The 49,976-nt window shown below is 52.9% G+C and carries 53 protein-coding genes, 3 tRNA genes and 3 rRNA genes (1 of these 59 only partly in view); 13 read left to right on the top strand and 46 right to left on the bottom strand.

Going from position 1 to position 49,976, the window contains the following annotated elements:
- The 8 genes from ALIPUT_RS12805 to ALIPUT_RS08715 all read right to left on the bottom strand — a co-directional run.
- Positions 1-132: CatA-like O-acetyltransferase (locus ALIPUT_RS12805; protein ID WP_004329525.1), on the bottom strand; the 132-nt coding region annotated here is incomplete at its 3' end.
- 214 nt (positions 133-346) lie between these two features.
- Positions 347-1,546, bottom strand: a complete 1,200-nt coding sequence (locus ALIPUT_RS08745) for a PDZ domain-containing protein (protein WP_004328857.1) — start codon at positions 1,544-1,546, stop codon at positions 347-349.
- Positions 1,547-1,911: 365 nt separating this feature from the next.
- Positions 1,912-2,025, bottom strand: a 5S ribosomal RNA gene (rrf, locus tag ALIPUT_RS08740).
- A gap of 108 nt (positions 2,026-2,133) precedes the next feature.
- Positions 2,134-5,007: ribosomal RNA gene (locus ALIPUT_RS08735) — 23S ribosomal RNA — on the bottom strand.
- A gap of 93 nt (positions 5,008-5,100) precedes the next feature.
- Positions 5,101-5,174, bottom strand: a tRNA-Ala gene (locus tag ALIPUT_RS08730).
- Positions 5,175-5,185: 11 nt separating this feature from the next.
- Positions 5,186-5,259: transfer RNA gene (locus ALIPUT_RS08725), tRNA-Ile, on the bottom strand.
- 93 nt (positions 5,260-5,352) lie between these two features.
- A 16S ribosomal RNA gene (locus tag ALIPUT_RS08720) occupies positions 5,353-6,879 on the bottom strand.
- Together the 16S, 23S and 5S rRNA genes with 2 tRNA genes alongside form the textbook arrangement of a ribosomal RNA operon.
- Before the next feature lie 722 nt (positions 6,880-7,601).
- Positions 7,602-9,569, bottom strand: a complete 1,968-nt coding sequence (locus ALIPUT_RS08715; protein WP_040293732.1) for a S8 family serine peptidase — start codon at positions 9,567-9,569, stop codon at positions 7,602-7,604.
- A gap of 248 nt (positions 9,570-9,817) precedes the next feature.
- Between ALIPUT_RS08715 and ALIPUT_RS08710 the strand changes: the two genes are divergently transcribed.
- The 4 genes from ALIPUT_RS08710 to hpf all read left to right on the top strand — a co-directional run bounded on the left by ALIPUT_RS08710 (position 9,818) and on the right by hpf (position 12,071).
- Positions 9,818-10,426, top strand: a complete 609-nt coding sequence (locus ALIPUT_RS08710) for a signal peptidase II (RefSeq protein WP_004329521.1) — start codon at positions 9,818-9,820, stop codon at positions 10,424-10,426.
- Between the two features lie 77 nt (positions 10,427-10,503).
- Positions 10,504-10,588 (top strand) — tRNA-Leu (locus ALIPUT_RS08705).
- Positions 10,589-10,794: 206 nt separating this feature from the next.
- Complete coding sequence (locus tag ALIPUT_RS08700) at positions 10,795-11,724, top strand: tyrosine-type recombinase/integrase (protein WP_004329517.1); 930 nt, start codon at positions 10,795-10,797, stop codon at positions 11,722-11,724.
- Between the two features lie 50 nt (positions 11,725-11,774).
- The gene (gene hpf, locus ALIPUT_RS08695; protein ID WP_004329516.1) at positions 11,775-12,071 is read left to right on the top strand and encodes a ribosome hibernation-promoting factor, HPF/YfiA family; all 297 of its coding nucleotides are present in this window, start codon (positions 11,775-11,777) and stop codon (positions 12,069-12,071) included.
- A gap of 94 nt (positions 12,072-12,165) precedes the next feature.
- Here the strand turns inward: hpf and ALIPUT_RS08690 are convergent, their stop codons facing one another.
- The 3 genes from ALIPUT_RS08690 to ALIPUT_RS08680 form a co-directional block, all read right to left on the bottom strand.
- Positions 12,166-12,729, bottom strand: a complete 564-nt coding sequence (locus ALIPUT_RS08690) for a hypothetical protein (RefSeq protein ID WP_004329515.1) — start codon at positions 12,727-12,729, stop codon at positions 12,166-12,168.
- A gap of 71 nt (positions 12,730-12,800) precedes the next feature.
- Positions 12,801-13,124, bottom strand: a complete 324-nt coding sequence (locus tag ALIPUT_RS08685) for a hypothetical protein (RefSeq protein WP_004329514.1) — start codon at positions 13,122-13,124, stop codon at positions 12,801-12,803.
- Positions 13,125-13,144: 20 nt separating this feature from the next.
- Entirely contained in the window at positions 13,145-14,707 is a 1,563-nt protein-coding gene (locus ALIPUT_RS08680; protein ID WP_004329513.1) for a BACON domain-containing protein, read from the bottom strand.
- 429 nt (positions 14,708-15,136) lie between these two features.
- On the opposite strand from ALIPUT_RS08680, the gene ALIPUT_RS08675 reads away from it, so the two are divergent.
- Entirely contained in the window at positions 15,137-16,459 is a 1,323-nt protein-coding gene (locus ALIPUT_RS08675; protein WP_004329512.1) for an MATE family efflux transporter, read from the top strand.
- A gap of 103 nt (positions 16,460-16,562) precedes the next feature.
- On the opposite strand, the gene ALIPUT_RS08670 is transcribed toward ALIPUT_RS08675, so the two are convergent.
- The 5 genes from ALIPUT_RS08670 to ALIPUT_RS08650 all read right to left on the bottom strand — a co-directional run bounded on the left by ALIPUT_RS08670 (position 16,563) and on the right by ALIPUT_RS08650 (position 20,133).
- Positions 16,563-16,787, bottom strand: a complete 225-nt coding sequence (locus ALIPUT_RS08670) for a hypothetical protein (RefSeq protein WP_004329511.1) — start codon at positions 16,785-16,787, stop codon at positions 16,563-16,565.
- Positions 16,788-16,880: 93 nt separating this feature from the next.
- Positions 16,881-17,327: a hypothetical protein gene (locus ALIPUT_RS08665; protein WP_022459894.1), complete on the bottom strand. Its 447-nt coding sequence runs from the start codon at positions 17,325-17,327 to the stop codon at positions 16,881-16,883.
- Between the two features lie 330 nt (positions 17,328-17,657).
- Positions 17,658-18,143, bottom strand: a complete 486-nt coding sequence (locus ALIPUT_RS08660; RefSeq protein ID WP_004329509.1) for a hypothetical protein — start codon at positions 18,141-18,143, stop codon at positions 17,658-17,660.
- A gap of 9 nt (positions 18,144-18,152) precedes the next feature.
- On the bottom strand, positions 18,153-18,869 hold the full coding sequence (gene ubiE, locus ALIPUT_RS08655; protein WP_004329508.1) for a bifunctional demethylmenaquinone methyltransferase/2-methoxy-6-polyprenyl-1,4-benzoquinol methylase UbiE: 717 nt from the start codon (positions 18,867-18,869) through the stop codon (positions 18,153-18,155).
- Positions 18,870-18,885: 16 nt separating this feature from the next.
- Positions 18,886-20,133, bottom strand: coding sequence for an ABC transporter permease (locus ALIPUT_RS08650; RefSeq protein WP_040293630.1), 1,248 nt, complete (start codon positions 20,131-20,133; stop codon positions 18,886-18,888).
- A gap of 77 nt (positions 20,134-20,210) precedes the next feature.
- On the opposite strand from ALIPUT_RS08650, the gene ALIPUT_RS08645 reads away from it, so the two are divergent.
- The 5 genes from ALIPUT_RS08645 (at position 20,211) to ALIPUT_RS08625 (ending at position 25,562) form a co-directional block, all read left to right on the top strand.
- On the top strand, positions 20,211-20,960 hold the full coding sequence (locus tag ALIPUT_RS08645) for an SDR family NAD(P)-dependent oxidoreductase (protein WP_004329506.1): 750 nt from the start codon (positions 20,211-20,213) through the stop codon (positions 20,958-20,960).
- 78 nt (positions 20,961-21,038) lie between these two features.
- Positions 21,039-21,800: a zinc metallopeptidase gene (locus ALIPUT_RS08640; protein WP_004329505.1), complete on the top strand. Its 762-nt coding sequence runs from the start codon at positions 21,039-21,041 to the stop codon at positions 21,798-21,800.
- Positions 21,800-23,365 (top strand): SGNH/GDSL hydrolase family protein, encoded by a 1,566-nt coding sequence (locus ALIPUT_RS08635; protein WP_004329504.1) that lies wholly within the window; start codon positions 21,800-21,802, stop codon positions 23,363-23,365. The genes ALIPUT_RS08640 and ALIPUT_RS08635 overlap by 1 nt, the downstream gene beginning before the upstream one ends.
- Positions 23,366-23,374: 9 nt before the next feature.
- Complete coding sequence (locus tag ALIPUT_RS08630; RefSeq protein WP_004329503.1) at positions 23,375-24,877, top strand: MBOAT family O-acyltransferase; 1,503 nt, start codon at positions 23,375-23,377, stop codon at positions 24,875-24,877.
- 7 nt (positions 24,878-24,884) lie between these two features.
- Positions 24,885-25,562 carry a phosphatase PAP2 family protein gene (locus tag ALIPUT_RS08625; RefSeq protein ID WP_004329502.1) on the top strand — a complete coding sequence of 226 codons (678 nt, stop codon included), beginning with the start codon at positions 24,885-24,887 and terminating at the stop codon, positions 25,560-25,562.
- A gap of 109 nt (positions 25,563-25,671) precedes the next feature.
- Here the strand turns inward: ALIPUT_RS08625 and ALIPUT_RS08620 are convergent, their stop codons facing one another.
- A complete protein-coding gene (locus ALIPUT_RS08620; protein ID WP_004329501.1) occupies positions 25,672-26,868 on the bottom strand; it encodes a sugar transporter in 1,197 nt (398 codons plus the stop codon).
- Positions 26,869-27,273: 405 nt separating this feature from the next.
- On the bottom strand, positions 27,274-29,451 hold the full coding sequence (locus ALIPUT_RS12130; RefSeq protein WP_050751504.1) for a DNA/RNA non-specific endonuclease: 2,178 nt from the start codon (positions 29,449-29,451) through the stop codon (positions 27,274-27,276).
- A gap of 535 nt (positions 29,452-29,986) precedes the next feature.
- Between ALIPUT_RS12130 and lysS the strand changes: the two genes are divergently transcribed.
- The 3 genes from lysS to ALIPUT_RS08585 all read left to right on the top strand — a co-directional run bounded on the left by lysS (position 29,987) and on the right by ALIPUT_RS08585 (position 34,544).
- Positions 29,987-31,711: a lysine--tRNA ligase gene (gene lysS / locus ALIPUT_RS08600; RefSeq protein ID WP_004329498.1), complete on the top strand. Its 1,725-nt coding sequence runs from the start codon at positions 29,987-29,989 to the stop codon at positions 31,709-31,711.
- Positions 31,712-32,075: 364 nt separating this feature from the next.
- Positions 32,076-32,837, top strand: coding sequence for a triose-phosphate isomerase (gene tpiA, locus ALIPUT_RS08595; RefSeq protein ID WP_040293727.1), 762 nt, complete (start codon positions 32,076-32,078; stop codon positions 32,835-32,837).
- A 345-nt stretch (positions 32,838-33,182) separates the two neighbouring features.
- On the top strand, positions 33,183-34,544 hold the full coding sequence (locus tag ALIPUT_RS08585) for a TrpB-like pyridoxal phosphate-dependent enzyme (protein WP_004329495.1): 1,362 nt from the start codon (positions 33,183-33,185) through the stop codon (positions 34,542-34,544).
- An 802-nt stretch (positions 34,545-35,346) separates the two neighbouring features.
- On the opposite strand, the gene rplQ is transcribed toward ALIPUT_RS08585, so the two are convergent.
- The 28 genes from rplQ to rplD all read right to left on the bottom strand — a co-directional run.
- The gene (gene rplQ / locus ALIPUT_RS08580) at positions 35,347-35,961 is read right to left on the bottom strand and encodes a 50S ribosomal protein L17 (RefSeq protein ID WP_004329494.1); all 615 of its coding nucleotides are present in this window, start codon (positions 35,959-35,961) and stop codon (positions 35,347-35,349) included.
- 5 nt (positions 35,962-35,966) lie between these two features.
- Positions 35,967-36,959: a DNA-directed RNA polymerase subunit alpha gene (locus tag ALIPUT_RS08575; RefSeq protein WP_004329493.1), complete on the bottom strand. Its 993-nt coding sequence runs from the start codon at positions 36,957-36,959 to the stop codon at positions 35,967-35,969.
- A 24-nt stretch (positions 36,960-36,983) separates the two neighbouring features.
- A complete protein-coding gene (gene rpsD / locus ALIPUT_RS08570) occupies positions 36,984-37,592 on the bottom strand; it encodes a 30S ribosomal protein S4 (protein ID WP_004329492.1) in 609 nt (202 codons plus the stop codon).
- A gap of 57 nt (positions 37,593-37,649) precedes the next feature.
- Complete coding sequence (rpsK, locus tag ALIPUT_RS08565) at positions 37,650-38,039, bottom strand: 30S ribosomal protein S11 (protein ID WP_004329491.1); 390 nt, start codon at positions 38,037-38,039, stop codon at positions 37,650-37,652.
- 13 nt (positions 38,040-38,052) lie between these two features.
- A complete protein-coding gene (rpsM, locus tag ALIPUT_RS08560; protein WP_004329490.1) occupies positions 38,053-38,433 on the bottom strand; it encodes a 30S ribosomal protein S13 in 381 nt (126 codons plus the stop codon).
- Between the two features lie 34 nt (positions 38,434-38,467).
- Positions 38,468-38,584, bottom strand: coding sequence for a type B 50S ribosomal protein L36 (gene ykgO / locus ALIPUT_RS08555; protein ID WP_010262443.1), 117 nt, complete (start codon positions 38,582-38,584; stop codon positions 38,468-38,470).
- Positions 38,585-38,605: 21 nt separating this feature from the next.
- Positions 38,606-38,824: a translation initiation factor IF-1 gene (gene infA, locus ALIPUT_RS08550; RefSeq protein WP_004329489.1), complete on the bottom strand. Its 219-nt coding sequence runs from the start codon at positions 38,822-38,824 to the stop codon at positions 38,606-38,608.
- A 6-nt stretch (positions 38,825-38,830) separates the two neighbouring features.
- Positions 38,831-39,607, bottom strand: a complete 777-nt coding sequence (gene map, locus ALIPUT_RS08545; protein ID WP_004329488.1) for a type I methionyl aminopeptidase — start codon at positions 39,605-39,607, stop codon at positions 38,831-38,833.
- A gap of 26 nt (positions 39,608-39,633) precedes the next feature.
- Entirely contained in the window at positions 39,634-41,022 is a 1,389-nt protein-coding gene (secY, locus tag ALIPUT_RS08540) for a preprotein translocase subunit SecY (protein WP_004329487.1), read from the bottom strand.
- Positions 41,023-41,043: 21 nt separating this feature from the next.
- Entirely contained in the window at positions 41,044-41,490 is a 447-nt protein-coding gene (gene rplO, locus ALIPUT_RS08535) for a 50S ribosomal protein L15 (RefSeq protein WP_004329486.1), read from the bottom strand.
- Positions 41,491-41,517: 27 nt separating this feature from the next.
- A complete protein-coding gene (gene rpmD, locus ALIPUT_RS08530) occupies positions 41,518-41,700 on the bottom strand; it encodes a 50S ribosomal protein L30 (protein ID WP_004329485.1) in 183 nt (60 codons plus the stop codon).
- Positions 41,701-41,714: 14 nt separating this feature from the next.
- A complete protein-coding gene (gene rpsE / locus ALIPUT_RS08525; protein ID WP_004329484.1) occupies positions 41,715-42,233 on the bottom strand; it encodes a 30S ribosomal protein S5 in 519 nt (172 codons plus the stop codon).
- Between the two features lie 6 nt (positions 42,234-42,239).
- Positions 42,240-42,602 carry a 50S ribosomal protein L18 gene (gene rplR, locus ALIPUT_RS08520; protein ID WP_004329483.1) on the bottom strand — a complete coding sequence of 121 codons (363 nt, stop codon included), beginning with the start codon at positions 42,600-42,602 and terminating at the stop codon, positions 42,240-42,242.
- 17 nt (positions 42,603-42,619) lie between these two features.
- Positions 42,620-43,207: a 50S ribosomal protein L6 gene (gene rplF / locus ALIPUT_RS08515; RefSeq protein ID WP_004329482.1), complete on the bottom strand. Its 588-nt coding sequence runs from the start codon at positions 43,205-43,207 to the stop codon at positions 42,620-42,622.
- A gap of 21 nt (positions 43,208-43,228) precedes the next feature.
- Entirely contained in the window at positions 43,229-43,627 is a 399-nt protein-coding gene (gene rpsH / locus ALIPUT_RS08510; RefSeq protein ID WP_004329481.1) for a 30S ribosomal protein S8, read from the bottom strand.
- A gap of 777 nt (positions 43,628-44,404) precedes the next feature.
- Entirely contained in the window at positions 44,405-44,701 is a 297-nt protein-coding gene (gene rpsN, locus ALIPUT_RS08505) for a 30S ribosomal protein S14 (RefSeq protein ID WP_004329479.1), read from the bottom strand.
- Between the two features lie 3 nt (positions 44,702-44,704).
- Positions 44,705-45,271: a 50S ribosomal protein L5 gene (gene rplE, locus ALIPUT_RS08500; protein ID WP_004329478.1), complete on the bottom strand. Its 567-nt coding sequence runs from the start codon at positions 45,269-45,271 to the stop codon at positions 44,705-44,707.
- Positions 45,271-45,594 (bottom strand): 50S ribosomal protein L24, encoded by a 324-nt coding sequence (gene rplX, locus ALIPUT_RS08495; protein WP_004329477.1) that lies wholly within the window; start codon positions 45,592-45,594, stop codon positions 45,271-45,273. Before rplX ends, rplE begins: the two co-directional genes overlap by 1 nt.
- Positions 45,595-45,616: 22 nt before the next feature.
- On the bottom strand, positions 45,617-45,982 hold the full coding sequence (rplN, locus tag ALIPUT_RS08490) for a 50S ribosomal protein L14 (RefSeq protein ID WP_004329476.1): 366 nt from the start codon (positions 45,980-45,982) through the stop codon (positions 45,617-45,619).
- A 2-nt stretch (positions 45,983-45,984) separates the two neighbouring features.
- Positions 45,985-46,239 (bottom strand): 30S ribosomal protein S17, encoded by a 255-nt coding sequence (gene rpsQ, locus ALIPUT_RS08485; protein ID WP_022459906.1) that lies wholly within the window; start codon positions 46,237-46,239, stop codon positions 45,985-45,987.
- An 8-nt stretch (positions 46,240-46,247) separates the two neighbouring features.
- Positions 46,248-46,442: a 50S ribosomal protein L29 gene (rpmC, locus tag ALIPUT_RS08480; RefSeq protein ID WP_004329474.1), complete on the bottom strand. Its 195-nt coding sequence runs from the start codon at positions 46,440-46,442 to the stop codon at positions 46,248-46,250.
- Between the two features lie 9 nt (positions 46,443-46,451).
- Positions 46,452-46,880, bottom strand: coding sequence for a 50S ribosomal protein L16 (rplP, locus tag ALIPUT_RS08475; protein ID WP_004329473.1), 429 nt, complete (start codon positions 46,878-46,880; stop codon positions 46,452-46,454).
- A 26-nt stretch (positions 46,881-46,906) separates the two neighbouring features.
- Positions 46,907-47,698, bottom strand: coding sequence for a 30S ribosomal protein S3 (rpsC, locus tag ALIPUT_RS08470; protein ID WP_004329472.1), 792 nt, complete (start codon positions 47,696-47,698; stop codon positions 46,907-46,909).
- A 4-nt stretch (positions 47,699-47,702) separates the two neighbouring features.
- Positions 47,703-48,113 carry a 50S ribosomal protein L22 gene (gene rplV / locus ALIPUT_RS08465; RefSeq protein WP_004329471.1) on the bottom strand — a complete coding sequence of 137 codons (411 nt, stop codon included), beginning with the start codon at positions 48,111-48,113 and terminating at the stop codon, positions 47,703-47,705.
- Positions 48,114-48,120: 7 nt separating this feature from the next.
- Positions 48,121-48,390, bottom strand: coding sequence for a 30S ribosomal protein S19 (gene rpsS / locus ALIPUT_RS08460; RefSeq protein ID WP_004329470.1), 270 nt, complete (start codon positions 48,388-48,390; stop codon positions 48,121-48,123).
- Positions 48,391-48,406: 16 nt separating this feature from the next.
- Positions 48,407-49,231, bottom strand: coding sequence for a 50S ribosomal protein L2 (rplB, locus tag ALIPUT_RS08455; RefSeq protein WP_004329469.1), 825 nt, complete (start codon positions 49,229-49,231; stop codon positions 48,407-48,409).
- 5 nt (positions 49,232-49,236) lie between these two features.
- Positions 49,237-49,527: a 50S ribosomal protein L23 gene (rplW, locus tag ALIPUT_RS08450; RefSeq protein ID WP_004329468.1), complete on the bottom strand. Its 291-nt coding sequence runs from the start codon at positions 49,525-49,527 to the stop codon at positions 49,237-49,239.
- A gap of 15 nt (positions 49,528-49,542) precedes the next feature.
- Positions 49,543-49,976, bottom strand: partial view of a 50S ribosomal protein L4 gene (gene rplD, locus ALIPUT_RS08445; protein WP_004329467.1) — the 3' portion only. The gene runs 193 nt beyond the window's last position; the window shows 434 of its 627 coding nt (coding positions 194-627); its start codon lies off the right edge, out of view — the gene reads right to left on this strand; its stop codon occupies positions 49,543-49,545.

The raw sequence follows: 49,976 nt of genomic DNA, 5'->3' as shown, positions 1-49,976 counted from the left end.
CTCTCGCACTGTGGTGGATTCTTCCGTTACATCGACCTGCGATGTAACACTGTAATAAGGATTGGCGAAATCCCGGAAAAAAAGATAGTTCTCCCGACGATTCCAATTATCAATATCTACCGGATGTTTCATAGTCGCACATAATTATCCCCAAACTTACAAAACATACGGAATTATCCGCGAGTTTTTCGGCGAATAATATGGATCATACATTCAAACCGGCCCGTGGCAGCGAGCGGCATCTTTACCGATCGTCCTCGGTCCCGATTCCATATCGACATATACTCGTCCTTTCCACAATTTTTTTGGAAACAGCAAACTCCGGACTATATGGGATATAGTTGGGTCAGATAATCTGTTTACCAATAAACAAAGTATAGGAAACGATTTGACCGTCGGGTTTTTGAACGGTATATGTAGTTTCTCCCTGAAGTTCCAAACCTTTTCGTTGCTCTTCCCAGGTTATTTCTTTGACAGGACGATTATTTATGGCTACAATTATATCACCGATTTCGATACCGGCTTGCTCCGCGACTCCTCCTTTATATAGGCCATTGACAATCCAGCCACCGCAAATATCCGTACGGTCAACAGTAGCCATATGCGTCACCGACGATTGGGCGTAGGTACCCTGATTCTCATTGCGTTTAACCCATACAGAAGAACTTACCGGATCCAAAACAATGTCGTAGAGCGACCAGATTTCATTACCTATTATACCTATATAGGGTCTGTCCGACGATAATGCCCCCTTTTCATTGAGCGAGTAATCTATCACGAGATTTTCGAGCGTATCGGCCATAAAGAATTTTGCAGCCCTTATCGTAACCTCCTCAGAACCGCCGCCGATACCTCCGGCCTGTGTGCAAAAATATGCCTTCGGCACATCCATAAAATTAAATGCAGACGCCGTTTCATTCGTGAGAATAATCGTGGAGCCGCACCCTAAATCCATTCTAAACCAACCCTCCAGGCTATTTTCATCGTCGATTTGCAGCGTCGCCTTTACATCGATACGGTTATCCTCGAATCGAGCGTCGAGTTTTACATAATTATCGAGCTGTTCAGCTAACAACGGTCCTTTTAACTGGCGCAAATAGCTCTCGCTGAAATTGATTTCCAGAGGATTCATCAATAGATGAGTATTACCTAACAAGCCGTCAGTGTGCCTCCCGAGGAGATCACGCAACTTAATTATAGGTGTAATCTCGTTTTGGTATTCCCTCGCCCCGCAATGGACTGTAATCGGATCGATGAATATGTCTATGCGTTCAGGCTCGCCATTCCCCGCACCTCCCATTGTTGCCTTACCTTTTCGTCCGAAAGCGTTTTGCAGATGATTGAGTTTCAAATAATCTTCGTCGAGATAGAGAAAGTCAGCTCCGGTATCGTAAATAAGGGTAACGGGAATAGTATCATTCAAGGTCGATTGCAGATACAGATGTCCGTCGAAAACAAACGGAATAGCTCCCTCAGGAACGTCAGCAATGCTTTTCAACGAAAATAAAGCCAAGAAAAAACAAACTAAACAAAATATTTTCTTCATAACCGAATCTATTTTTCAGCATCTATCGCTAAATGGCCCCATCTAAGAAACGCTATATTGATTTTATTTCAAGACAATTTAACGAATTCTCTCTATTTTTCAAACGATATTCAGCTCATTAACAGGATTTCGGTTTCGGGCGCCATCATTCCCGGCTTTTGGCTGCGTTTATAAACCGCCCCCCACTACGAATACGTGCTGTAAAGCGTATGCCCACGCCAACCTCCAGGCACAAAATATCAACCTCTAAACCGACATAACCCTCCTTGGCAGGCTCTGCCGCTGAGAGCCAACCGCACGAGGGGAAGGGACACGCAAGCCCGCGAACAAAAAGAAAGCCGGACCCTTGTTCAGGATCCGGCTTGAAGAGGCGGCTACCTACTCTCCCACGCGCGTAGCGCAGTACCATCGGCGTTAGTGAGCTTAACTTCTCTGTTCGGAATGGGAAGAGGTGGAACCTCACTGCTATAACCACCTAAAAGAACTTTTGCTCCAATATATCGGAACTATGCGAATATATCTTTTCGATATATAATCCGTCGCATCCGGTAAATTTGACACGTACAGGAGATGAGATAAAGATTCGAAAAAGAAAGCCTATCGGGTAATTAGTACTGCTCGGCTTTGACATTGCTGTCTTTACACCTGCAGCCTATCAACGTAGTAGTCTCCTACGCCCCTCAAGGGAAGACTTATCTTGGGGATGGCTTCGCGCTTAGATGCTTTCAGCGCTTATCCAGACCGAACGCGGCTACTCGGCAGTACACTTGGCAGCATAACCGATACACCGGAGGTTCGTCCAACTCGGTCCTCTCGTACTAAAGTCAGGACCCCTCAATCTTCCTACGCCCGCAACAGATAGAGACCGAACTGTCTCACGACGTTCTGAACCCAGCTCGCGTGCCACTTTAATCGGCGAACAGCCGAACCCTTGGGACCTTCTCCAGCCCCAGGATGTGACGAGCCGACATCGAGGTGCCAAACCGCCGCGTCGATATGAGCTCTTGGCGGCGATCAGCCTGTTATCCCCGGAGTACCTTTTATCCTTTGAGCGATGGCCAGTCCACGCAGAACCACCGGATCACTATACCCTACTTTCGTACCTGGTCGACTTGTATGTCTCACAGTCAAGCACCCTTATGCTATTGCACTCCGCGCACGGTTACCATTCGTGCTGAGGGTACCTTGGGAAGCCTCCGTTACGCTTTTGGAGGCGACCACCCCAGTCAAACTACCCACCAAACGGTGTCCCCTTCGCAGGGTTAGAACTCAAATACACAAAGGGCCGTATTTCAACGTCGGCTCCACGAACACTGGCGTGCCCGCTTCAAAGCCTCCGGCCTATCCTACACATTGTGTACCCAAATTCAGCGTTAAGCTATAGTAAAGGTTCACGGGGTCTTTTCGTCCCGTTGCGGGTACCCGGCATCATCACCGGGACTACAATTTCACCGAGCTCACGGTTGAGACAGTGTCCAGATCGTTACACCATTCGTGCAGGTCGGAACTTACCCGACAAGGAATTTCGCTACCTTAGGACCGTTATAGTTACGGCCGCCGTTTACTGGGGCTTCGATTCAATGCTTCTCTTGCGATGACATCCCCTCTTAACCTTCCAGCACCGGGCAGGTGTCAGGCCCTATACGTCTTCTTTCGAATTTGCAGAGCCCTGTGTTTTTGATAAACAGTCGCCTGGACCTCTTCGCTGCGCCCTACTTTCATAGGGACCCCTTTTCCCGAAGTTACGGGGTTAATTTGCCTAGTTCCTTAACCGTGATTCACTCGAGCACCTTAGGATACTCTCCTCGACCACCTGTGTCGGTTTACGGTACGGGTAACATATACTATAACTTAGAAGATTTTCTCGGAAGTCGACTTGGGTGCTCTATCAAATTGCCCGTAGGCTCTCTGTACTGTCAGGTTTCAGCAAGGACTAACTCTTAATCTGCCCCTATACCTACGCCCTTTAACCACCTATTCCGTCAGGTGGCGGCACTTACGTTCCTTCGTCTCTCCATCGAGGTATATGTTAGTATCGGAATATTAACCGATTATCCATCGAGATCGCCGTTCGGCTTACCCTTAGGACCCGACTAACCCTGATCCGATTAGCGTTGATCAGGAAACCTTGGTCTTGCGGTGTGCGGGTTACTCTCCCGCATTATCGTTACTCATGCCTACATTTGCTTTTCCATACGCTCCACAATTCCTCACGAAACTGCTTCGACGCTGAATGGAATGCTCCCCTACCGCGCTCTCGCGCCCAGAACTTCGGTGATATGCTTGATGCCCGTTTATTATCCACGCTCTGTCGCTCGACTAGTGAGCTGTTACGCACTCTTTGAATGAATAGCTGCTTCCAAGCTAACATCCTAGCTGTCTCTGCAACAAAACATCGTTAGATCAACTTAGCATATTCTTCGGGACCTTAGTTGCTGGTCTGAGTTGTTCCTCTTTTGCGACTGGACATTAGCACCCAGTCACTCACTGCTGTAAATCATACTACTGGCATTCGGAGTTTGTCAGGATTTGGTAGGCGGTGAAGCCCCCGCATCCAATCAGTAGCTCTACCTCCAGTAGACTCTTTATTACAACGCTGCCCCAAAAGGCATTTCGGGGAGTACGAGCTATTTCCCAGCTTGATTAGCCTTTCACCCCTACCCTCAAGTCATCGAGAAGCTTTTCAACGCTTATTCGTTCGGTCCTCCAGTTGGTTTTACCCAACCTTCAACCTGCTCAAGGGTAGATCGCAAGGTTTCGCGTCTACAACCACTAACTAAACGCCCTGTTCAGACTCGCTTTCGCTTCGGCTCCGTGCATCCTTGCACTTAACCTCGCTAGTGATTAGTAACTCGTAGGCTCATTATTCAATAGGCACGCCGTCACAGCACGAAGCTGCTCCGACCGGTTGTAAGCGTATGGTTTCAGGTTCTATTTCACTCCCCTGTTCGGGGTTCTTTTCACCTTTCCTTCACAGTACTGGTCCACTATCGGTCTCTTGGGAGTATTTAGCCTTACCGGGTGGTCCCGGCTGATTCTGACAGGATTCCTCGTGTCCCGCCATACTCAGGATACTGCTTTCGCATAACAAACTTACCTGTACGAGCCTTTCACTCTCTATGGATGGACTTTCCAGACCATTCCAGTTCATTGTTAATTGAATATTGCAGTCCTACAACCCCGATATTGCCGTAACAATATCGGTTTGGGCTTCTTCCATTTCGCTCGCCGCTACTTTGGAAATCGATGTTTCTTTCTTTTCCTCCTCCTACTTAGATGTTTCAGTTCAGAGGGTTAGCTCACCTCGCGGTGTGACAGGTCTTCTACCTGCCGGGTTGTCCCATTCGGATATCTGCGGATCGAGTCTCGTTTGCAAATCCCCGCAGCTTTTCGCAGCTTACCACGTCCTTCTTAGCCTCCAAGAGCCTAGGCATCCCCCATACGCCCTTACTTACTTTCTTTTTCCGCTATGCATACCCTATTGTATACGCATAGCCTATATCTCATCTCCTTAATCGTGTCAATGAACGATGATTGAATCGCTTCAATCCGAGTGGAGGATAAGGGAGTCGAACCCTTGACCCCCTGCTTGCAAAGCAGGTGCTCTAGCCAACTGAGCTAATCCCCCAAGCTTTTGTGTAGTCCCGTGCGGACTTGAACCGCAGACCCCTACATTATCAGTGTAGTGCTCTAACCAACTGAGCTACGGGACTATATCGCGGGAAACTCCACTCTATAAAAAAATCACCGGTATTCGAGAGAAAAGAACGCAGATCAATCTGTCGTTAAGTAATCATACTCTCCAGAAAGGAGGTGTTCCAGCCGCACCTTCCGGTACGGCTACCTTGTTACGACTTAGCCCCAGTCACCAGTTTTGCCCTAGGTCGCTCCTTGCGGTCACGAACTTCAGGCACCCCCGGCTCCCATGGCTTGACGGGCGGTGTGTACAAGGCCCGGGAACGTATTCACCGCGCCATGGCTGATGCGCGATTACTAGCGAATCCAACTTCATGGAGGCGGGTTTCAGCCTCCAATCCGAACTGAGATAGGCTTTCGAGATTCGCATCCCATCGCTGGGTAGCTGCCCTCTGTACCTACCATTGTAACACGTGTGTAGCCCCGGACGTAAGGGCCGTGCTGATTTGACGTCATCCCCACCTTCCTCTCGGCTTACACCGGCAGTCCCGCCAGAGTGCCCAGCTTCACCTGATGGCAACTAACGGTAGGGGTTGCGCTCGTTATGGGACTTAACCCGACACCTCACGGCACGAGCTGACGACAACCATGCAGCACCTAGTTTCGCGCCCCGAAGGGAAATCCTCTTTCAAGAATCGTCGCTAACTTTCAAGCCCGGGTAAGGTTCCTCGCGTATCATCGAATTAAACCACATGTTCCTCCGCTTGTGCGGGCCCCCGTCAATTCCTTTGAGTTTCATTCTTGCGAACGTACTCCCCAGGTGGATAACTTATCGCTTTCGCTTAGTCACCGACTGTGTATCGCCGACAACGAGTTATCATCGTTTACTGCGTGGACTACCAGGGTATCTAATCCTGTTTGCTCCCCACGCTTTCGTGCCTCAACGTCAGATATAGTTTGGTAAGCTGCCTTCGCAATCGGTGTTCTGTATGATCTCTAAGCATTTCACCGCTACACCATACATTCCGCCTACCGCAACTACTCTCTAGCTCAACAGTATTAGAGGCACGTTCAGGGTTGAGCCCCGAAATTTCACCTCTAACTTATCAAACCGCCTACGCACCCTTTAAACCCAATAAATCCGGATAACGCTTGAATCCTCCGTATTACCGCGGCTGCTGGCACGGAGTTAGCCGATCCTTATTCGTACGATACTTTCAGACAGATACACGTATCTGCGTTTACCCTCGTACAAAAGCAGTTTACAACTCATAGAGCCGTCATCCTGCACGCGGCATGGCTGGTTCAGACTTGCGTCCATTGACCAATATTCCTCACTGCTGCCTCCCGTAGGAGTCTGGTCCGTGTCTCAGTACCAGTGTGGGGGGTTAACCTCTCAGTCCCCCTATGTATCGTCGCCTTGGTGAGCCGTTACCCCACCAACTAGCTAATACAACGCATGCCCATCTCTAACCATCGGAATTTTCAACCATAAAAGATGCCTTCTATGATATTATGGGGTATTAGTACCAATTTCTCAGTGTTATCCCCCTGTTAAAGGTAGGTTGCATACGCGTTACGCACCCGTGCGCCGGTCGCCACCATAGATATTGCTATCCATTATGCTGCCCCTCGACTTGCATGTGTTAAGCCTGCCGCTAGCGTTCATCCTGAGCCAGGATCAAACTCTCCATTGTATAAAGAATAATGTTTTGTTAGAGTCCTGACTACTTAATTTCCTTAAAGGAATTTGACAGATAAATACTACATTTCTTTTTCTCTCAATATTACCAGTAATTCAAAGAACCAATCTCAAAAAGAGCCGTGATTTTCCATCACGTTTCGGACTGCAAAGATATGTAATCTTTTTCAATCCACCAAATCTTTTTTCAAGAACTTTTGCATTTTCCTTTTTTGCTCCGTCATCCGAAAACCGGATTAAACTTCTATTCGAGCAACTGTTTTTCTCAAATGCGGATGCAAAGGTAGGGATTATTTTGGAATCTGCAAATGTTTTAATGATTTTTATATCGAAAAATGTAATTTTTCTCCATTTACATCCAGATACCTATTTATAATAGATATAATTATATCCGCTTGTGTCCCTCATTGAAAGTATAACGGACAAATTCCCTCCGAAGAAAAATTTAGGGAGAGTCGAATTACACACATAGCCGCATGCGGCGAATAAGCAACCGTCGGATACCGATACATTGAAATATTTTCGATTTCAACGATAACCCACAACCCACAGGCCGTTATTCGGTTCTACCTCAATCTTCAAGAAGGGAGCATCGAGGAAAGGTCGAAGCATACATCGCAGTCGGCCCAGCACAGAGCCGGTTGCATTTTGAATATATAATCAAAAAAAACGGAGCGACCATACAGTCGCTCCGCCATTTTTCAATCAACGAGAGGCTTACAGCCAACCGCCGTTCGAAGCCGCCTTCGCACGGCAAATGATCGCAACCTCGCGGCTCATCGACGTTCCACCGACAGAGCTCTTAACCGTCACAAGACCGGCGCTCTGCTTTGAGCAAGTAATCGTAGCATTGTTACCCTCGACAGTGAACGTAAGCCCCAACTTATCTTTCACCGCATCGCTCACCTCCAGCATACAAGAAAGTGCAGTAACATCCCCGTAATATTTCGACAGCGAAATCGTCGTCGGCTTGTCCTGCTCGACCGTGATCGCCGGAGTACCCCGTACAGCCATCAGCATCTTGTAGGCGTCGATCATACCCGAACCCATTTTCCCCTTATACTCGACTAGGTTCATCGTACCGTTGTTATGTTTCTTGACACCGGTCAGATACGGATCCAAATCGTTCACCGAAGCCAGTACCATATCACGGAACTCATCCGGTTCGAACGTCTTACCCAACTGTTTGGCATACGAAAGACCCAAGGCCGCGACACCGGAAACATGCGGGCAGGACATCGACGTGCCGGACATGTAGGCATACATACCATCCAATTTCAGAACCGTCGAAAGAACCTGACCGGCATCACTGAGATTTTTGTGATAATACAGATCACCGCCCGGCGCAGCAATATCTGCCGGCATCCCGTAATTCGTAAAGACCGAAGGCGTAAAATCCGTACTGAGCGAAGTCACACAAACCACCGAAGGATATGCCGCAGGATAACCACAGGCTCCTGCTTCATTACCAGCCGCAAAAATGATAATACCGCCGTTGAGCGGACTACCCGGACGTTTCGTATTAATAAAATGGGCGAACGCATTGGCTTCAATACTTCTTTCGTCCAAATACTGTTCATCCGAATTGATCGCACCACTCATCAACCCCCAACTGCACTGCAGGATAGAAGCCCCCATACTGGTTGCATAATAGATCGCATCAACATTCCGGCTTATCGTACTCTGATACCGTCCGGCAAAAATTTGAATAGACATAATCTTCACCCCGTCGTTGTTTCCGCTGCCGCCCGCGATACCGCAGACGCCGATACCATTGTTGTTCACGGCAGAGATCGTCCCCGCCACATGCGTTCCATGACCGCTATCCTCGGGATCCGTCCACGTTATATCCCCTTGGTCTTTGGCAAAATTATAGCCATAGACGTCATCGACATATCCGTTACCGTCGTCATCCACTCCCTTCTGACCGTTCAATTCCGCCTGATTGACCCACATATTGGCTGCAAGGTCCTCATGCTTATACATTACCCCCTCATCCATGACGGCGACGATGATCGAAGGATCGCCCGTACAAAATTCCCATGCGGGTTCGACATTGATATCGCATCCCTCCTTAATAGGACTCACCAGCGTTTCATCTCCCGTATTCTTATAATGCCACTGCTTATTCAACATCGGATCGTTGAATTTGGGAGTTTCTCCGCTACGCGTATTAATTTGGTCCCGATCCGAACTCCATACATTATTATAAGGTACAGCCGACATTTCCGTAAAATTCCGGGCAACATATCCGTCATATTGAACAACCTCTACATCTTCGACAGCGGCCAATTTGCGAGCTGCTTCGTCCAGCGACACCTGATCGTTGAACCTCACCCGATACCAACGGTGCAACCCCGAAGCCCGAGCGTCGGCCTCATGTTGCTCAACCACAGGGATTACCCGCTCAACGGATACGGCACTAATTTCTTTCAGAGCCGCATCAAAAGGTTGAATACCCGTACGCGTAGATTCGGAACGCGTCACTCCCGCCTCGACAGCAGCGATCGACTCCTTCGAAAATTTCACAAGTAACTCACCCGCCTCCGCTTCCGCCGAGGTAAGAATTTTACGACTTCCGGCGCTCATGTCCGGCGCATTCTCCATTTCGGTCGGATCATTTACACATCCACCTAAAGCGGCCGCAACGAAAATTGCGACAAGAGTCCAATAAACTTTTTTCATAACCATTAAATTAATACATTCAACAATCCTGCTCTCAGAACCCGCCATCCATTTTCCACTTCATTTCGAATAGGATTTCAAAAATATCCCGAATGGATTTTCACACGGCAGATACTATAAGATGGCAAATTCAGCCATTAAAGGTAAGTATTTTTTTAGGAAATACGAATAATCGAAACCCGCAAACTATCTTTTTTGTCAAGAACCGATTTTTTTAAGTAAATTTGCCCCTATCCAAAACAAGCGTCATGAACGGAAAAAAACTCACACTCCTTGTCATTCTGCTGCTGATCCTCGATCAGGCCCTCAAGATATGGGTGAAAACCCACATGACTCTGGGAGAGGCCATCATACTCATCCCGGACTGGTTTCAGCTCTACTTCATCGAAAACAAAGGTGCGGCCTTCGGCATGCACATCGCCACGCCGGGAACGATGGACTGGGGCAAGCTGCTTTTAGGTCTTTTCCGGATCGGCATGGTCGTCGCACTGATCTGGCTGATTCGCCATTTCATGCGCAAAAAAGCGCCCAAAGGAGTGTTGATCGGATTCGGGCTGATTCTGGCCGGAGCGATCGGCAACATCATCGACAGCGCCTTTTACGGGCTGATCTTCTCGGCCTCCACACCCGACACGGTCGCCCATTTCGGAGGCCACTACGCAGGATTCATGATGGGCAAAGTCGTGGATATGTTCTACTTTCCGCTCTTTCAGTGGAACAGCGTTCCCGGATTCCTCGATTTCCTGGTCGATAGCCGCAACTACTTCTTCGGTGCAGTTTTCAACCTGGCCGATGCTTATATCTCGGTAGCCGTGGTTTATCTGCTGATTTTTCACTATAAATACTTCAACAAGTAGTTTTTTTCGAAAAAATCGCCCCAAAATATTTGCATTTAAGAAAAAAGTATTACTTTTGCACACCGTAATTCCATGATGCCCAGGTGGCGGAATTGGTAGACGCGCACGTTTCAGGTGCGTGTGTCGAGAGGCGTGCAGGTTCGACTCCTGTCCTGGGCACCAGAACCCCGTCAGAGTTTCCTCTGACGGGGTTTTGCTTTTTCCATACAAGGCGTCATCCCTGACGAACGCAATACTCCGACACACCCCTTCGCACTGTCCGACGACGCTCCTCTTTTCCGGATGACAAAATTTTCCCATTGGGTCCGTACGCATTTCTTCTCCGATCGCGTTCTATAAATGCGACAGAAAAACAGTATCTTTGTTTCATGCTCCAAGAATTTCTGCAATACTTAGCGACGGTCCGCCGCTTTTCCCCATTGACGGTGCAGAATTACCGCCGTGACGTGACAAACTTCCTTGAGTGGCTCGATGTTCCGGAAGCGGATTTCGATCCCCGGCGAATCACCGTGGAAGACGTCCGCGAATGGATCGTGCACCGTACGGAAACAAAACATCTGGGAGCCGCCTCGATGAACCGGGAGCTCTCCTCCCTGCGGAGTTTCTTCCGTTACCTCCACCGTACGGGGCGAATCGACAAAGAGGTCATGTACCGCATCCACGCACTGAAAACCTCCCGGCGAATCCCGGCATTCGTTCCCTCGACACGCATGGAGGGGATTCTCGACGAACTGGACCGGGAGAGCGAAAGTCCGGAATTCAAATTTGTCCGAAATTCGCTCATCGTTCTCCTGTTTTACAGTTGCGGACTGCGGCTTGCGGAACTCGTAGGTATCGACCGCGACGATTTCTCGGGCGACTATACCGCACTCAAAGTCCGTGGCAAGGGCGATAAAGAGCGTATCGTCCCGATCCTGCCGCCCGTCCGGGAAAAAATTTTGCACTATTTGGACGAAATTGACCGGCAGGGAATTTGCATTTCTAAAGAAAAAGCACTATTTTTAAATCAGCAAGGAAAACGAATCTCCCGCAGCACCGTCTATCGGACCGTACAGAGCCAATTGCGACAGGGCGGCGTTCAGGGCAAAAAGAGTCCGCACGTACTCCGGCACACCTTCGCCACCGAATTGCTCAACAACGGCGCCGACATGAGGGCGATACAAGAATTGCTCGGACATGCGTCCCTGCAGGCGACGCAGGTCTATACGCACAACAGCATCGCCAAGTTGCAGAAGATCTATTCCAAAGCTCACCCGCGCGAGAAAAACGGAGCGGAGCAAACAAAACAACAGAATTGATCGGCCGGAGCACAGTTCCGCAGATAACGAACCTTATAAAACATAGTATTATGAACGTACAAATTCAATCCGTAAAATTCGACGCCGACAGGAAGTTGGTCGAATTCGTAGAGCACAAAATGGACAAACTCGACCGTTTTGTCGAACGGGCTATCGGAGCCGACGTCATATTGAAACTGGATAAAGACCACGAACTCGGAAATAAAGTCGCCACGATCAACCTCCATATTCCGGGAGACGACCTGGTGGCCGAGAGCCGGGGCAAAAGTTTCGAGGAGGCGGTCGATCTCTCGATCGAAGCGCTCAAACGCCAGATCGACAAGTACAAGGGCCGGCTCGAAAAATAGAATAATGTTATGGTAATGCATAGCGGCGACCTTAAAAGGTCGCCGCTATGCATTTATTCACCTCATTTTATCCGTAAAATTCCATCGTATTATATCAATCGAGAAAATTCAGCAATGCAAATGACGCGACAAGCGGCCAAAACAGAAAAGCCAACACAATTCCAACGAGCAATAAAAACACCGCTTCTCCGAAACTAAATACCCCACAAAGGGTTAAAATAACGAGAACGATAAAATAACCGATAAAATTAAACAAAACGGCTCCTACTACCAAAGAAACATAACCGAAAAAAGAAGAGAGACATCCAGTGGTTTCCCGGGTCGATTCGGGTTTCCTCTGATCCGTCGGAATAACCTTTATCACCGTTTCCTGTTGGAGAGGCCTTATCAAGTAAATCGAATGTCCGCATCGGGGACATGTCGGAGCATAACGCGACACCTCCAATCCGCAAGCAGGACAATGGATCAACAACGACTCTTCGGAATTATCTTTTACCTCCGGAAATAAAGTCAAATCAACCGCCGACGCACATTCATCGTTTGACAAGGATTCCTTTCGCATATTATCCTTTTTCTTCTTCAAGTGCCTCCGCCATACAAGTAACACAACTATTCCCGCAAGTGTTAACCCAAGTAAAATTTCCACAAAAGCATCCATCGTATTAAACACTTTTAGCAATTTAATTAGAAGCCTGCTTCAAGCCTAAAACACCCACTATTTCACTAAAATCACTCCTTCTTCCGCCACTCCTGCACTTCATTCTCCCGTCCGAACGGATTACGAGTCATCAACCGTCGTGTCTTCTTTATGTCGAGTTTCTCCTGATTCTCGGACAAATACGCTCCGATTTGGGAATGAACCCGATGAAATACACGCGACCGATCGTTTTTATAGGCCGCAAATAATAACTCGACATAGATAATTTCATGTTTATCGACAAATGCCTCGATAAAATTGCGGGTCGTAAAAATTTCACCCGCCATCTCCGCAATCACCTCTCCGGCATACTTGGTCATTACTTCATAAACCGATTGTTCGTTTTTCTGTTCCATAGTTTTTTCTTATTTCAGGGTTAAAAATTATAGTCGTAAAGCAGCTCGAAATCATCCAGGCAAAGGATTCTGGAGCCTGCATCACAGGCAATTATCAAATGAGTCGGTTTCCGGTCTGTTCGTAAATACTCCAGAGGAATCGTAAATTGCTGCCAATCGACATCCTCAGCCACTTGCAATTCACCGTAAGCAATCAAATCGGAACAGGATGGATCCAAGGCCTCTTCAAGATACTGATCAACAACAGGATGCTCCGGGATTTTAACGTCATGATCTGGTGCCGGAGACCATGTTCCCAATGCGATCCTAATTGTCGCCTCCTGCTCCTTCGTATCTGTACTCATCACGTTCCTGCATTGCAACCACCCCCGCAAAGCAGTCGGTGTCGCTTCGAAAAGCTGTCCGTAAATATTCCAAAGCATTGAAAGCACCCCAATAACACCACTACCAGCAGCAGGATCTACATTTATCCCAGTAAAAATATGCCCTCCATATAAATCTTTTACTATACTACCCCACTCTTCTTTCTGGAGTTTCACGGCATATTTCCCAGAACTCCCGGGGCGAATCGTCGGTTGGGGCAATCCCATCTCTGGGTAACCCCTCACGATTGAAGTTGCCCAAAACGCCCCCTCCTCCGAGAAATTCCACTCTTCAAAGTCGCCGTTCGGGAGTTTCAATGCGGGCAGCGTAGTCACGATATGAATCCGACTCTCCTCATCTCGCCAGCAGGCCATTATCTCGTAGGTCGTCTCTGGTTCGGCTTCTACGTGTGCAGAAAAACCGTTGCTCGAACCCGCTCCGGCAACTTCCACCCACTCTTTATCACCTTGTTTCCGATAACGGAAGCCCGCCTGCGCAACATCGGATGCACACGAGCCGGACAACCAAATCACCTGGGTCCAGACATCGGCACGTTCGAGTCTGACGTTGACAGAGCCCGAAGTAGCCTGTGTAAAACAGATACTGTCCAGTAAATTCCCCTCGGAATCCACCAGTCTAACCGTAGCCTGGCGGCTTTTCACATCGGAATTGGGGCGGAAAGAGAATACGAGCGACTCTTCTCGCTGATCGGTACGGGAGGTCTCCACACTGATCCACGTCCGATCTTTCTCAGCAATCTCAACCGTGTAATCGATGTTCGTAATAAGCATTACTCGCAAAGAGGTGCCTTCAGCCTCGATAAGGTAGGAGTTGGCGGAAAGATCAAAAACAACATCCGATTTCGCCTTGACCTCTAAATCGATATAACGGCTTACTGTCTCGTTCCCTTCATCGGAGAGGATCACGACAATCCGCTCGTCCGTCGCAGCATCGGGCAGATAGATAACGATTTTCCCCGACCAGTAATTCGTTTCGATGACCTGAACCCGATAGCCGTCCGGAGCGACAACCCTCACTCGTGCATTTTCACTCGCCCCTTCCAACGTATATCCAACCTCACAGGTTTCACCGGCAACAACCTGCAGCGGCATTGAACAGTCGAATACAATATTCAAATTCCCCGACCCTCCATCCGGTCCATCACCACTACACCCCGCCAACCATAGACAGGCGGCCAATAAAGCAAGCATTTTTTTCATAATTATAAAAGTCTGTTGCCACCCGGCTCCGACATGGCGGGTTATAATTAGGGGATAAAAAAGAAAGTGTGGAGCCGTTCGTTTATCTGATAAGAGGTTCTGACAAAACCCAAGACGAATAAACCAACACAATACCCCACACCTGTTCAGTATGGAGCGATTGGAATAATATACACATACCGAAACAGATGATGAGTGTTGTCGTTATCCTCGTCTTGCTTGAAACTGTCAGATTTCTTATCAAGGATAAAAGCGAAACACTTTCATCAAAATATGTCTGTCGGACGAAACCGACACCACAAAACTATAAAATATTTTGTTCCGGACAACACTCGAGGGGGTATTGTCCTGCAAATTTCCAAAAACAGCCCGTTATAAATACGATTGCGGAAAAAAGAGTATTTTTGTGCACTGAAACCGACGTTTCCAATGCGCTATACGAACAAGAAAATCCTGAAAATCACCTTCCCGGTGCTGGTCTGCCTGCTGATGGAGCAGTTGATCGGACTGACAGATACGGCCTATCTGGGACGCGTCGGAGAGGCGGAATTGGGGGCTTCGGCCCTGGCGGGTATCTTCTACCTGATGATCTTCATGCTGGGATTCGGGTTCAGCATCGGCGCCCAGATTCTCATCGCCCGCCGCAACGGAGCCAAGGAGTATTCGCAGATCGGCCCTCTGTTCATGCAAAGTACGGCGTTCCTGCTGTTGATGGCCCTCGTGCTGTTCATCCTCTCGAAAGTCTTCGCAGCCCGCATCATGGGAGCCCTGATCGAAGCTCCCGATGTACGGGAAGCCGCCGTCCGGTACCTCGACTACCGGGTTTACGGTTTCTTCTTCGCCTACGTCGGGTCGATGTTCCGGGCATTCTATGTCGGCACGACCCGCACGCGCATCCTGACGATCAACTCGATCGTCATGGTACTCACCAATGTCGTATTGAACTACCTGCTGATCTTCGGAAAATTCGGATTCCCCGAAATGGGCATCGCCGGCGCTGCGATCGCCTCTTCTATTTCGGAAGGCGTATCCGCCCTCTTCTACATACTCTACACCCGCTATCGGACCGACTGGCGCCGCTATAAATTCCGATTCACAGGATTCGACTTTTCCCTGCAGAAACAAATCCTGAGCCTTTCGGTCTGGGTGATGATCCAACAGGGCGTGGCTTTCCTCGCGTGGTTCCTCTTCTTCCTCTGCATCGAACACCTGGGCAAGCGCGACTTGGCCGCCACGAACATCGTGCGGGCCGTATCGTCGCTGATCTTCATGTTCATCAACGCCTTCGCCTCGACAGCCAGCTCCCTGGTAAGCAACCTGCTCGGCGCAGGCTATGCCGAACAGATCATGCCCCTCTGCCGGAAGATGATCCGCCTCTGTTTCTGCTTCGTCCTCCCGCTTTGCATCCTGGCAGCCGCGATTCCTTACTGGACGCTCCGCATCTATACGGACGACGTATCTCTGATCGAATACGCCATCCCTTCGCTCTGGGTAATGCTGACTACCAACATTCCCTGCACGGCCGCCTTCATCTATCAATTCAGCGTATCGGGTACGGGCAACACCCGCACGGCCCTCACGATCGTCGCCTGCACCAGCATCGTCTATGTCGCTTATACGGCGCTGCTGGTTTACGGACTGCATGCCGATGTCGCACTTTGCTGGACCGCCGACCATGTCTATTACGGCTGCACCCTCACGGCTTCCTATCTTTATATGCGTTACGGCAACTGGCGTGCCCGCAAGATCTGACATCGGACAACACCGCTTCATAAAAAATACCTCTCCCGCCGGGGAAGAGGCATAAAAAAAGAGTATCCTTTGGGGATACTCCCGTAAGTTCCGAAAAGGGAAATTACTTGGCAGCTTCAGCAGGAGCCGGAGTCTCTGCCGGAGTCTCGCAGGCCGTTGCGCAGCTATCGGCTTTCTCGCAAGCGGCAGGCTCCTCGCAGCAAGCAGGAGTCTCTACGACCTCGGTAGCCTCAACTTCAACGGTTTCAGCCTGTTTTGCCTGTTTGCCGGCGCAGCTTACCATGGCAGCGGCAGCAACGACAATCATCAGAGATAAAACTTTCTTCATAGTTTTAATTATTAAAGGTTTTTAACGCGGCAAATATATAGATTCGGGTAGAATCTATCAAATTTTTTTCGTTATTTTTAATCTTTTGGAAAATTAACGAATCAGGTCGGCCACCGTAAGATCTTCACGCATCAGATAAGCCTCCGGAAACTGGCTGCGAATCTTGCCCAGCAACACGATCGCCTCCTCGGAAGTGACGCAATTTCCGGCAGAAACCTTGAAATAGGGATTTTCATAAACCAGATAGACCGGAATATCCGGGAATGCGGTTTCGAACGTCTGCTTGGCGGCAAGCGCATTGGCCCGGGCCTCCGCTCCGTTATCGAAGAAAATACCGATTCGGTACCCTTTGAACCGGATGCGGTCGTTGCTCTGGCTCTCCCGGCTCACGACGCCCGCAGCATCCCCATGCTCCACTACGGTAACGGCTGCCGAACCCGCAGGCTGCGACAGACGCTCCTTGAAAGAGGCGAGCGACTGGGCCGAAACGCCACCATACAATCCGAAAACAAACAGCAATGAAACGATTATCCTATACATAGTCACTATTTTCTTAAACCAGTCGGAACTTCCCGGATACACTATTCGAACGGAAACTCCTCCCGGACAAAGATAGTGAAAGGTGAGAGCAATCGTGCGGGCTTGCACGCAAAGATTGCTGAACCGAATCCTATCTTCTGCAAAGATAGTGAAAGCCGAGAAGAAAACGGCAGGAACCTGCTCCCAGTTTCCCGAAGCGTATCTCCTATCTTCGGTAAAAATAAGGAAAGGCACACGGCAAGCCGAACCTAACGTTCTGTTTTCCTCCTCCTTGCATGGCAGAGTTTGCAAGTGTTCTTGACGCATGCTTCGAGCGTCGGTCGCTTGAGCTTATCCGAGGCGCATCCTATCTTCTGCAAAGATATTCAAAAATTCGGAAAAAGGCATCCTTTCGAAAGAAACACGGCGCCGCACGGCCCCCGCCCGCAGCGTCATCCGCACTTCGACCTCCAGCCGGGCGTAATCCCCCTCCTCCAATCGCTTCCGAAGGACCATTCCGGCGGCGGCATCGGGAAAATCGAATTTCCAGCGACTGCACACCGGGCCGCAACTCCGTCCGGGAATTTCGACAGAACCCCTCAACACGGCACGTCCCAGCGAACCCGCTCCGGTGAAAAATTCCAATTCGGCCTCCTCGAGCCGCAACGTGCGGCGGGACGCATTTTCCACTTCGAACGTCAAATCCAGACCCACCGTACCGTACTGACGCACCGCCACCTCTTCTCCGATCCGGACCTTTCGGACCAGGGACGCGCCGCATCCGCTCAAGAGAGCGGCGAACAACACCGGCAATACGTATTTCAACAAGGTTCTCACGCGAAGGTCCTATTTTTCTCCCGTATATATCTGCGCGATTCCCAAACTCTGGGAACGGGCCCTGCAATCCTTGAATCCCGCCTCGCGCATCATCGCCATAAAACATTCCGGAGCCGGAAATTCATCCACCGAAGCAGGCAGGTACTCGTATGCCTTGCGGTCTTTGGAGATCATCCCGCCGATAGCGGGCAACAGGCGATGGCTGTAAAGACCGTACACCCTTCGGAACAACGGATTGCGAGGGGTCGAAAACTCCAGGATAACGACCTTCCCGCCGGGCTTCAGCACCCGGACGATCTCCCGGAGTCCCGCTCCGAGATCCCCGAAATTACGCACTCCGAAAGCCACCGTCACCACGTCCACCGACGCATCCGCCACCTCCAGGCGCTCCGCATCCCCGAGCGAAAGCACCACCCGTTCGTCCAGTCCGCAGGCCGTCGCCTTCCGGCGGGCCTCCGCAAGCATATTTTCCGAAAGATCGACGCCCAATACCTGCACGCCCCGCATGCGGCGGGCCATCGCCAATGCCAGGTCGCCCGTACCGGTCGCTACGTCGAGAATCCGCCGGGGCTGCATCCGCCGCACGATCCGCACCACATGCCGACGCCACAATTTATCGATCTGAAACGAAAGCGTGTGGTTCAACCGGTCGTACGCCGGAGCGATGCGGTCGAACATCTCGCGCACCTGTTCTTTCTTGTCCTGCTCTGTATCGTATGGTTTCATCTTTTATGTACTCTATTTATGAATCGTAACGGATCGCCTCCACCGGTTTGACCTGTGAAATGATCGAAGCCGGAAGCATCAGCAACGTTAAAATCACGGCCACGACTCCCGCATTGAGCGCCAACCACCACCCCACGCCGAACGCGACGGGCACCTCCGACAGCATATAACCCTCGGGATCGAGCGGGATCAGGTGGAAATAATATTGCAACAGACAGATTCCCAAACCGATCGCATTGCCCCACACGACCCCTCGCAAGATGAGCATCAAGGCCCGGTAGAGAAAAATCCGGCGCAGCGACGCACTGTTCATTCCCATCGTCTTCAACAGACCGATCATACGTGTACGCTCCAGCACGAGCGTCAGCAACGCGGTCGCCATGTTGAACACGGCCACGACGACCATGATGACCAGGATCACCGCAGCATTGACATCGTGCGTCTTGAGCCAGTCGAACACGGTCGGGAACCGCTCCTGCGCACTGCGGGCCGTCAGGTCCCAAAAAGCCTCCCGATCCGAATCCAGCAACATATCGTTCAGCCGGCGGGAGAAATCTTCCGCCTGCGAGAAATCCGCGAGCGTCACTTCGTAGCCCGACACCTCGTCGGACGACCAGTCGGCCAACCGCTGCACGTTTCTCAAATCGGTCATCGCCACGCTCCGGTCGAATTCGTCCATCCCGGTCGCATAGATACCCGACACCTTGAACCGATCGCGGCGCGGACTCTTCTCCGACTCGACGAAAAGCATCTCGACCTTATCGCCGGGCACAAGCCCCATCTCCCGGGCAACGCTCCGGGAGATCAAAATCTCCTTGGTGCGAATCGAATCCCCGACACGGGGCAACTCGCCCTCGAGCAGATGGTCCCGAAAAAACGACCAATCGTAACCGCCGTCCACCCCCTTGAGCATCACGCCGAGAATCGCATCGGGCGTCTTCACCACGCCCCCCTTCACGGCATAGGGAGCGAGCCGTACGACCTCGCCTGCCGAGCGGATCGCCCTCTCGAGCTGTTCGCTGCGGGGTACCGGCACCGACTCGATCGACCCGGCGCTTCGCAGATCAGCGACCTCGACCTGGGCCGAGAAGCCGGTGACACGATCCGTGATTTCCCGCTTGAAACCCATGATAACGGCCAAAGCCAGAATCATCACCGTCACGCTCAACGCTACCGCGACCACGGCGATACGAACCATCACACCCGGACGGTTGCCGGGTCCGTTACGCGCGATTCTGCGCGCTATGAACAGTTCGAGATTCACCCTCTTCCGATTTTGCACGTATTTTTCATGCAAAGTAACATAAATTTTTCTTACTTTTGTTCGATAAACCGACCATTATGAAAAAACAAGCTTTAATTACAGGGGCCACTTCGGGCATCGGACACGCTACGGCGCTACGGCTCGCAGCCCTCGGATACGACATCATCGCCACAGGGCGCCGCGCCGAACGGCTGGCAGCGCTCAAATCTGCCATCGAAGCGCAGGGCGGCAGTTGCCGCACGCTCTGTTTCGACGTACGCAGCGAAGCCGAATGCAGAAAACACCTCGAACCGCTCGATCGGGTCGATCTGCTGCTCAACAACGCCGGGCTGGCCGCCGGACTCGAACACATCGACCAGGGCTCCACGGCCGACTGGGACGCCATGATCGACACGAACGTCAAGGGACTGCTCTACGTCACCCGCATCATCACACCCAAAATGATCGCCGCAGGCGGGGGACACGTAATCAACATCGGATCGATCGCCGGAACCGAGCCTTACGAAAACGGCGCCGTATATTGCGCGTCGAAACACGCCGTACACGCCATTTCGCAAGCCATGCGTGCCGACCTGCTGAGCCACCGCATCAAGGTCACGGAGATCCGTCCGGGCATGGTCGAAACCGAATTTTCGCTGGTGCGTTTCCACGGCGATCAAGAGCGAGCCGACAAGACCTATACCGGCGTCGAACCTTTGACCGGCGCGGATATTGCGGAAACGATCGCCTGGATCGTACAATTACCGGCCCACATGAACGTTAATGATATAGTACTGATGCCGGCTCAACAGGCCGGTGCATACTACACCTGCCGGAATACGAAATAACAACCCTGTCCGTCTTCGAAATCCGGGGCCGAATATGTCCGGGAAAAATCGAAGCGCAGACACTGAAATTGAAAAATTATGCTGCTGATTTTCAACCTGCTCCAAAGCGGTTATTACACCACGGAGCCCGTAGCGTCGCGGTACGACGCCGCCACGATGGGCATGTTCGTGCTGATTATCGTGATCGGCGTAATCGGCTACATCGTGCAGGCCCGCCTGCAACACGTCTTCAAAAAATACTCCGAAGTGCCTTTCCCCGGCGGACTCACCGGTGCGGAAGTCGCCGAAAAGATGTTGCGCGACAACAAGATCCACAATGTGAAGATCACCCACGTCAGCGGACAACTGACCGACCACTTCAATCCGCAGACGATGACCGTCAATTTGAGCGACGCGGTCTATTCGAGCCGCAGCGTCGCGGCGGCAGCCGTCGCCTGCCACGAATGCGGGCACGCCATCCAGCATGCACAGGGCTACGCTCCGCTGGCGTTGCGTTCGCAGCTGGTACCCATCGTGCAGTTCTCCTCGCGTATGGCAATGTTCGTCATCATCATCGGCCTGGTGATCCTGGCCTCCACGCAGAATGAACTGCTCTGCTGGATCGGCGTGGGCATGATCGGCGTATCGGCTCTCTTCTCGATCATCACCCTGCCGGTGGAATACAACGCTTCGCAGCGGGCCCTCGCCTGGCTCCAGAGCAGCCACACGCTCGAAGGCGCACAGCTCGGACAAGCCAAGGAAGCCCTCTCGTGGGCTGCCCGCACCTACCTGGTAGCGGCCTTGAGTGCCGTAGCGTCGCTGCTCTATTACGTTTTGATGATTTTAGGACGCCGTGATTGATGGCCCCGGAAAAGGACTACACACACCGGAGCTGGATCGCCGTCACCCTGCTCATCGCCGTTCTCATCGGATTGAGCCTGATACCGCCGCAAACGCTCGGCGGGGTCAGTCTGCGCAGGGCTAACATCCTGTCCGACCTCATCTCTTTCGAAGAAGACCTCGAAAAAGCCGAAAAAGCGATCGATCTGGACGATGCGGATTTCCACATCGACCTGACGCAGGTCGCCCGCCAGATCGCCGACACGGTGCCTCAACACGCCCCGACCACCTACGAATGGAACCTCCGGGAAGAGGCGGACGATACGACTGCCCAACCCCGGCTTCCGGATTCGGTCCGGCTGTCGCCGACGCTGATCCCGATCGAAGATTTCGACACGACGGGACACAGCCGCCTCACGGCCTTCTATGAAAAACTGCAGAAAGGCGACGCTCCTGTCCGTATCGCGGTCATGGGCGACTCGTTCGTCGAAGGCGACATCCTCTCCTCGGACCTGCGTGAAAAGCTGCAGCTCCGGTTCGGCGGTTCCGGGGCCGGTTTCGCTCCGATGGCTTCGCCGCTGACCGGCTTCCGGCGCACGATCAAAACCCAGTCCAAAGGTTGGGACTCCTACAACATCATGCAACGGCGAAACACCCCCGCCGCTATCAGCGACTATTATTACATCTCGGGCTGGCTCTGCCAACCTTCGGACGGAGCCTCCGTTCGCTGGGAAGGTTCATCGGACCGGGCTTGCCTGGACAGTTGCCGCACGGCCCGGATCCTGTTCGTCAGCCGTGACGACAGCCGTATCGAGGTGACCGTCAATGATCGGGACAACCGTACGTTCGACATCGAAGGTTCGCCCGCCGTGCGACAGATCGTCGTCCATGACGACATCCGTTCGTTGAGTTTCAAGGTACTGTCGGGTGCCGCAGGAGCGATCGGCTACGGTGCGATCTTCGAATCGGCGCCCGGCGTGGTGGTGGACAACTATTCGATCCGCAGCAACAACGGACAGGCGATGTTCTGGACCTCGCCCACGGTCAATGCCCAGATCAATGAAATGCTCGGCTACGACCTGGTGATCCTGCAATACGGCCTCAACATCCTGGAACCGGGCATCCGCTCCTTCGCCAAATACGGCGAACAGATCGAGAAGATGATCGCCTACATCCGGCAGTGCTTCCCTACGGCCGCCGTATTAGTGATGAGCGTCAGCGACCGCAGCGTGAAGTCGGACTCGGGATTCGTCCCAATGGATTCGGCACCCTACATGGCTGCGGCCCAACGACAGGCCGCGCAAAACAGCGGGGCAGCCTTCTGGAGCGCCTACGACGCCATGCAATCGCTCGGCGGCATGGCGCAATTCGTGGCCAACGGCTGGGCCGGAAAGGACTACACCCACATCAATTTCGCGGGCGGTCGTCGCGTAGCCTGGGCTCTGTACGACGCCATCAACCGAGGTGCCGAACAACATCCTCCCTTCACGCCCGTTGCGCATGACAACGTCATCGACACCCGGAAAATCTCGCACCTGGAAATGATGCTGCGCCAGGCAGCCAGGCCCCGTATGCAAAAACCCTAACGCCCGGACATGATCCAGACGGTGGAAAATATCGGGGAAAAGCTGGTTTCGATGCTCACGTACGACGCATCGCAGCCGTTGATCTTCAGCAGCGGGCTGTTCCTTTTCCTCTTCGCCGGATTCCTCTTCTTCTACGGATTCACCCGCCGGGCTCCGATGGCCCGCATCGTCTATGTCATCCTCTTTTCGCTCTACTTCTATTACAAGTCGAGCGGCATCTACTTCCTGCTGCTCGTCTTCGCTTCGGTGAGCGACTACTGGATCGCCCATGCCATCTACAAAGTACGGACGCAACGGGCGAAATACTGGCTCGTGGGATTGAGCGTGTTGGTCAATCTGGGCATGTTGGGCTATTTCAAGTACACGAATTTCCTGATCGAAATCGCCAACAACCTCTTCGGACAAGGGTTCCTCAACTTCCAGAACATCTTCCTGCCGGTCGGTATTTCGTTCTTCGTATTCCAGTCGATGAGCTATACGATCGACATCTGCCGGGGACAACTCAAACCCCTAAACAACTGGGCCGATTACCTGTTCTATCTCTCGTTCTTCCCACAACTGGTAGCCGGCCCGATCGTCCGGGCCAAAGACTTCATTCCCCAGATCCGACAAAATCCGCTGCGGGTCACGCGCGAAATGTTCGGCATGGGCGTATTCCTGATCCTCATCGGCTTATTCAAAAAAGCCGTCATTTCGGACTATATCTCACTCAACTTCGTCGATCGTATCTTCGACGAGCCGCTGCTCTACTCCGGGTTCGAATGCCTGATGGGAATTTACGGCTACGCCCTGCAAATCTATTGCGACTTCTCGGGTTACTCGGATATGGCCATCGGCATCGCCCTGCTGCTGGGCTTCCGCTTTCCGAAGAACTTCGACGCCCCCTACAAATCGGCCACGATCACCGAATTCTGGCGCCGGTGGCACATCTCGCTCTCCACGTGGCTGCGCGATTATCTCTATATCTCGCTGGGCGGCAACCGCAAGGGGCGTATCCGCACCTATTTCAACCTGCTCGTCACCATGCTGCTCGGCGGTCTGTGGCACGGGGCGGCCGTGCGCTTCATCCTTTGGGGAGCGCTGCACGGCATAGCGCTGGCCCTGCACAAGCTCTGGCTGAGCGTCGTTCCCGGCTCCAAAGCCACAGGAGCCGAAATGCGGTGGTTCTGGCGTATTCCGGGCATTTTCTTCACCTTCAATCTGGTCTGCTTCGGATGGCTGATGTTCCGTGCCGAATCGATGAAAACCGTGCAGCTGATGCTCCACCAAATTTTCACGAACTTCAATCCTTCGGTCATCCCCCAGGTGCTCGAAGGTTATGCCGGCATCTTCCTGCTCGTCGGCATCGGCTACCTGCTGCACATGCTTCCCGACCGCTGCGACCGCTGGGCGCAACGATTCGTCACCTCCCTGCCGACGGTCGTACAGGTTCTCCTGGCCGCGTGCGTCATCTGGCTGGTGATGCAGGTCAAGTCGAGCGATATCCAGCCTTTCATCTACTTCCAATTCTAAACGACCTATGCACTCCTGCGACGAATCCCTGTTTCTGGCTCTCAATTTCGACGGCGGTCCCTGCCTGGACCGGATCATGACCCTCATCTCGGGCATGGCGATCTGGATTCCCTTTTACCTGCTGATACTCTGGCTGGTCTGCCGGCGCTACGGATGGCGCAACACGCTGCTTTTCCTCGCGGCGCTGGCTCTCGCCCTGGTGCTCTCGGACATGCTCTGCGGCATCTTCAAGCACTCGGGTCCCCTGAAACACCTTTGGGCCGATTTTCCTCCCCGCTGGCGCCCGATGTTCTCTCCGGCCCTCGAAGGACTCGACATTCCGGCCGACTCGCTCTTCGCCTGGCGGCATGCCGGGCTCCCCACACCGAACAGCCTCGTACACGTTCCCGCCGGAGCCGTCGCCGGGAAATACGGCACCGTATCCTCCCACGCCGCGACGATCGCGGCAGTCGTCGTAATGTCGGCCGCCGTCATCCGCCGCCGCTGGTTCACATGGCTCGGGATCGCCGCAGCGCTGCTGATCTGCTACTCGCGCATCTACCTGGCCAAACACTTCCCCGTCGATCTGTTGCTCGGCACCGGCGTAGGCATCCTGACGGGTCTTTTCATGCTCTGGCTCTATAAAAAATCGGGAAGAGGCTTTTTCAAGCCCCTCGATCCGAGCGGGAAGCAACAGGCTGAATAGCTCCCGACCAGCTTGCACCGCTGATCCGACCGCTCCGGTCGGCACCCCGAAAGACACAGCGCCCTGCCACCTCTCCGATGGCAGGGCGTTTCCGGTTCTTCGTTCGAAATCAGCCCCGGCTCCTTTTCAATAACGGCACCAACCGCACCAAGCAAAAGAGCGCCGCCAACAATGCGATCGTACCCCCGGCATAACCGATCCGGGCAATCGAAGCGTGCGTACAGACGAATCCTCCTACGAGTGCCCCGGCACCGATTCCGACGTTGTAAATCCCCGAATAGACGGACATGGCGATCGCCGTCGCCTCGGGAGCCAGACGAATGATCTCCGACTGAAAAACCAGGTTGAAAATCGTAATGGCCAACCCCCAGCAGATACACAGGGCGACAACCGGAAAGTGCCCGAAAGCCGAAAGGCGCAGCAACAGCAGGAAAAACGCAATACCCACGACGGCAAACCGCATGAAGGCGTAGGGACGTTTTTCATAATCGCGCGAAAACCATAAGCTTCCGACGATCCCCACCAATCCGAACGCCGTCAGCACCCAAGTTATCCAGTCGTTGTCCAGCCCGGCCACCTGTGCCAGGAACGGTTCGATGTAACTGTACCCCGTATAGTGGCCCGTTACCATGAGAACGGTAAGCACATAGAGGCCCACGAGAGCGGGGTTTCCCAGCAGAGAGGGCACCTTGCGCAGCGAAATGGTGTCGCGGCTCGGGACCCGGGGAAAGATCGCCGCCAGAAACAGCCAAACGGCCGCCGCGACCGCAGCAATGAAGAAGAAGGTCGTCCGCCATCCCACGTAAAGTCCGATCACGCGACCCAGCGGCAGACCGACGATCATGGCAATCGACGTTCCCGTGATAATCAATCCCAATGCAGCCGATTGCGCTCCCTTCGGTGCGACGCGGACCGCCAGCGGCGAAACGATCGACCAGAACACCGCATGCGCACAAGCCACACCGATCCGCGAAGCCATCAGCATCGCATAGGAAGACGAAAGTCCTGACAACACGTGGCTCGCAATGAAAAGCCCCAGCACCCCGAGCATCAGCCGCCGGCACTCCATCCTCGCTACCGCGAGCATCAACGGCAGCGAAACCAGCGCCACGACCCAGGCATAGACCGTAATCAACAATCCGGCCCGGGCCTCGGTAATCCCGAAATCGGCCGCGATGTCGCTCAACAGGCCGATGGGAATAAACTCCGACGTATTGAACACGAAAGTACAACACATCAACACGATAACCGGCATCCACTCCCGCAGGGCGATACGGCTGCGGGTCCATCCGTTTCTCTTCAGCATAGTCAATTACTCAAAGCAGTCAATACTGAAAAATACCGGGTGTCGCCCGGGCAAAGCCCCGCCGCTCACGGATCCTGTCTGCGGGTTCGTCCCGGCCGCAGCAACAGACGGCCACAAACGCATATCGGATCGCTCCGGAGCAAAACTGCGCCACCCTGTTCGGACAGAATCCGATCCGCCCCCCGCAAAGGAGATTCAGGAACCGTCCGATGCGGACAGTACATCCGGCGCATACTTTTTCAGCGGGGCAAAAATAACCGATATTTTGCCGTTTTGTCCGTCCCATCCCGATTTTCTCGTCCGGCAGGTTCCGAAACTTCCGGGGTTCACCCGTTTCAAATCCGAAAAACGAGGGACGCATCCTTGCAGAATGCGTCCCTCCCCGAAACAGTTATCACTCCAAACTCAGAATCCCCACTCTTCGGGCACGGGGATCCGTGTCTTCACCTCTTCGGGAACCTCGGGGAAGAAGGTCATGCCCATCTTCTCCTCGATGAAGCTGACCGGCACCGCGATACGGCGCAATTCCGCGCGGGCGCTGGTTTCCGGACTGTCGGTGAAGGTCTCGATCCAGAAACCGACGGCCTGCAACTCATCGGCCGTACACTGCTGAATCCGTTTACCCGTGCTGCCCGACTTCGTACGCAACGCCATCTTGAACTGATGGGTCGGCATCGTACAGAGTTTCTGCGCCGGGTCCGGCTCGGCCTGATTGGAGTCCGAAGAGTCGTACTCCTGCCAGTAATCATGCTCGTAGTAACAGCCCGCCACCACGAAAAGCGTATCGGAAACGATGTTCATATTTTGCACGCCGTCGTCGGCTACAATATCGTTTTCGCTGTTCCGCGTCCCGGCAAAGAGCGCCTCGACATACCCCCAGACTGTTCCGAACGTACCGGCTTTGGCACTCGGCTGCGGAGCGATGTTGGTCGGATAGAACGTCTGCATGTTGATCTGCTGGTTCGCACCGCCGCGTTCGCTCGACATGCAGAGATGTCCCTTCCCCCAATATCCCGACCGCTGGAGATAAGCCATCGTATTGCTCGTCCAATACTGATAGGGATCCGAACCGGAGGGACCGTCCTTGCGGTAAATCTTCGACTGATACGCCACATCGAGCGACGGATCCGCCGTCCACGGATCGGGATCCGTACGTCCGAAGCCGCCCTCGCGGTAGCAGGCATGCATCGGATAGGCGACCCAAATCGGGTTATGGCGCCGCGTATCGTAACAATAGGAGTAATTCCGCAGGTTTTTCCGCGTATTGACGGTCTGCGTCCAATGCGTAAAGAAGGCATAATCGCCCGAAACGACAGCCTGGGACGAAGTCGGAGCGGTCCAATTGGACGGCAGCTCGGGGAACCGGTAGTCGCCGCCGTCCAAATCGACCGTCTGTCCGCCCGGCCCGGTCGTGAGCTTCAAGTCGTCGAAATTGACGCCGTAGCTCTGCGAACCTTGCGGCGTAAAGCGGATGAAGAGCCGCTGTACGGGAACAGCCAGGGTAAAATCGACGGAGATCTGTTCCCAGATATTATAAGCCCTCGATCCGGTATAATCGATCCGCTGCCAATAGGAGCCGTCGCCGCTCAACTCGATCAGACAGTCGGCCGCCGTGAACGAAGCGCCCAAAGAGAGGGTCAGATCGACCTGGTCGGGCGTAAGCGCGATGTCATTCACGATGAAATACGGACCGTTGTCGAACCAGATACGGACGTAGTTCGCACCCGAAGCTCCCGGATAGCGGCCCGACGATCCGAAATTATCGTTATTGATACGAGTCCGGGCGGAGGTATAGGTCACCCCTGCCGCCCCCGGACCGGTCGGATTCTGCCATGCGGCGCTCGCATCGGCCCATCCCGAAAAAGGCGTCTGATCGAAGTCGTCGTAATAAATCGTCTCCTCCGGAACGGGAATCTGGTTCTCGCATGTAATCTCGACCTGCCGCGTCACGGTCTGCTCGCCTTCGCCGGCGGTCACTGTAATTACGGATGTTTTACCCGCAGGAGCCGCCGTAACGGTAATCGCCCCGTCGTTCTCGCCCGATGCCGGAGAAAACACCAGCCCTTCGTCGCTCGCAACGGCGCTCCACACGGTATTCGACCGCACCTGAACGGTATTGGCCGAAGCGTCGTCGGGATCGAACGTCAGTTTCTCGGGAGCAAGTTCGAGGGTCGGCTCGAGCACGGCTTTTCCACGGGTTATCCGCACCGAATTACTCTTCAGTTGCGTACCGTTATTATAAGTATGGACCGCTTCGATTTCGATGCTGCTATCATCGGGCATCTGTTCGACCCGAAAAGAGCCGCTGCCCCGGCCGGACGATGCACTGAACTTACATCCGGCAGCCGACGGCTTCACCTGGAGCACCCAGGTCAGTCCGTCGGTCACAGTGACCGTGAACTCGTTTTTTGCAGGATCCTGCTCGTCGAAAACAAGACTCGACGGCGACAAAGCCAACTGATCCGCCGGAGGTGTTTCGTCCACCGAACCGCTGTCGCTGCACCCGCCGCAGCACACAGTCAGCAGAACAAACAGACAGGCAGCCCGAAAAGGCCGCAAAAAAGCAGTAAAATTGGAGGTCATAGGCAAAATAATTTGGTTGAATGAATTGATAGGATAAAAATAACGCCTTTTTAGCTTATCGTTTCTCGCATTCCATACATAATTCCTCGCAAAAAGTACATTATTGCCCGAAAAAAGAGTATCCCGCATCGTTTTTTCCCGGTATCAGCCCGTCCTGCAAGCCCCTGCAGATAACTTGCCGAAACGCCCCATCCTTTCCGCAGTTTCGCCGGGAAATCCGCCCCGGACAAAATAATCTTCGATCCACCGCAAATAAATTTGGCACTGCCCGGGGCTTTCACTATCTTTGTAGAAGATAGGAGGCGGCCCGGACAATTTCAGCCGACCGACGACCGCAGCGGACGCGCGGTACACTCGCGGACTTCGCCCCGCACGCAGACAGGAAGTCGAAAATTTTCGACGACCGGAAGCACAGCCTGCAAACGGTCTTTGCCGAACGTAGCGGACGAAGACAGAAGTTCGAAGTCAAGTTTGGCTTATCGCCCTCCTTTTCTTATCTTTGCAAACTCGAAATCAACACCCAAAAACATTCAATATGAGCATCGAACTCAGTGAACAGGAACAGTTACGACGCCAATCGCTCGCCGCACTGCGGGAACTCGGCATCGACCCCTATCCCGCCGCCCGCTACGAGGTGACGGCCACGGCACGCGAAATCGCCGAGAATTTCGATCCGGCGAAGAATAATTTCCAGGGCATCCGCATCGCCGGACGCATCATGTCGCGCCGCATCATGGGCAGCGCCTCCTTCTTCGAACTGCAGGACCACACGGGCCGCATCCAGGTCTATATCCGGCGCGACGACATCTGTCCCGAAGGAGATCCGACGCTTTACAACACGGTGTTCAAGAAGCTGCTCGACATCGGCGACATCGTCGGAGTCGAGGGTTTCGCATTCCGCACCAACACCGGCGAACTGTCGGTACACTGCCAGAAGCTGACCCTGCTCTCCAAATCGCTGCGGCCCCTGCCCGTCGTGAAAGAGAAGGACGGACAGACCTTCGACGCCTTCACCGACCCCGAAATCCGTTACCGCCAGCGCTACGTCGATCTGATCGTGAATCCCCACGTACGCGAGGTTTTCATCAAGCGTTCGAAGATCATCTCCACGATGCGCGAATATTTCAACCAGTTCGGGTACGTCGAAGTCGAAACCCCGATTCTGCAGCCTATTCCGGGCGGTGCGGCGGCACGTCCGTTCATTACCCACCACAACGCGCTCGACATCGACCAATACCTGCGCATCGCCAGCGAGCTGTACCTCAAGAAGCTGATCGTAGGAGGCTTCGACGGCGTGTATGAATTCGGCAAGAACTTCCGCAACGAAGGCATGGACCGCACGCACAACCCCGAATTTACCGTTATGGAGATTTACGTAGCCTACAAGGACTACCTCTGGATGATGGAGTTCACCGAACGGATGCTCGAAAAGGTCGCCCTGGCCCTGCACGGGACCACGACCGTGCAGATCGACGGCCGGGAGATTTCGTTCAAAGCCCCGTTCCGCCGCCTGACGATGACAGACGCCATCCGCGAAAAGACCGGCTACGACATCACGGGGCAGAGCGAAGAGCAGCTCCGCGAAGCCTGCAAACGCCTCGAAGTCGAGATCGACGACACCATGGGCAAGGGCAAGCTGATCGATGCCATCTTCGGCCAATACTGCGAGGAGGAGTTGATACAGCCCACCTTCATCATGGACTACCCATGCGAGATGTCCCCCCTGTGCAAGCGCCATCGGTCGAATCCCGACCTCACGGAGCGTTTCGAGCTCTTCGTCAACGGCAAGGAGCTCTGCAACGCCTACTCCGAGCTGAACGACCCGATCGACCAGTTGGAGCGCTTCCAGGAGCAGTTGCGCCTCTCGGAGAAGGGCGACGACGAGGCTATGTTCATCGATATGGACTTCGTCCGCGCCCTCGAATACGGTATGCCGACCTGTTCGGGTATGGGTATCGGTATCGACCGCCTGACGATGTTCATGACGGGCAACAGTTCGATCCAGGACGTGCTCTTCTTCCCGCAAATGCGCCCCGAAAAGAAGGCCGTAAACGATCCTGCCGAGAAATACACCGCCCTCGGTATTCCCGAAGAGTGGGTTCCCGTCATACAGAAAATGGGCTACCTGACAGCCGATTCGCTCAAAAAGCTCTCTCCGGGCAAGTTCTTCAACGACCTGTGCGGTTTTAACAAAAAGAACAAACTGGGGCTGAAGGCTCCTTCGATGGAAGAGGTTAAAAAATGGTGCGAACAGGAGTAAACTCCGGAAGGTAATGACATCGGGAAGAAACATCTGGCTCGCAGGCATCTGCGCCGCAAGCGTACTCGCTGCGGGACTCCGGCTCGGCGACATCGTACCTGGCTGGGTATTCCGCACACTTTGCACGTTGGCGCTGGGTACGATCTGGCTCCGCCTCGGGCAGCAGGTGTGGCATCGGTTGCGGCAACGGCAGCGCCCCTGGTTCCTCTTTTGGAACTATGCACTTCCCGTGCTGGTCGCCATCCCGACGCTGGCCAGCCTCTCCGACGACGTCGTTCCCGTGGACCAGCGATTTCTGGCCGCTGCTGCGACCGGAGCGGTTCTCGCCTGCATCTATCGTCTAATCTATCTTAAAAACAAAAATATGAGAAAGAAAATCGTTGCCGGCAACTGGAAGATGAATACACTTCCCGCCGAAGGCGTCGAATTGGCCGAAAACATCCGGGCCGACAGAAACCAGGTTTGTTCCTGCGTGAATTTCATCGTATGTCCGCCCTTCACCCACCTCGGCGGAGTCATCGAGGCACTTCGGGGTTCGGACATCGAAGTCGGCGCCCAGAACTGCGCGGCCGAAGACAAAGGCGCCTATACGGGCGAAGTATCTGCCGCGATGCTCGCAGCCTTGGGCTGCCGTTACGTCATCCTGGGTCACTCGGAACGCCGCCAGTACTACGGCGAAACCTCGGCGACGCTCAACAAAAAGATGGCGCAGGCATTCGCCAACGGTCTGCAACCGATCTACTGCGTGGGCGAGAACCTCGAGGAACGCGAAGCGGACCGCCACTTCGACGTAGTAAAGACACAGATCGAAGAGGTTATCTACAACCTCACGCCGGCCCAGTTCGCCCGAACCGTAATCGCCTACGAGCCCGTCTGGGCCATCGGCACGGGCAAGACCGCGACGGCAGAGCAGGCACAGGAAATCCACGCCTACATCCGCACGATCCTGCGCGAGAAATTCGGTGCGGCGGCCGATGAAACTCCTATCCTCTACGGAGGTTCCTGCAAACCGTCGAACGCCCCGGAACTCTTCGCCAAAGAGGACGTGGACGGCGGCCTGATCGGAGGAGCGGCGCTGAAGGCCGCCGATTTCCTGGCTATCGGCAAAGGTTTTCCGCAAAAATAATTTTGTGTCTTAAAGTATTGACAGACCGGATAATATCCGGTCTGTTTTTATTTTATCCGAAATCTCTCGCTGAAAAAAAATCAAAAAAAAGTTGCATTGTGAAAAAAACGCGTACATTTGCATCCAAAGAACAGTAGAAATGACAAGATTTTCGACGCAGAACTGGTGGTGGCACTCTTTGTTTAAGGTAAACAATGAGTCCATTGGTATTTGTATGAAATAAGCCGAGAAAATCCGATCCATACAGTCAAAAATATCAAAAGCGTTGTTTGCCGAGCAGACAACGCTTTTTTCGTAACTTCCACGCAACACTGAAAATTACAATCATAATAAAAACAAACGATTATGAAAACGAAAAAAATTATCCTACCCGAATCCCAGATGCCGACCCAATGGTATAACATCGTCAGCGACATGAAGAACCGACCGCTGCCGCCGCTGAACCCGGCGACCAAAGAGCCGGTGACGCTCGAACAGATGAGCGCCCTCTTCGCCGAGGAGCTGATGAAACAGGAGATGTCCACCGAACGCTACATCGACATTCCGGAAGAGGTGCAGGATCTATACAAGATCTACCGCTCTACCCCGCTGGTACGTGCCTACGGCCTGGAAAAGGCTCTCGACACCCCGGCCAAGATCTACTTTAAGAACGAGAGCGTATCGCCCGTCGGCTCGCACAAGACCAACACCGCGATTCCGCAGGCTTACTACAACTACAAGCAGGGAATCCGCCATCTGACCACCGAAACCGGAGCAGGACAGTGGGGAGCCGCGATGTCAATGGCTACGCAGCACTTCGGCATCGACCTGAAAGTCTTCATGGTCAAGGTGAGCTTCAACCAGAAACCCTACCGCAAGCTGATGATGAACACCTGGGGCGCAGACGTGTATGCCTCGCCGAGCGAAATTACAGCCGCCGGACGGGCCGCCCTTGCAAAGAACCCCAACGATTCGGGCAGTCTGGGCATGGCGATCTCCGAAGCCGTAGAAATGGCGCTGCAAAATCCTCAGGATACCCGTTACTGTTTGGGTTCTGTTTTGAACCACGTACTGTTGCACCAGACGATCATCGGCGAGGAGGCCGTGAAACAGATGGAGCTGTTCGGGGAGTACCCGGACGTGGTGATCGGTTGCTTCGGAGGAGGCAGCAACTTCGCCGGCATCAGCTTCTCGTTCCTGCGCGATAACCTGACCAAAGGTAAAAATACCCGCGTAATCGCCGTCGAACCCCAATCGTGTCCCAAGCTGACGCGCGGTGAGTTCCAGTACGACTTCGGCGACGTGGCAGGCTTCACTCCGCTGCTCCCGATGTATACGCTGGGACACAACTTCCACCCGTCGGACATTCACGCCGGAGGTCTGCGCTATCACGGAGCCGGTTCGATCGTGAGCCAACTGCTGAAAGACAAGGTCATCGAAGCCCAGTCCGTGCCGCAGACGGAAACTCTGGCCGCAGGCGTTCTCTTCGCCCGTACGGAAGGTATCATCCCGGCTCCGGAATCGGCTCACGCCATCGCACAGGCGATCCGCGAAGCGAAACGGGCGAAGGAGGAAGGCGTTTCCAAAACGATCCTCTTCAACCTCTCGGGGCACGGACAGATCGACCTATACGCATACGAGCAGTATTTCGCCGGAAAACTTCGGGATTATGAAATTTCGGACAACGAAATCCGCAGTACGCTCAACGAGCTGGACAAAATTATCTAACAGCGTAACTTTTTGTTACTAAATTTTAACGAAAGCTGCGGATGAAATATTTCATCCGCAGCTTTTTCATCCTCGATCTGTCCATTCATCCACAAAAAACTGAACAAAGAGCTTCCGCGCCCGCAAGTCTTCACCTCCTCCCGATGCGGTCCGCTATCCCTCTTTTATAGAAAATCGTCTGTCCAACCGGCTGTAACAAGCAATACGATACGTCTCATCGACAGTAACTCCTAAAACGAAACCCTCGCAACACCACGTAATGAAGGAGTAACCTGGAGTCGAGTCCTACCATTACCGATGCAGTGAACGCCGACAGAACCGGTATCACCTTTACCCCAGATTTACCCTCCGCCCGCCGAACGGTCCGTACAAGAATCGCATTGGCACCGACACGGTATAGATTATTAAATTCCCTTGCACAAAATTCCGTGCAAACCAGAATGACAACCGAATAAATGAAAAAACTATAGCGATTTCGATCGGGTTAAAGTTGTGAAACCGTTACGAACCAAAATAACGACAGTCCTGGGAATACCAAGCAACGGAATCAGTTTCAGCGGCCAAAAGCGCCATGCATCCGAAAAACAGATACGAACCGGGCGTGAAACGAAACCGGGAACAAGGAGCCATCACAACGAAAAAAAGATATGGAAAGGCGCGTCGAAATCGGCCTGAAAAGAGATCTATGCCGCTTCGATTTTTCCGAATGATCCGAAACGAAAAAATGAATTCAGGTCCGACGGCACCATAGAAAAAGGACGATGTCGAAACACCGTCCTTTTTCTTCCAACGTTATTCGGAATTACATCTTCTTGCCCACGTTGGTCTTCTTGGCAACCTTCGGAGCAGCGACTTTCTTCGCACCGGCCGCAGCCTTGGAAGCAGCCGGCTTCGCAGCCGCAGCTTTCTTGGCAGCCGGTTTCGCAGCTTTCTTCTCCTCGCCGCCTTCAGTGGCCGGAGCTGCTTCGGCAGCAGCATCGGCAGCCTTCTTACCGCGCGAGCGACGGGTCTTGGGTTTCGCCTCGGCAGCCGTCGGAAGAATACCCAACGTGTAAGCCTCGTTGAAATCGACAAATTCGATGATGCACATATCGGCGGCATCGCCCAACCGGAATCCGGTCTTCAGGATGCGGGTGTAACCGCCCGGACGATCGGCGATTTTCGGAGCGATCGTGCGGAACAACTCCGTCACGGCCTCCTTCTGCTTCAGATACGAGAATACGATACGACGCGAATGGGTCGTGTCCTCTTTCGACTTGGTCACCAGCGGCTCCACGAACTGCTTCACAGCCTTCGCCTTGGCAACGGTGGTCTCGATACGCTTGTGCAGAATCAGCGACGACGCCATATTCGACAACATAGCCTTGCGATGGCCGGCCTGTCTGCCCAGGTGATTGAAATTCTTATTGTGTCTCATTTAAGTTAGTCTTTATCAAGTTTGTAGATAGATACATCCATGCCGAACTTCAGATTGAGCGACGCGAGCAGCTCGTCGAGCTCCGTCAGCGACTTCTTACCGAAGTTGCGGAATTTGAGCAGATCGTTGCGATTGAGTTTCACCAGGTCACCCACCGTATCCACATCGGCGGCTTTCAGACAGTTCAAAGCACGAACGCTCAGATCCTGATCCGAAAGTTTCGTCTTGAGGAGTTGGCGCATGTGCAGGATATCCTCGTCGAACTCCTCCGCACCGTTCGTATCCTCCATATTCACGGTGATCTTCTCGTCGGAGAAGAGCATGAAATGTTGGATGAGAATCTTGGCTGCTTCCTTCAAAGCATCCGTCGGGTGAATTGATCCGTCGGTAGTAATCTCCAAATTCAACTTCTCGTAGTCGGTTTTCTGTTCGACACGGTAGTTCTCGATCGAATATTTCACGTTCTTGATGGGCGTGAAAATCGAGTCGATCGGAAGCGTACCGAACTCACAATCGGCGGGAGTATTCTCCTCGGCAGGCACGTAACCGCGTCCTTTGCCGATGGTGAGCGTGAGTTGCATTTTAGTACCGGGTGCCAGATGACAGATAACCAATTCGGGATTCAATACCTTGAAGAACGAGAGGTAGTTCGAAATATATCCTGCCGTCAGCTCCGTTACACCCGCCACATTGACCGATACCTTCTCGGCATCCTGGTTGTCAACCGTGCGGATAAAACGAACTTGCTTGAGATTCAGGATGATGTCGATCATACCTTCCATCACTCCAGGGATAGCGGCAAACTCATGGTCCACGCCGGCAACCTTGACGGTCGTAATCGCATACCCCTCCAGCGAGGAGAGCAGGATACGGCGCAAAGCGTTACCGACGGTCATACCAAACCCAGGCTCCAGCGGTCGGAATTCGAACTTTCCGAACGACGAAGTGGATTCGAGCATGATAACCTTTTCAGGTTTCTGAAATGCTAATATTGCCATAATATTGAATTGGTTGTTTAATTACTACTTGGAATACAACTCGACGATAAGCTGCTCCTTGATGTTTTCGGGAATCTCCTCGCGCTCGGGACGCTGCAGGAACTTGCCGGCCATAGCCGCACCGTCCCACTCGAGCCAAGCGTAGCGGCTCTTCGAACCGCCGGCCAGAGATCCGACAATGACTTCCAAACTTTTCGACTTTTCACGTACCGACACGATGTCGCCCACTTTGAGCGAGTAGGACGGAATATTCACCACGTTGCCGTTTACGCAGATGTGGCAGTGCGACACCAACTGGCGGGCAGCGGCGCGCGTCGGAGCGATGCCCAGACGATATACCACATTGTCCAGACGGCATTCGAGCAGCTTCAGCAGGTTCTCACCCGTGATACCGCCCATACGGGCAGCCTGCTCGTACGTACGGGAGAACTGTTTCTCCAGAAGACCGTACGTAGCCTTCGCCTTCTGCTTCTCGCTGAGCTGCTGGCCGTACTCCGATACTTTTTTGCGCTTGCGTGCAAGACCGTGCTGTCCGGGAGGGAAATTCCGCTTCTCGAGAACTCTGTCCGCACCGAAAATAGCTTCGCCGAACTTTCTGGCGATCTTGGATTTAGGTCCTATATATCTTCCCATTGTATTAACTTTTTAAAATCAGATAAAATAGTTTTTACGTAACACCTGCCGGCCGAATTATACACGACGGCGGTTAGGAGCACGGCAACCGTTGTGCGGCATCGGAGTAACGTCGATGATCTCCATTACCTCCAGACCGGCTCCGTGGATGGTACGCACGGCAGACTCACGGCCTGCACCCGGACCTTTCACGTAAACTTTCACCTTACGCAAACCCATGTCGTAAGCAACCTTCGCACAATCGGCAGAAGCCGTCTGCGCTGCATAGGGAGTATTTTTCTTCGAACCGCGGAAACCCATCTTACCTGCCGAAGACCAGCTGATTACGTCGCCGACCTCGTTGGTGATGGTGATGATCACGTTGTTGAAAGTAGAGTGTACGTAGGCCATACCCACGGCACCGACCTTAACAACCTTCTTCTTGACTGTTCCAGTTTTCTTTGCCATAACTCTCTAATTATTACTTCGTTGCCTTTTTCTTGTTTGCGACGGTCTTCTTCTTGCCCTTACGCGTGCGGGCATTGTTCTTGGTGCTCTGACCGCGAACCGGAAGACCCAGACGGTGGCGGATACCCCGGTAGCAGCCGATATCCATCAGACGTTTGATATTGAGCTGTACGACCGAACGGCATTCGCCCTCGACCTTGATACCCATATCCGCGATCTTCGAACGAATTGCGCCGACCTGTTCATCCGACCAATCCTGAACCTTGAGGTCGTAGCTGATACCGGCCTCGTCGAGAATTTTGCGGGCGGTCGAGCGACCGATGCCGTAGATATACGTCAGGCCGATCTCGCCGCGTTTGTTTTTTGGTAAATCTACACCTACTATACGTGCCATAAAATTTCTCTTTCTTTAATTAATCGTTTAAACATTACCCTTGGCGCATTTTAAACTTGGGATTCTTCTTGCAGATCACATAAAGTTTGCCTTTACGCTTCACGATCTTGCAATCCTCGCTTCTCTTTTTGATTGATGCTTTTACTTTCATGGTTTTCAAGCAATCTAATGGTTATTTGTACCTAAACGAGATACGCCCCTTACTCAAATCGTAAGGCGTCATCTCCACTTTCACTTTATCCCCGGGAAGAATCTTGATGTAGTGCATTCGCATCTTGCCGGAGATATGGGCCGTGATCACGTGGCCGTTATCCAACTCCACGCGGAACATCGCGTTGGACAACGCCTCGATGATCGTACCGTCCCGTTCGATCGCAGTTTGTTTTGCCATAGAGTCTTACTTATTTATTGCCTGTTCGATAATACTGAAATCCGTCAGAACGTCCGGTCCGTCCTTGCCCACCGCCACCGCGTACTCGAAGTGAGCCGCCGGCTTGCGGTCGCGGGTCGTAACCGTCCAACCGTCCCGTTCGAAAACCACCGCCTTGGTGCCCATGTTGATCATGGGTTCAATACAGATGACCATTCCCTGTTTGAGAAGCGGTCCTCTGCCGCGTGCGCCGTAGTTCGGAACACCCGGGGCCTCGTGCATCTTACGCCCCAGACCGTGTCCCTCCAACTCCCGGACAACGCCGTAGCCGAAACTTTCGGCATACTCCTGCACAGCCGCGGAAATGTCGCCTACGCGATTTCCAGCCTTGGCCTGTGCCGTACCTTTGCGAAGAGCCTCTTTGGTGACTTCCATCAGTTGCCGTACTTCCTCGGCAACTTCTCCCACGGCGAACGTATAAGCCGAATCACCAACAAACCCCTTCATAAACGTACCGCAATCCACCGATACGATGTCTCCCTCACGGAGAACTCTCTTGGATGACGGAATACCGTGCACCACCTCTTCGTTGATCGAAATACACAGCGAAGCGGGGAATCCCTGGTATCCGAGAAAAGCAGGAACTGCTCCGTGCGAACGGATGAAATCCTCGGCGAGAGTATCCAACTCCTTGGTCGTAACGCCCGGTGCGATGTGGCGACCCACCTCGGCCAGCGTCCGGCTCACGAGAAGATTGTTCTCACGGAGCAGCTCTATCTCTTCTTCAGTTTTTAAGTATATCATTCTTTCAGAACTCTCTTGAACAACAATTAGTAGCGGCCCTGAATGCGTCCTGTCTTCATCAGACCGTCATAGTGACGCATCAGCAGGTAGCTCTCTATCTGCTTCAGAGTGTCGAGGATCACACCGACCATAATCAGCAGCGAAGTACCTCCGTAGAAATAGGCGAACGCCTGCTGAATGTTCAGGAACTTCATGGCCAGCGCCGGCAGAATCGCCACCAGAGCCAGGAAGATGGAACCGGGAAGAGTGATTCTCGTCATGATGGTATCGATATAGTTCACCGTCGCCTTGCCCGGCTTTACACCCGGGATGAAGCCGCCGTTGCGCTTCATATCGTCAGCCATCATTTGAGGATTGATAATAATCGCCGTGTAGAAATAAGTAAAGGCGACTACCAGGATGCCGAGCGTAAGGTTGTACCAGAAGCCGCGCATGTCGGAGAATGCCGCAGCAAAACCGGGCGCAACATTGGCGAACAACATCGGAATAAACATCAGCGCCTGTGCGAAGATGATAGGCATCACGTTCGCAGCATTCATCTTCAGGGGGATGTACTGGCGTACACCTCCGTACTGTTTGTTTCCGACAATACGCTTCGCATACTGAACGGGGATCTTACGAACGGCCTGTACCAGGGCAACCGTAGCCATGAAGACCAGGAACAGCAACACCAGTTCGAGGATCAGCATGATGGCGCTACCGTCGGAGGTCTGGAAGCGGGCGTTGATCTCGGCGAGCAACGCGTGCGGCAGACGGGCCACGATACCGATCATGATAATCAGCGAAATACCGTTACCGATACCCTTGTCGGTGATCTTCTCGCCCAGCCACATGATGAACATGGTGCCGGCGATCAGGATGACCGTCGCATACGCAAGGAAAAGGAACGTGTTTCCGTAAACGAATGCCTCGGGTACTTGATGGTACAGGTTCGTAATATACGCAGGACCTTGGATCAACAGGACGATGATCGTCAGCATGCGCGTCCACTGATTCATTTTGCGGCGGCCGCTCTCACCCTCTTTCTGCATCTTCTGGAAGTAAGGAATCATGATGCCCATCAACTGAATGATGATCGAAGCGGTGATGTACGGCATCACTCCGAGTGCAAAAATCGCCGCATTGCCGAATGCACCGCCGGAGAATACGTTCAACAGGCCCAGAAGACCGTTGCCCTCCAACTGACTGGCAAGCGCCGACCCCTCGCCCAGGGCGTTGGGGTTGATGCCCGGAATGACCACAAAACAGCCCAAGCGATACACAAGCAGAAGACCCAGCGTATAGAGAATACGCTTGCGGAGTTCCTCGATCTTGTATATGTTCTTGAGGGTTTCTACGAATTTCTTGTTGGTCGCCAGCAGCGCGATGATCGCAACTACGACGATACCAACAATCAGATAACCATAACCATTCATAATATTGGGTTTTGCGGGTTATTACAATTTTTCCACGTTGCCTCCGGCTGCCGTAATCGCAGCTTCGGCACTCTTCGAGAAAGCGTGAGCCTTCACCGTGAGGGCTTTCGTAATCGCACCGTTACCCAGGATCTTCACTTTGTCGTTCGAAGAGATGAAGCCGGCAGCTACCAGCGTGTCGATCGTCACCTCCGTCAGGTTTTTCTTGGCTGCGAGTTCTTCGAGCGTCGAAAGGTTGATCGGCTTGAATTCCACTCTCTTCAGATTGGTGAAGCCGAACTTCGGCAGGCGACGCTGCAACGGCATCTGACCGCCTTCGAAACCTAACTTACGCGAATAACCCGAACGCGACTGGGCACCCTTGTGACCGCGCGTTGCCGTACCACCGTGTCCCGAACCTGCACCGCGGCCGATTCGTTTATCGTGATGCGTTGATCCCTTTGCGGGTTTGAGATTATTGAGTTCCATCGTTTATCAGTTCTTAAACATTTTCAATTATTTAACCTCCTCGATCGTTACGAGGTGCTTCACACGCTCCAGCATGCCCTTGATGATGACCGAATCTTCATGCTCGACGCTCTGACGGATCTTGCGAAGACCGAGTGCATCGAGATTTTTGCGCTGCTGTGCAGTGGCGCCGATGCGGCTCTTAACTTGAGTAATTTTCAATCTTGCCATAGTCTTCTTTCCAATTAACCGTTAAACACCTGATTCATCGAGATACCGCGCAACTGTGCCACGCTGTGAGCGTCGCGCAGCTCGCAGAGAGCGGCGATGGTAGCCTTCACCAGGTTGTGGGGGTTCGACGAACCCTTGCTCTTGGCAAGCACGTTCTTCACGCCTACCGACTCCAGCACGGCACGCATGGCACCGCCGGCGATAATACCGGTACCGGGAGCCGCCGGACGAACCATCACCAGCGAACCGCCGAAACGCATCTCCTGCTTGTGGGGAATCGTACCGTTGATTACGGGAATCTTCACCAGGTTTTTCTTGGCATCCTCCACGCCTTTGGCAATAGCCGAAGTAACCTCCGAAGCCTTACCCAGACCGTAGCCTACCACACCATTCTCGTTGCCGACGACCACGATGGCCGAGAAGCTGAACGTGCGACCGCCCTTCGTTACCTTGGTAACACGCTGAATGCTTACGAGCCGGTCTTTGAGCTCGAGGTCGCTTGTGCGTACTTTCTTCATATTGGTATTTGCCATATCGCTTTAGAATTTAAGACCGCCTTCACGAGCGGCGTCTGCTAACATTTTTACTCGTCCGTGATACAGGTAACCGTTGCGATCGAACGAAACGGTCGAAATACCCTTCTCGATAGCGCGTTTCGCGGCCAGTTTTCCGACCAGGGCTGCCACGTCGATTTTGTTCTTGCCCGCAGCCTCGGCAGCTACTTCCTTGTCCAGCGAAGAAGCGGTCGCCAGGGTCACGCCGGCCAGGTCGTCAATAAACTGCACGTAGATCTGCTTGTTGCTACGGAATACAGTCATACGGGGATGCTCGGCCGTACCGCTCACGATTTTGCGGATACGCATCTTGATCCTCTCTCTTCTTTCTATTTTAGTCAATGCCATAATTTACTCAATGTTTATTATTTAGCACCTGCAGACTTACCTGCCTTACGACGGAGTTGTTCACCTACGAACTTGATACCCTTGCCCTTGTACGGCTCCGGCTTGCGCAGCGAGCGGAGCTTCGCAGCGACCTGGCCTACGAGCTGCTTGTCGATGCTCTTCAGCGTTACGATCGGGTTGCCCTTTTTCTCCGTAACGGCCGTAGCGGTCACTTCGGGAGGAAGCATCAGGTATGTATCGTGCGAATAGCCGAGGCTCATTTCCAGGATATTGCCCTTGACTTCAGCCTTGAAGCCGACGCCGACGAGCTCCTGCTTGATTTCATAACCTTTCGAAACGCCGATCACCATATTATTGATCAGGGCGCGGTACAGACCGTGCAGCGAACGGTGACGGGGTTGGTTGGTCGGACGCGACACCAGCACGGCAGGAATCTCTTTCTGCGTATGAACGTCGGTGTGCGTACCCACCTCTACTTTAATGTCTGAATCAACCTTCTGACTCAGTGTCCCAAGTGGTCCTTTCACGCTTACCACGTTATCCGGCGATACCGTAACGGTAACTCCGGCAGGCAAGTTTACAGGTAATCTACCAATTCTTGACATTTGTGTTGTTGTTATTTGATGTTAGTAAATATAGCACAGTACTTCGCCGCCGACGTTCTCTTTACGAGCCTTGGCATCGGTCATAATACCTTTCGAAGTCGAAAGGATGGCGATTCCCAAACCGTTCATCACACGGGGCATCTTCTCCACGGAAGCGTACTGGCGCAGACCGGGGCGGCTCACGCGGTGCAGATTCTTGATGGCGTTGGATTTGGTCGCCGCATCCCACTTGAGCGCGATCTTGATGGTCGGGTGGCCCTGTTCGTTGGTGTCGAACTTGTAAGCCAGGATGTAACCCTGCTCGTAGAGAATTTTAGTGATTTCCTGCTTAATTTTTGAGCCAGGAGCTTCAACCACTTTGTGGTTGGCTTTCACTGCGTTTCTAATTCGGGTCAGAAAGTCCGCAATAGGATCTGTCATAATGAATTAAAAGTTAAAAATTAATAAAAATATGTTACTCTTTGGTTTTCAGCCGTTTGAATTATTTCCAAAATACGTTCAACCCTCTTTGCATCCCCTTATGCCCTGATTTCCGACGCCTGCAAAAGGCACTTTTTCACGGACATACGCGGGTACAAAGCGTGCAAATATAGGAATAATTTCTCAATAATTCACAATTAAGCCCTAATTTTTAGCGAATTAAGACCTCTTCCGGAAAACAGAGCATGTCAGCATCCACTGGAGCCAACATGTATTCTGCTCAAAATCCCCCGGAAAAGTCCTCTCCGCACGTCGTCGAAACGGACCGAAAAACCGCTTTACAGCCAATCGCTCCCCCTCGTCTTCGTCACAGGACTCAACGGTTGAAAATTTGCATCCAAGTACCGAACCGTTCGAAAGTCCCTCCGCCGAGAAGTTACCACCTGCACGGTGGCACTTTCCTCGACTTTGCGACAATTCTACTTGGGTTCCGCACCCGTATAGGATTCACCTCTTTCGTAGTTCCCAGACCGAAAATCGGTCCTCAAACGGGACCCTGCGCACGCACATCTGGCGTACCGGCCCCTGACTACAACGGGCATAACACCCTCAGTAGATGAATCTCTCAGTGTGCCTGCTTCCGACGCACCTTTCGGAGCATCTTCCGCCGGCGGAATACGCTTTCTTGCTACCTGTCCGGAAAACCTCACGGCTTCCATCCCCGGTCGCTGCGGACAGGGAATCCCTCCGCAGCGGCGGTCGAGACAGGCAAGAACACTACCAGCTCGCCTTCTTAACGCCCGGGATCAGACCGTTCGACGCCATCTCGCGGAACTGGATACGGCTGATGCCGAACTGACGAATATATCCCTTCGGACGACCCGTCAGTTTGCAACGGTTGTGCTGGCGGATCGGATTCGAGTTGCGGGGCAGCTTCGACAGGGCGATCCATGCCTCCTCGTGATCCATTTCACCGCTCTTCACCTTGGCAGCGATCTCATCGCGTTTGTGCTGATAGCGCTTTGCGAGTTTCGCACGCTTCACTTCGCGTGCCTTCATTGACTCTTTTGCCATAGCTTATTGGTTGTTCTTTTTAGCATTTTTGAAAGGAAGACCGAACTCACGCAACAGGGCATAAGCCTCCTCGTCAGTCGCAGCCGTCGTAACGAACGTAATCTCCATACCGAAGATCTTGGTGATCTTGTCGATATCGATCTCCGGGAAGATGATCTGCTCGGTGATGCCGAGGGTGTAGTTGCCCTGACCGTCGAACTTCTCGTTGATACCCTTGAAGTCGCGGATACGCGGCAGAGCCACGGCAATCAGGCGCTCCAGGAACTCGTACATCTTGCTTGCACGCAGCGTCACACGAACGCCGATGGGCATGCCCTTACGCAATTTGAAGTTCGAGATATCCTTTCTCGACTTGGTCTGCACGGCCTTCTGACCTGCGATGAGCGAAAGCTCCTGCTGAGCCACGTCGATAAGTTTCTTATCGGCGACGGCCTGGCCCATACCCTGGTTAATAACGATCTTCTCGAGTTTCGGACACTGCATGATGCTCGTGTAGCCGAACTCCTTCATAAGGGCAGGTACGATCTGCTCCTTATACTGTGTCTTGAGTGTAGGTACGTATGCTGCCATTATTTGATCTCCTCCCCTGACTTTTTAGCGAAACGGACTAATTTACCTGCCGCATTCTGCTTGCGACCGATACGAGTGGGTTTGCCGCTCTTCGGATCCAGAACCTGCAGATTCGAAATGTGGATCGCCGACTCCTGTTCGATGATACCACCCTGAGGATTCTTCGCATTGGGCTTGGTAGCCTTCTTGCTGATGTTCACGCCCTCGACAATGGCACGCTGCTTCTGGGCATCGACCTTCAGGACTTTGCCCTGCTGGCCTTTGCTGTCGCCCGCGTTGACGTAAACCATATCCCCTTTCTTAATATGTAATTTAACTGACATATCTGAATGTGTGTTTTTAAGATTACAATACTTCGGGAGCGAGGGAGATGATCTTCATATACTGATCGCGAAGCTCACGAGCGACGGGACCGAAAATACGAGTACCGCGCATTTCACCCTGGTTGTTCAGAAGCACCACGGCGTTATCGTCGAAACGGATGTACGATCCGTTGGCACGTCTGATCTCCTTGGTCGTTCTAACTACGACTGCCTTCGATACAGCACCCTTCTTGACATCGCCCGAAGGAGAAGCGCTCTTGACAGCCACTACGATTTTATCGCCGATCGACGCGTAGCGACGCTTCGTGCCGCCAAGCACACGGATACAAAGCACTTCCTTTGCACCGCTGTTATCAGCTACTGTGAGTCTACTTTCTTGTTGTATCATAACTACTTCGCTCTTTCAATGATTTGTACTAATCTCCAACGCTTCGTCTTGCTCAACGGGCGGGTCTCCATGATACGTACGGTATCGCCTTCCTTGCAGGTTTCGTCCAGGCACTCGGCAACGAACTTCGTCGTCTTGTTCACGAACTTGCCGTAGATCGGATGCTTTACCTTACGGGCCACTGCAACCACGATGGTTTTCTCCATTTTGTTGCTGACAACCACCCCAATACGCTCTTTTCTAAGATTTCTTTCCATAACGGTAATTAACATTTAGGGTTTTTCTGACGCAGAATTGTCAGCATGCGCGCGATGTCTCTGCGGGATTTTTTGATTATAGACGGGTTCTCGATCGGCGAAACTCCGTGCTGCAACTTGAGTTTCGAAAGCTGCGCCTTCTCCACGTCGATGCGCTCCTGAAGCTCCTTGACCGACAGGTCCTTTATTTCTGCACTTTTCATCTTGATAGCTTAGATTGATGTTTCAACGAAATCTCGTCTTACAATGAACTTGGTAGTGATAGGCAGCTTCTGGGCTCCCAGACGAAGCGCTTCCTGAGCCACTGCCAGGGGCACGCCTTCTGCCTCGAAGAGAATACGACCGGGCGTAACAGGCGCAACGAACCCTTCCGGATTACCCTTACCCTTACCCATACGCACCTCGGCCGGTTTCTTGGTGATCGGTTTGTCGGGGAAGATGCGGATCCAGAGCTGACCCTCACGTTTCATATAACGGGTGATAGCCTGACGCGCAGCCTCGATCTGACGACCGGTAATCCAAGCGGAATCAAGTGCTTTGATTGCGAACGATCCGTATGCAAGTTGGTTACCTCTTTGAGCGATACCCTTCATACGACCTTTCTGCATTCTTCTAAATTTGGTCTTTTTTGGCTGTAACATGGTGTTCTTGCTTTAAAAGGTCCTACTTACTGTTTATTATTACGTTTCGGAGCACCGCCACGACGCTCTCCGCGATCGCCTCTGGGACCACGACGGTCGCCACGGTCGCCGCGAGGACCGCGACGATCGCCCGAAGGCTGGCCCGCGCCCTGTGCCGAAGCCGAAGCGCCGGCGATCTCGAACAGATCGCGCTTGCCGTAAACCGTACCCTGGCAGATCCATACCTTGACACCCAGGATACCTACCTTCGTAAGCGCCTCGGTCAGGCAGTAATCGATGTCGGCACGGAATGTATGCAGCGGAATACGTCCCTCTTTCATCGTTTCGCTGCGGGCCATCTCGGCACCGCCTACACGTCCGGAAACCTGGACCTTGATACCTTCGGCGCCCATACGCATCGTCGATGCGATAGCGGTTTTCACGGCGCGGCGGAACGATACGCGGCCCTCCAACTGGCGGGCGATGTTCTGTCCCACGATCACGGCGTCAACCTCCGGACGCTTCACTTCGAAGATATTGATCTGGACCTCCTTACCGGTGAGTTTCTTCAACTCCTCCTTGAGTTTATCGACCTCCTGGCCGCCCTTGCCGATGATGATACCGGGGCGGGCCGTCGCGATCGTGACCGTAACAAGCTTCAGCGTGCGCTCGATGATGATCTTCGAGATGCTCGCCTTCGCCAAACGGACATTCAGATACTTGCGGATCTTGGCGTCTTCGACCAATTTCTCTGAGAAATCCTTACCTCCGAACCAGTTGGAGTCCCAACCGCGGATGATGCCAAGACGATTTGCTATCGGATTAACTTTCTGTCCCATTTGATTACTTGTTTTCTACGGTTACCATTTTGTCAACTACGATCGTTACGTGGTTCGAACGCTTGCGGATACGGTGTGCACGACCTTGAGGCGCGGGCTGAATACGCTTCAGCATGCGACCGCCGTCAACAAATATCTCCTTTACACAAAGTTTGGTATCTTCCAGACGTTCTCCCTCGTTCTTGGCCTCCCAGTTGGCGATGGCCGACTTGAGGAGCTTCTCCAGACGGATCGACGCCTCTTTCTTCGAGTAGCGGAGGATACCCAGTGCCTTGTTGATCTCCACACCGCGGATGATGTCGGCCACCAAACGCATCTTACGCGGAGACGTCGGGCAATCCCGCAGAACGGCGATAGCCTTCTGCTTCTTTTCAGCCTTCATTTTTTCGGCTCTTATTGCTTTTCTTGCACCCATTTTCTACCTATTTTTTCTTGTTACCCGCATGACCACGGAAGTTACGCGTCGGAGCGAACTCGCCGAGTTTGTGTCCGACCATGTTTTCAGTTACGTAAACGGGAATAAACTTATTTCCGTTGTGGACAGCGATCGTCTGACCAACGAAGTCAGGCGAAATCATACTTGCTCGCGACCAGGTCTTGATGACCGCCTTCTTATTGCCCTCGGCTTGAGCGACTACTTTCGCCTCGAGTTTCGGGTCAATGAATGGTCCTTTTTTCAGTGAACGGCTCATTATGTTACTCTTTTAATTATTTTTTCTTTCTTGAAATAATAAACTTCGAGGTCGTCTTCTTCGGATTACGAGTCTTGTAACCCTTAGCCAACAGACCCTTGCGCGAACGCGGGTGACCACCCGACGCACGACCTTCGCCACCACCCATCGGGTGATCCACCGGGTTCATCACGACACCACGGTTTCTGGGACGACGGCCGAGCCAACGCTCACGACCTGCCTTACCCGAACTCTCGAGGCTGTGGTCCACGTTGGACACAACGCCGACAGTTGCACGGCAAGTTACGAGTACCATACGAGTCTCACCTGAAGGCAATTTGATAACGGCGAACTTGCCTTCACGTGCCAAAAGCTGAGCATAGGAACCGGCCGAACGAGCCATCGCGGCGCCCTGACCGGGGTAGAGTTCGATGTTGTGGATGACCGTACCCAGCGGAATCTCGCTCAGGAAGAGCGTATTTCCGACTTCGGGAGCGACACCTGCGCCGCTCATGACGGTCTGGCCGACCTGAAGGCCGTTCGGAGCCAGGATATAGCTCTTCTCGCCGTCGGCATACACAACCAATGCGATGCGTGCCGTACGATTCGGATCGTACTCGATCGTTTTCACAGTTGCAGCAACGCCATCCTTCACACGCTTGAAGTCCACATGACGATACATACGTTTGTGACCGCCGCCGATGTAGCGAACCGTCATCTTACCCGTATTGTTACGTCCGCCTGAACTTTTCTTGACGCTGACGAGCGATTTCTCCGGTACGTTCGTCGTGATCTCGTCGAACGTGCCGATAATCTTATGTCTTGTACCGGGTGTTACCGGTTTAAACTTTCTTACTGCCATCTCTTTTAGATATTACTGTAAAAATCGATCTTGTCTCCATCCTTCAAGGTGACGATCGCCTTCTTGAAGTTATTAGCACGGCCTTCCAGAAGACCCGCCTTGGTGTAGCGGCTCTTGAGTTTGCCCATGTAGTTCACCGTATTCACATCCGTTACAACCACGTTGTAAAGCTGCTCTACGGCGTTACGGATCTGCAGCTTATTAGCTCTAACGTCAACGATAAAACCGTAACGGTTCAGCTTCTCGCCCTGAATCGTCATTTTCTCGGTCAGTATTGGCTTAATGATAATTTCCATTTTTCTTGCGCGTGTTTAGGCTAACATTGTATTCAAAATATTCTCGGCACCCTCTACCATCACCAGCGCCGAAGCGTTCATCACTTCGTACGTATTGACGTTCGAAGCCAGAATGGCTTTCACGTAGGGGAGGTTGCGGCACGAGAGCTGAAGATTGACGTTCGAATCCGGCAAAACCAGCAGGACTTTCTTGTCGGCAACCTTCAGAGCCTCGGCCATCGCTACGATCGACTTAGTCTTGGGAGCGTCCATCGAAATAGGCTCCACCACGCAGATCGCACCTGCCTGTGCCTTGTAAGTAAGAGCGCTGCGGCGAGCCAGCTGCTTGAGCTTCTTGTTGAGCTTGAAGCTGTAGTCGCGGGGAACGGGACCGAACACGCGGCCGCCGCCTACGAACAGAGGCGATTTGATGCTGCCGCAACGAGCACCGCCCGTACCTTTCTGACGCT

Source organism: Alistipes putredinis DSM 17216, assembly GCF_000154465.1.
GTDB classification, from domain to species: domain Bacteria; phylum Bacteroidota; class Bacteroidia; order Bacteroidales; family Rikenellaceae; genus Alistipes; species Alistipes putredinis.
Note: the sequence above shows the minus strand (reverse complement) of the source record. Positions and strands in the feature narration are given on the sequence as shown.

What these genes read in the sequence shown, in the direction of transcription:
- ALIPUT_RS08745 (WP_004328857.1), bottom strand. Translation starts at nt 1,546, where the DNA reads ATGAAGAAAATATTTTGTTTAGTTTGTTTTTTCTTGGCTTTATTTTCG.
- ALIPUT_RS08715 (WP_040293732.1), bottom strand. Translation starts at nt 9,569, where the DNA reads ATGAAAAAAGTTTATTGGACTCTTGTCGCAATTTTCGTTGCGGCCGCT.
- ALIPUT_RS08710 (WP_004329521.1), top strand. Translation starts at nt 9,818, where the DNA reads ATGAACGGAAAAAAACTCACACTCCTTGTCATTCTGCTGCTGATCCTC.
- ALIPUT_RS08700 (WP_004329517.1), top strand. Translation starts at nt 10,795, where the DNA reads ATGCTCCAAGAATTTCTGCAATACTTAGCGACGGTCCGCCGCTTTTCC.
- hpf (WP_004329516.1), top strand. Translation starts at nt 11,775, where the DNA reads ATGAACGTACAAATTCAATCCGTAAAATTCGACGCCGACAGGAAGTTG.
- ALIPUT_RS08690 (WP_004329515.1), bottom strand. Translation starts at nt 12,729, where the DNA reads ATGGATGCTTTTGTGGAAATTTTACTTGGGTTAACACTTGCGGGAATA.
- ALIPUT_RS08685 (WP_004329514.1), bottom strand. Translation starts at nt 13,124, where the DNA reads ATGGAACAGAAAAACGAACAATCGGTTTATGAAGTAATGACCAAGTAT.
- ALIPUT_RS08680 (WP_004329513.1), bottom strand. Translation starts at nt 14,707, where the DNA reads ATGAAAAAAATGCTTGCTTTATTGGCCGCCTGTCTATGGTTGGCGGGG.
- ALIPUT_RS08675 (WP_004329512.1), top strand. Translation starts at nt 15,137, where the DNA reads ATGCGCTATACGAACAAGAAAATCCTGAAAATCACCTTCCCGGTGCTG.
- ALIPUT_RS08670 (WP_004329511.1), bottom strand. Translation starts at nt 16,787, where the DNA reads ATGAAGAAAGTTTTATCTCTGATGATTGTCGTTGCTGCCGCTGCCATG.
- ALIPUT_RS08665 (WP_022459894.1), bottom strand. Translation starts at nt 17,327, where the DNA reads ATGTATAGGATAATCGTTTCATTGCTGTTTGTTTTCGGATTGTATGGT.
- ubiE (WP_004329508.1), bottom strand. Translation starts at nt 18,869, where the DNA reads ATGAAACCATACGATACAGAGCAGGACAAGAAAGAACAGGTGCGCGAG.
- ALIPUT_RS08645 (WP_004329506.1), top strand. Translation starts at nt 20,211, where the DNA reads ATGAAAAAACAAGCTTTAATTACAGGGGCCACTTCGGGCATCGGACAC.
- ALIPUT_RS08640 (WP_004329505.1), top strand. Translation starts at nt 21,039, where the DNA reads ATGCTGCTGATTTTCAACCTGCTCCAAAGCGGTTATTACACCACGGAG.
- ALIPUT_RS08635 (WP_004329504.1), top strand. Translation starts at nt 21,800, where the DNA reads ATGGCCCCGGAAAAGGACTACACACACCGGAGCTGGATCGCCGTCACC.
- ALIPUT_RS08630 (WP_004329503.1), top strand. Translation starts at nt 23,375, where the DNA reads ATGATCCAGACGGTGGAAAATATCGGGGAAAAGCTGGTTTCGATGCTC.
- ALIPUT_RS08625 (WP_004329502.1), top strand. Translation starts at nt 24,885, where the DNA reads ATGCACTCCTGCGACGAATCCCTGTTTCTGGCTCTCAATTTCGACGGC.
- ALIPUT_RS08620 (WP_004329501.1), bottom strand. Translation starts at nt 26,868, where the DNA reads ATGCTGAAGAGAAACGGATGGACCCGCAGCCGTATCGCCCTGCGGGAG.
- ALIPUT_RS12130 (WP_050751504.1), bottom strand. Translation starts at nt 29,451, where the DNA reads ATGACCTCCAATTTTACTGCTTTTTTGCGGCCTTTTCGGGCTGCCTGT.
- lysS (WP_004329498.1), top strand. Translation starts at nt 29,987, where the DNA reads ATGAGCATCGAACTCAGTGAACAGGAACAGTTACGACGCCAATCGCTC.
- tpiA (WP_040293727.1), top strand. Translation starts at nt 32,076, where the DNA reads ATGAGAAAGAAAATCGTTGCCGGCAACTGGAAGATGAATACACTTCCC.
- ALIPUT_RS08585 (WP_004329495.1), top strand. Translation starts at nt 33,183, where the DNA reads ATGAAAACGAAAAAAATTATCCTACCCGAATCCCAGATGCCGACCCAA.
- rplQ (WP_004329494.1), bottom strand. Translation starts at nt 35,961, where the DNA reads ATGAGACACAATAAGAATTTCAATCACCTGGGCAGACAGGCCGGCCAT.
- ALIPUT_RS08575 (WP_004329493.1), bottom strand. Translation starts at nt 36,959, where the DNA reads ATGGCAATATTAGCATTTCAGAAACCTGAAAAGGTTATCATGCTCGAA.
- rpsD (WP_004329492.1), bottom strand. Translation starts at nt 37,592, where the DNA reads ATGGGAAGATATATAGGACCTAAATCCAAGATCGCCAGAAAGTTCGGC.
- rpsK (WP_004329491.1), bottom strand. Translation starts at nt 38,039, where the DNA reads ATGGCAAAGAAAACTGGAACAGTCAAGAAGAAGGTTGTTAAGGTCGGT.
- rpsM (WP_004329490.1), bottom strand. Translation starts at nt 38,433, where the DNA reads ATGGCACGTATAGTAGGTGTAGATTTACCAAAAAACAAACGCGGCGAG.
- ykgO (WP_010262443.1), bottom strand. Translation starts at nt 38,584, where the DNA reads ATGAAAGTAAAAGCATCAATCAAAAAGAGAAGCGAGGATTGCAAGATC.
- infA (WP_004329489.1), bottom strand. Translation starts at nt 38,824, where the DNA reads ATGGCAAAACAAACTGCGATCGAACGGGACGGTACGATCATCGAGGCG.
- map (WP_004329488.1), bottom strand. Translation starts at nt 39,607, where the DNA reads ATGATATACTTAAAAACTGAAGAAGAGATAGAGCTGCTCCGTGAGAAC.
- secY (WP_004329487.1), bottom strand. Translation starts at nt 41,022, where the DNA reads ATGAATGGTTATGGTTATCTGATTGTTGGTATCGTCGTAGTTGCGATC.
- rplO (WP_004329486.1), bottom strand. Translation starts at nt 41,490, where the DNA reads ATGGAACTCAATAATCTCAAACCCGCAAAGGGATCAACGCATCACGAT.
- rpmD (WP_004329485.1), bottom strand. Translation starts at nt 41,700, where the DNA reads ATGGCAAGATTGAAAATTACTCAAGTTAAGAGCCGCATCGGCGCCACT.
- rpsE (WP_004329484.1), bottom strand. Translation starts at nt 42,233, where the DNA reads ATGGCAAATACCAATATGAAGAAAGTACGCACAAGCGACCTCGAGCTC.
- rplR (WP_004329483.1), bottom strand. Translation starts at nt 42,602, where the DNA reads ATGGCATTGACTAAAATAGAAAGAAGAGAGAGGATCAAGATGCGTATC.
- rplF (WP_004329482.1), bottom strand. Translation starts at nt 43,207, where the DNA reads ATGTCAAGAATTGGTAGATTACCTGTAAACTTGCCTGCCGGAGTTACC.
- rpsH (WP_004329481.1), bottom strand. Translation starts at nt 43,627, where the DNA reads ATGACAGATCCTATTGCGGACTTTCTGACCCGAATTAGAAACGCAGTG.
- rpsN (WP_004329479.1), bottom strand. Translation starts at nt 44,701, where the DNA reads ATGGCAAAAGAGTCAATGAAGGCACGCGAAGTGAAGCGTGCGAAACTC.
- rplE (WP_004329478.1), bottom strand. Translation starts at nt 45,271, where the DNA reads ATGGCAGCATACGTACCTACACTCAAGACACAGTATAAGGAGCAGATC.
- rplX (WP_004329477.1), bottom strand. Translation starts at nt 45,594, where the DNA reads ATGTCAGTTAAATTACATATTAAGAAAGGGGATATGGTTTACGTCAAC.
- rplN (WP_004329476.1), bottom strand. Translation starts at nt 45,982, where the DNA reads ATGATACAACAAGAAAGTAGACTCACAGTAGCTGATAACAGCGGTGCA.
- rpsQ (WP_022459906.1), bottom strand. Translation starts at nt 46,239, where the DNA reads ATGGAAAGAAATCTTAGAAAAGAGCGTATTGGGGTGGTTGTCAGCAAC.
- rpmC (WP_004329474.1), bottom strand. Translation starts at nt 46,442, where the DNA reads ATGAAAAGTGCAGAAATAAAGGACCTGTCGGTCAAGGAGCTTCAGGAG.
- rplP (WP_004329473.1), bottom strand. Translation starts at nt 46,880, where the DNA reads ATGTTACAGCCAAAAAAGACCAAATTTAGAAGAATGCAGAAAGGTCGT.
- rpsC (WP_004329472.1), bottom strand. Translation starts at nt 47,698, where the DNA reads ATGGGACAGAAAGTTAATCCGATAGCAAATCGTCTTGGCATCATCCGC.
- rplV (WP_004329471.1), bottom strand. Translation starts at nt 48,113, where the DNA reads ATGGGTGCAAGAAAAGCAATAAGAGCCGAAAAAATGAAGGCTGAAAAG.
- rpsS (WP_004329470.1), bottom strand. Translation starts at nt 48,390, where the DNA reads ATGAGCCGTTCACTGAAAAAAGGACCATTCATTGACCCGAAACTCGAG.
- rplB (WP_004329469.1), bottom strand. Translation starts at nt 49,231, where the DNA reads ATGGCAGTAAGAAAGTTTAAACCGGTAACACCCGGTACAAGACATAAG.
- rplW (WP_004329468.1), bottom strand. Translation starts at nt 49,527, where the DNA reads ATGGAAATTATCATTAAGCCAATACTGACCGAGAAAATGACGATTCAG.